60 protein-coding genes, 1 tRNA gene and 1 pseudogene (2 of these 62 only partly in view) are annotated in these 54514 nt (G+C 71.2%); 34 read left to right on the top strand and 28 right to left on the bottom strand.

Features of this window, described 5'->3' with window-relative positions; genetic code table 11:
- The 4 genes in view from HHX31_RS35205 to HHX31_RS19420 are tightly spaced (at most 13 nt apart) and all read left to right on the top strand, a layout consistent with a single transcriptional unit that may run on beyond the window.
- A protein-coding gene (locus HHX31_RS35205; protein WP_169949729.1) for a nitrate- and nitrite sensing domain-containing protein crosses the window boundary here: on the top strand, positions 1 to 834 show its final stretch. The gene continues 1917 nt to the left of window position 1, outside the view; the window shows 834 of its 2751 coding nt (coding positions 1918–2751); its start codon lies beyond the left edge, outside the window; its stop codon occupies positions 832 to 834.
- Entirely contained in the window at positions 831 to 1238 is a 408-nt protein-coding gene (locus HHX31_RS19430; protein ID WP_169949728.1) for a roadblock/LC7 domain-containing protein, read from the top strand. The genes HHX31_RS35205 and HHX31_RS19430 overlap by 4 nt, the downstream gene beginning before the upstream one ends.
- 13 nt (positions 1239 to 1251) lie before the next feature.
- On the top strand, positions 1252 to 1617 hold the full coding sequence (locus HHX31_RS19425; protein ID WP_169949727.1) for a DUF742 domain-containing protein: 366 nt from the start codon (positions 1252 to 1254) through the stop codon (positions 1615 to 1617).
- Positions 1598 to 2173: an ATP/GTP-binding protein gene (locus HHX31_RS19420; protein ID WP_169949726.1), complete on the top strand. Its 576-nt coding sequence runs from the start codon at positions 1598 to 1600 to the stop codon at positions 2171 to 2173. Before HHX31_RS19425 ends, HHX31_RS19420 begins: the two co-directional genes overlap by 20 nt.
- Here HHX31_RS19420 and HHX31_RS19415 read toward each other — a convergent pair.
- On the bottom strand, positions 2145 to 3248 hold the full coding sequence (locus HHX31_RS19415) for an alkene reductase (protein ID WP_169949725.1): 1104 nt from the start codon (positions 3246 to 3248) through the stop codon (positions 2145 to 2147). The two genes, HHX31_RS19420 and HHX31_RS19415, sit on opposite strands and share 29 nt — an antisense overlap.
- Positions 3249 to 3371: 123 nt before the next feature.
- A pseudogene (locus HHX31_RS19410) lies at positions 3372 to 3572 on the bottom strand (hypothetical protein); the annotation flags it as partial.
- 313 nt (positions 3573 to 3885) lie between these two features.
- Here HHX31_RS19410 and HHX31_RS19405 point away from each other — a divergent pair.
- Positions 3886 to 4095 carry a hypothetical protein gene (locus HHX31_RS19405; protein WP_169949724.1) on the top strand — a complete coding sequence of 70 codons (210 nt, stop codon included), beginning with the start codon at positions 3886 to 3888 and terminating at the stop codon, positions 4093 to 4095.
- Positions 4096 to 4343: 248 nt separating this feature from the next.
- Here the strand turns inward: HHX31_RS19405 and HHX31_RS19400 are convergent, their stop codons facing one another.
- Complete coding sequence (locus HHX31_RS19400) at positions 4344 to 4556, bottom strand: DUF4287 domain-containing protein (RefSeq protein ID WP_169949723.1); 213 nt, start codon at positions 4554 to 4556, stop codon at positions 4344 to 4346.
- Positions 4557 to 4677: 121 nt separating this feature from the next.
- Here HHX31_RS19400 and HHX31_RS19395 point away from each other — a divergent pair, with 121 nt between their 5' ends.
- Positions 4678 to 5703 (top strand): PLP-dependent cysteine synthase family protein, encoded by a 1026-nt coding sequence (locus tag HHX31_RS19395; protein ID WP_169949722.1) that lies wholly within the window; start codon positions 4678 to 4680, stop codon positions 5701 to 5703.
- A gap of 117 nt (positions 5704 to 5820) precedes the next feature.
- Here the strand turns inward: HHX31_RS19395 and HHX31_RS19390 are convergent, their stop codons facing one another.
- The 3 genes from HHX31_RS19390 to xylA form a co-directional block, all read right to left on the bottom strand.
- Complete coding sequence (locus tag HHX31_RS19390) at positions 5821 to 6465, bottom strand: DUF998 domain-containing protein (protein WP_249346163.1); 645 nt, start codon at positions 6463 to 6465, stop codon at positions 5821 to 5823.
- 126 nt (positions 6466 to 6591) lie between these two features.
- Positions 6592 to 7962, bottom strand: a complete 1371-nt coding sequence (gene xylB, locus HHX31_RS19385; protein WP_169949720.1) for a xylulokinase — start codon at positions 7960 to 7962, stop codon at positions 6592 to 6594.
- A 50-nt stretch (positions 7963 to 8012) separates the two neighbouring features.
- Positions 8013 to 9158, bottom strand: coding sequence for a xylose isomerase (gene xylA, locus HHX31_RS19380; protein ID WP_169949719.1), 1146 nt, complete (start codon positions 9156 to 9158; stop codon positions 8013 to 8015).
- A gap of 206 nt (positions 9159 to 9364) precedes the next feature.
- On the opposite strand from xylA, the gene HHX31_RS19375 reads away from it, so the two are divergent.
- Complete coding sequence (locus HHX31_RS19375; protein WP_169949718.1) at positions 9365 to 10942, top strand: ROK family transcriptional regulator; 1578 nt, start codon at positions 9365 to 9367, stop codon at positions 10940 to 10942.
- 7 nt (positions 10943 to 10949) lie between these two features.
- On the opposite strand, the gene HHX31_RS19370 is transcribed toward HHX31_RS19375, so the two are convergent.
- Positions 10950 to 11276, bottom strand: a complete 327-nt coding sequence (locus HHX31_RS19370; protein ID WP_249346162.1) for a hypothetical protein — start codon at positions 11274 to 11276, stop codon at positions 10950 to 10952.
- Positions 11277 to 11355: 79 nt separating this feature from the next.
- On the opposite strand from HHX31_RS19370, the gene HHX31_RS19365 reads away from it, so the two are divergent.
- From HHX31_RS19365 to HHX31_RS19350, 4 genes are all read left to right on the top strand, one after another.
- The gene (locus tag HHX31_RS19365) at positions 11356 to 11859 is read left to right on the top strand and encodes a VOC family protein (RefSeq protein WP_169949717.1); all 504 of its coding nucleotides are present in this window, start codon (positions 11356 to 11358) and stop codon (positions 11857 to 11859) included.
- 182 nt (positions 11860 to 12041) lie between these two features.
- The gene (locus HHX31_RS19360) at positions 12042 to 12899 is read left to right on the top strand and encodes an SAM-dependent methyltransferase (protein ID WP_169949716.1); all 858 of its coding nucleotides are present in this window, start codon (positions 12042 to 12044) and stop codon (positions 12897 to 12899) included.
- Positions 12900 to 13099: 200 nt separating this feature from the next.
- The gene (locus tag HHX31_RS19355) at positions 13100 to 13450 is read left to right on the top strand and encodes an STAS domain-containing protein (protein ID WP_169949715.1); all 351 of its coding nucleotides are present in this window, start codon (positions 13100 to 13102) and stop codon (positions 13448 to 13450) included.
- Between the two features lie 448 nt (positions 13451 to 13898).
- Entirely contained in the window at positions 13899 to 18308 is a 4410-nt protein-coding gene (locus tag HHX31_RS19350) for an HAD-IC family P-type ATPase (protein ID WP_169949714.1), read from the top strand.
- A 47-nt stretch (positions 18309 to 18355) separates the two neighbouring features.
- On the opposite strand, the gene HHX31_RS19345 is transcribed toward HHX31_RS19350, so the two are convergent.
- Positions 18356 to 20455 carry an MMPL family transporter gene (locus HHX31_RS19345; RefSeq protein WP_169949713.1) on the bottom strand — a complete coding sequence of 700 codons (2100 nt, stop codon included), beginning with the start codon at positions 20453 to 20455 and terminating at the stop codon, positions 18356 to 18358.
- A gap of 86 nt (positions 20456 to 20541) precedes the next feature.
- Between HHX31_RS19345 and HHX31_RS19340 the strand changes: the two genes are divergently transcribed.
- Together HHX31_RS19340 and HHX31_RS19335 are read left to right on the top strand one after the other, a co-directional pair.
- The gene (locus tag HHX31_RS19340) at positions 20542 to 21018 is read left to right on the top strand and encodes a MarR family transcriptional regulator (RefSeq protein ID WP_211589976.1); all 477 of its coding nucleotides are present in this window, start codon (positions 20542 to 20544) and stop codon (positions 21016 to 21018) included.
- 242 nt (positions 21019 to 21260) lie between these two features.
- Positions 21261 to 21962 carry a carboxymuconolactone decarboxylase family protein gene (locus HHX31_RS19335; protein ID WP_169949712.1) on the top strand — a complete coding sequence of 234 codons (702 nt, stop codon included), beginning with the start codon at positions 21261 to 21263 and terminating at the stop codon, positions 21960 to 21962.
- Positions 21963 to 22016: 54 nt separating this feature from the next.
- Here HHX31_RS19335 and HHX31_RS19330 read toward each other — a convergent pair whose 3' ends face one another.
- Positions 22017 to 22394: a nuclear transport factor 2 family protein gene (locus HHX31_RS19330; RefSeq protein ID WP_211589974.1), complete on the bottom strand. Its 378-nt coding sequence runs from the start codon at positions 22392 to 22394 to the stop codon at positions 22017 to 22019.
- A gap of 341 nt (positions 22395 to 22735) precedes the next feature.
- Between HHX31_RS19330 and HHX31_RS19325 the strand changes: the two genes are divergently transcribed.
- A complete protein-coding gene (locus tag HHX31_RS19325; protein ID WP_169949710.1) occupies positions 22736 to 23290 on the top strand; it encodes a carboxymuconolactone decarboxylase family protein in 555 nt (184 codons plus the stop codon).
- On the top strand, positions 23290 to 24834 hold the full coding sequence (locus HHX31_RS19320; protein ID WP_169949709.1) for an NAD(P)-binding domain-containing protein: 1545 nt from the start codon (positions 23290 to 23292) through the stop codon (positions 24832 to 24834). Before HHX31_RS19325 ends, HHX31_RS19320 begins: the two co-directional genes overlap by 1 nt.
- Before the next feature lie 50 nt (positions 24835 to 24884).
- Here the strand turns inward: HHX31_RS19320 and HHX31_RS19315 are convergent, their stop codons facing one another.
- From HHX31_RS19315 to HHX31_RS19300, 4 genes are all read right to left on the bottom strand, one after another.
- On the bottom strand, positions 24885 to 26024 hold the full coding sequence (locus tag HHX31_RS19315) for a glutamate--cysteine ligase (RefSeq protein ID WP_169949708.1): 1140 nt from the start codon (positions 26022 to 26024) through the stop codon (positions 24885 to 24887).
- A gap of 105 nt (positions 26025 to 26129) precedes the next feature.
- Positions 26130 to 26672 (bottom strand): hypothetical protein, encoded by a 543-nt coding sequence (locus tag HHX31_RS19310; protein WP_169949707.1) that lies wholly within the window; start codon positions 26670 to 26672, stop codon positions 26130 to 26132.
- 179 nt (positions 26673 to 26851) lie between these two features.
- Positions 26852 to 28282 (bottom strand): aldehyde dehydrogenase, encoded by a 1431-nt coding sequence (locus HHX31_RS19305; protein WP_211589973.1) that lies wholly within the window; start codon positions 28280 to 28282, stop codon positions 26852 to 26854.
- Between the two features lie 127 nt (positions 28283 to 28409).
- Positions 28410 to 29033 carry a cupin domain-containing protein gene (locus HHX31_RS19300; RefSeq protein WP_311932065.1) on the bottom strand — a complete coding sequence of 208 codons (624 nt, stop codon included), beginning with the start codon at positions 29031 to 29033 and terminating at the stop codon, positions 28410 to 28412.
- Positions 29034 to 29218: 185 nt separating this feature from the next.
- Between HHX31_RS19300 and HHX31_RS35200 the strand changes: the two genes are divergently transcribed.
- Positions 29219 to 30313, top strand: coding sequence for an Ig-like domain-containing protein (locus HHX31_RS35200; RefSeq protein ID WP_169949706.1), 1095 nt, complete (start codon positions 29219 to 29221; stop codon positions 30311 to 30313).
- Between the two features lie 78 nt (positions 30314 to 30391).
- On the opposite strand, the gene HHX31_RS19290 is transcribed toward HHX31_RS35200, so the two are convergent.
- Entirely contained in the window at positions 30392 to 30880 is a 489-nt protein-coding gene (locus tag HHX31_RS19290) for a DUF5946 family protein (protein ID WP_169949705.1), read from the bottom strand.
- A 180-nt stretch (positions 30881 to 31060) separates the two neighbouring features.
- Here HHX31_RS19290 and HHX31_RS19285 point away from each other — a divergent pair, with 180 nt between their 5' ends.
- The 3 genes from HHX31_RS19285 to HHX31_RS19275 all read left to right on the top strand — a co-directional run bounded on the left by HHX31_RS19285 (position 31061) and on the right by HHX31_RS19275 (position 33489).
- Positions 31061 to 31546 (top strand): SRPBCC family protein, encoded by a 486-nt coding sequence (locus tag HHX31_RS19285; protein WP_169949704.1) that lies wholly within the window; start codon positions 31061 to 31063, stop codon positions 31544 to 31546.
- A 452-nt stretch (positions 31547 to 31998) separates the two neighbouring features.
- Entirely contained in the window at positions 31999 to 32838 is an 840-nt protein-coding gene (locus HHX31_RS19280; protein WP_311932061.1) for a CDP-alcohol phosphatidyltransferase family protein, read from the top strand.
- Between the two features lie 204 nt (positions 32839 to 33042).
- Complete coding sequence (locus HHX31_RS19275; RefSeq protein WP_169949702.1) at positions 33043 to 33489, top strand: hypothetical protein; 447 nt, start codon at positions 33043 to 33045, stop codon at positions 33487 to 33489.
- A gap of 153 nt (positions 33490 to 33642) precedes the next feature.
- On the opposite strand, the gene HHX31_RS19270 is transcribed toward HHX31_RS19275, so the two are convergent.
- Complete coding sequence (locus tag HHX31_RS19270; protein ID WP_169949701.1) at positions 33643 to 34017, bottom strand: helix-turn-helix domain-containing protein; 375 nt, start codon at positions 34015 to 34017, stop codon at positions 33643 to 33645.
- A gap of 97 nt (positions 34018 to 34114) precedes the next feature.
- Between HHX31_RS19270 and HHX31_RS19265 the strand changes: the two genes are divergently transcribed.
- The 5 genes from HHX31_RS19265 to HHX31_RS19245 all read left to right on the top strand — a co-directional run bounded on the left by HHX31_RS19265 (position 34115) and on the right by HHX31_RS19245 (position 39056).
- Entirely contained in the window at positions 34115 to 34993 is an 879-nt protein-coding gene (locus HHX31_RS19265; protein ID WP_169949700.1) for an NAD(P)-dependent oxidoreductase, read from the top strand.
- Between the two features lie 126 nt (positions 34994 to 35119).
- Positions 35120 to 35599: a DUF1992 domain-containing protein gene (locus tag HHX31_RS19260; protein ID WP_169949699.1), complete on the top strand. Its 480-nt coding sequence runs from the start codon at positions 35120 to 35122 to the stop codon at positions 35597 to 35599.
- 520 nt (positions 35600 to 36119) lie between these two features.
- Positions 36120 to 36773 (top strand): DUF6461 domain-containing protein, encoded by a 654-nt coding sequence (locus HHX31_RS19255; RefSeq protein ID WP_169949698.1) that lies wholly within the window; start codon positions 36120 to 36122, stop codon positions 36771 to 36773.
- A gap of 29 nt (positions 36774 to 36802) precedes the next feature.
- Positions 36803 to 37198, top strand: a complete 396-nt coding sequence (locus tag HHX31_RS19250; RefSeq protein ID WP_169949697.1) for an ACT domain-containing protein — start codon at positions 36803 to 36805, stop codon at positions 37196 to 37198.
- Between the two features lie 313 nt (positions 37199 to 37511).
- Positions 37512 to 39056 (top strand): S8 family serine peptidase, encoded by a 1545-nt coding sequence (locus tag HHX31_RS19245; RefSeq protein ID WP_169949696.1) that lies wholly within the window; start codon positions 37512 to 37514, stop codon positions 39054 to 39056.
- A 194-nt stretch (positions 39057 to 39250) separates the two neighbouring features.
- Here the strand turns inward: HHX31_RS19245 and HHX31_RS19240 are convergent, their stop codons facing one another.
- Positions 39251 to 39664 carry an arsenate reductase ArsC gene (locus HHX31_RS19240; RefSeq protein ID WP_169949695.1) on the bottom strand — a complete coding sequence of 138 codons (414 nt, stop codon included), beginning with the start codon at positions 39662 to 39664 and terminating at the stop codon, positions 39251 to 39253.
- Positions 39665 to 39873: 209 nt separating this feature from the next.
- On the opposite strand from HHX31_RS19240, the gene HHX31_RS19235 reads away from it, so the two are divergent.
- On the top strand, positions 39874 to 40188 hold the full coding sequence (locus HHX31_RS19235) for a helix-turn-helix transcriptional regulator (protein ID WP_169949694.1): 315 nt from the start codon (positions 39874 to 39876) through the stop codon (positions 40186 to 40188).
- On the top strand, positions 40185 to 41279 hold the full coding sequence (gene arsB / locus HHX31_RS19230) for an ACR3 family arsenite efflux transporter (protein ID WP_169949932.1): 1095 nt from the start codon (positions 40185 to 40187) through the stop codon (positions 41277 to 41279). Before HHX31_RS19235 ends, arsB begins: the two co-directional genes overlap by 4 nt.
- Before the next feature lie 34 nt (positions 41280 to 41313).
- Here the strand turns inward: arsB and HHX31_RS19225 are convergent, their stop codons facing one another.
- Entirely contained in the window at positions 41314 to 41673 is a 360-nt protein-coding gene (locus HHX31_RS19225; protein WP_211589969.1) for a helix-turn-helix transcriptional regulator, read from the bottom strand.
- Positions 41674 to 41827: 154 nt separating this feature from the next.
- Between HHX31_RS19225 and HHX31_RS19220 the strand changes: the two genes are divergently transcribed.
- Positions 41828 to 43180 (top strand): FAD-dependent oxidoreductase, encoded by a 1353-nt coding sequence (locus tag HHX31_RS19220; protein ID WP_311932057.1) that lies wholly within the window; start codon positions 41828 to 41830, stop codon positions 43178 to 43180.
- Positions 43181 to 43270: 90 nt separating this feature from the next.
- On the opposite strand, the gene HHX31_RS19215 is transcribed toward HHX31_RS19220, so the two are convergent.
- Complete coding sequence (locus tag HHX31_RS19215; protein ID WP_169949691.1) at positions 43271 to 43552, bottom strand: hypothetical protein; 282 nt, start codon at positions 43550 to 43552, stop codon at positions 43271 to 43273.
- A gap of 251 nt (positions 43553 to 43803) precedes the next feature.
- Between HHX31_RS19215 and HHX31_RS19210 the strand changes: the two genes are divergently transcribed.
- Complete coding sequence (locus HHX31_RS19210) at positions 43804 to 44133, top strand: hypothetical protein (protein WP_211589967.1); 330 nt, start codon at positions 43804 to 43806, stop codon at positions 44131 to 44133.
- A gap of 40 nt (positions 44134 to 44173) precedes the next feature.
- On the opposite strand, the gene HHX31_RS19205 is transcribed toward HHX31_RS19210, so the two are convergent.
- From HHX31_RS19205 to HHX31_RS19185, 5 genes are all read right to left on the bottom strand, one after another.
- Complete coding sequence (locus HHX31_RS19205; protein ID WP_169949690.1) at positions 44174 to 44731, bottom strand: DUF6461 domain-containing protein; 558 nt, start codon at positions 44729 to 44731, stop codon at positions 44174 to 44176.
- A 202-nt stretch (positions 44732 to 44933) separates the two neighbouring features.
- A complete protein-coding gene (locus HHX31_RS19200; RefSeq protein WP_169949689.1) occupies positions 44934 to 45218 on the bottom strand; it encodes a hypothetical protein in 285 nt (94 codons plus the stop codon).
- A gap of 163 nt (positions 45219 to 45381) precedes the next feature.
- The gene (locus tag HHX31_RS19195) at positions 45382 to 45918 is read right to left on the bottom strand and encodes an alpha/beta fold hydrolase (RefSeq protein ID WP_169949688.1); all 537 of its coding nucleotides are present in this window, start codon (positions 45916 to 45918) and stop codon (positions 45382 to 45384) included.
- Between the two features lie 61 nt (positions 45919 to 45979).
- Positions 45980 to 46447: an SRPBCC family protein gene (locus HHX31_RS19190; RefSeq protein ID WP_169949687.1), complete on the bottom strand. Its 468-nt coding sequence runs from the start codon at positions 46445 to 46447 to the stop codon at positions 45980 to 45982.
- Between the two features lie 296 nt (positions 46448 to 46743).
- Positions 46744 to 46929 (bottom strand): hypothetical protein, encoded by a 186-nt coding sequence (locus HHX31_RS19185; RefSeq protein WP_169949686.1) that lies wholly within the window; start codon positions 46927 to 46929, stop codon positions 46744 to 46746.
- Positions 46930 to 47414: 485 nt separating this feature from the next.
- On the opposite strand from HHX31_RS19185, the gene HHX31_RS19180 reads away from it, so the two are divergent.
- Complete coding sequence (locus HHX31_RS19180) at positions 47415 to 47936, top strand: site-specific integrase (protein ID WP_169949685.1); 522 nt, start codon at positions 47415 to 47417, stop codon at positions 47934 to 47936.
- A 61-nt stretch (positions 47937 to 47997) separates the two neighbouring features.
- On the opposite strand, the gene HHX31_RS19175 is transcribed toward HHX31_RS19180, so the two are convergent.
- Positions 47998 to 48070 (bottom strand) — tRNA-Arg (locus HHX31_RS19175).
- 336 nt (positions 48071 to 48406) lie between these two features.
- Here HHX31_RS19175 and HHX31_RS35195 point away from each other — a divergent pair.
- Positions 48407 to 48532 (top strand): hypothetical protein, encoded by a 126-nt coding sequence (locus HHX31_RS35195; RefSeq protein ID WP_283244556.1) that lies wholly within the window; start codon positions 48407 to 48409, stop codon positions 48530 to 48532.
- A 78-nt stretch (positions 48533 to 48610) separates the two neighbouring features.
- Here the strand turns inward: HHX31_RS35195 and HHX31_RS19170 are convergent, their stop codons facing one another.
- A complete protein-coding gene (locus tag HHX31_RS19170) occupies positions 48611 to 49126 on the bottom strand; it encodes a DUF4142 domain-containing protein (RefSeq protein ID WP_169949684.1) in 516 nt (171 codons plus the stop codon).
- A 108-nt stretch (positions 49127 to 49234) separates the two neighbouring features.
- Positions 49235 to 50053, bottom strand: a complete 819-nt coding sequence (locus tag HHX31_RS19165; RefSeq protein WP_169949683.1) for a glycoside hydrolase family 16 protein — start codon at positions 50051 to 50053, stop codon at positions 49235 to 49237.
- Between the two features lie 152 nt (positions 50054 to 50205).
- On the opposite strand from HHX31_RS19165, the gene HHX31_RS19160 reads away from it, so the two are divergent.
- Both HHX31_RS19160 and HHX31_RS19155 read left to right on the top strand, forming a co-directional pair.
- Positions 50206 to 50619 (top strand): ribonuclease domain-containing protein, encoded by a 414-nt coding sequence (locus HHX31_RS19160; protein WP_169949682.1) that lies wholly within the window; start codon positions 50206 to 50208, stop codon positions 50617 to 50619.
- Positions 50620 to 50627: 8 nt separating this feature from the next.
- A complete protein-coding gene (locus tag HHX31_RS19155; RefSeq protein WP_169949681.1) occupies positions 50628 to 50996 on the top strand; it encodes a barstar family protein in 369 nt (122 codons plus the stop codon).
- A gap of 81 nt (positions 50997 to 51077) precedes the next feature.
- Here the strand turns inward: HHX31_RS19155 and HHX31_RS19150 are convergent, their stop codons facing one another.
- The gene (locus tag HHX31_RS19150; RefSeq protein WP_169949680.1) at positions 51078 to 51773 is read right to left on the bottom strand and encodes an SDR family NAD(P)-dependent oxidoreductase; all 696 of its coding nucleotides are present in this window, start codon (positions 51771 to 51773) and stop codon (positions 51078 to 51080) included.
- Positions 51774 to 51874: 101 nt separating this feature from the next.
- Here HHX31_RS19150 and HHX31_RS19145 point away from each other — a divergent pair, with 101 nt between their 5' ends.
- Entirely contained in the window at positions 51875 to 52735 is an 861-nt protein-coding gene (locus HHX31_RS19145) for a helix-turn-helix domain-containing protein (RefSeq protein ID WP_169949679.1), read from the top strand.
- A 13-nt stretch (positions 52736 to 52748) separates the two neighbouring features.
- Here HHX31_RS19145 and HHX31_RS19140 read toward each other — a convergent pair whose 3' ends face one another.
- Positions 52749 to 53378, bottom strand: a complete 630-nt coding sequence (locus tag HHX31_RS19140) for a hypothetical protein (RefSeq protein WP_169949678.1) — start codon at positions 53376 to 53378, stop codon at positions 52749 to 52751.
- A 233-nt stretch (positions 53379 to 53611) separates the two neighbouring features.
- On the opposite strand from HHX31_RS19140, the gene HHX31_RS35750 reads away from it, so the two are divergent.
- Positions 53612 to 54514 carry the 5' end (the start) of a histidine kinase gene (locus HHX31_RS35750; RefSeq protein ID WP_169949677.1) on the top strand. 1170 nt of this gene lie beyond the right edge of the window, so 903 of the gene's 2073 nt are visible here — the first part of the coding sequence; its start codon is at positions 53612 to 53614; its stop codon lies off the right edge, out of view.

Below are 54514 nucleotides of genomic sequence, written 5' to 3'. Positions count from 1 at the left end.
GGCGAGCGCGGCGCCCACGCCAAGTTCGCGCTGGCCGGCGGGGGTGACGACACCGACGTCTCGCTCGGCGGACCGTTCGACGGATCGTTCGACGCCGACCTGGGACCCGGCCGTCCGTCCCGCGACCTCCGGGAGATCCGCACGATCGCCGGAGAGGTCGCCGGGGATGTCGCCGGGGATGTCCCGGTGGGCCTGCGCGGAGAGATGACCGGCCTTCGCGGGGAGACCGAGGATCTTCCCGGGGAGATCGGCGACCGGGAGGATCGCGCGAGCGGGCCGGAGCCGTCCCCGTTCTTCACGCCGGCCGCCCTGCGGACCGAGGAGGTGCCCTCGGCCGCGCGCGACGACCTCTTCCCGCGCTCCCCGGGCGCCGGCTCCGGCTTCGAGAGCCCGCGCCCGGTCGCCGTCCCCTCTGCTCAGCCCCCCTCCGTCCCGCCCTCGGCTTCGCCGTCCCCCGCGCCCGCGACCGCCGGGGTGGGGCCGAACGGCCTGGCGCAGCGGGTGAGCACGAAGCGGTCGGGAGGATCGCTCTCCAACGGCACCCATGCCGGCCTGCCGCGCAGGGTCCGTCAGGCCAGCATCGCCCCGCAGCTCCGCCCTGACCAGCAGCAGGCCCAGCCGCACGAGACCCAGCAGGTCCAGCAGGGGCAGCCCCCGCGCAGGCCTCCACTGTCGGCCCCGACAGTGGAGGAGCGGTCACCGGAAGAGGCGCGGGCGATGTTCAGCGCCTTCCAGCGCGGTGCTCAGCGGGGCAGGGAGGACTCCGATGGGCCGGGTGCCGCCGCAACCGGCCACCACGACCACAACACGCACGGCGAAAAGGGTGACGAATGACCGGCAAAGCGACGTCGACCGGTGAACTGAACTGGCTGCTCGACGATCTCATCAGCAGGGTCGCCGCCGTCCGCCAGGCAGTGATCCTCTCCACCGACGGCCTCGTCGTGGGAGCCTCCCAGGGGCTGAGCCGGGAGGACGCGGAACACCTGTCCGCGGTCGCGGCCGGCTTCCAGAGCCTGGCGCGGGGCGCCGGACGGCACTTCGGCGGGGGCGAGGTCCGGCAGACCATCGTGGAGATGGAGGCCGCGTTCCTGTTCGTCACGGCCGCCGGACAGGGCACCTGCCTCGCCGTCCTGGCCGCCTCCGACGCCGACGTGGGGCACATCGCCTACGAGATGGCGATGCTGGTCAAGCGGGTGGGGCAGCACATCTCCACCAACCCGCGACGAATCGCCCCATGAGATTGGCGGCCACATGACCGGACCTCAGTGGATGGACGAGGAGGCCGGGCCGTTGGTCCGGCCCTACGCGCTGACGGGGGGCCGGGCGCGGACCTCCGGGGCCAAGCTCGACCTGATCACCATGGTGACCGCCACGGGCTCACCGAGGGACGTCCCCGGCATGGGCCCCGAGCAGCGGCGGATCCTCGAGCTCGCGCGCCGCGGCGCGTCGGTGGCGGACATCGCGTCCGACATCGACCTGCCCCTGGGCGTGGTCCGGGTTCTCATCGGGGATCTGCACGACCTCGGGCTCGTCGACGTACGGGCTCCGGGCAAGGTGGCGCCGCTGCCAAGCGAGCGCATTCTCAAGGAAGTGATCAATGGCCTTCGCGCCCTCTGAGGAGCCGGTCGCCCTCAAGATATTGGTGGCCGGCGGCTTCGGCGTCGGCAAGACCACGCTGGTCGGCGCGATCAGCGAGATTCGCCCCCTGCGCACCGAGGAGGTGCTGTCGGACCGCGGCGTCGGCGTCGACGACACCGACGGTGTGGAAACCAAGACGACCACGACCGTGGCCATGGACTTCGGCCGCATCACCATCAGGGAAGGGCTCGTGGTCTACCTGTTCGGCACCCCCGGACAGGAGCGTTTCTGGTTCATGTGGGACGAGTTGTCCTACGGCGCGCTCGGCGCGGTCGTGCTGGCCGACACCCGCAGGCTGACCGACTGCTTCCCGTCGATCGACTACTTCGAGCAGCGCGGCACACCGTTCATCGTCGCCGTGAACTGCTTCGACGGCGCCGACCAGCACGAGCCCGACGACGTGCGGATCGCCCTCGACCTCGATCCCGACGTCCCGGTCCTGCTCTGCGACGTACGGCGTCGCGCCTCGGCCAAGGTCGTGCTCGTCACGCTCGTGGAGCACGCGCTCAAGATGCTGACGGCCGCCCAGCGGTAGCGCCCTCCCTGGCGCTGGGGTAATCGGTGTAGCCCCGCGTGTCGCCGCCGTAGAACGTGGCGCTGTCGGCCTCGTCGACCGGGGCGTGGTTCTGCCAGCGCCACACCAAATCGGGATTGGCGATGAAGGCCCGGCCTACGGCGACGAGGTCCGCCTCACCACTCCGCACGCGTCGGCGAGCGGTTCTCTCGTCCGTCACGGGCTCCCAGCCGTCGTTGACGATGAGCGGGCCGCCGAACCGCGTGCGGAGGTCCGCGAGCAGCGGGCTGGAGGGATCGCCGATGGTGTGCAGGTACGCCAGGCCCAGCGGTGCGATCCCGTCGATCAGTGCCCCGTACGTCGCGGCCGTCTCGGCGGGATCGTCCTCGACGGCGCCGTGCAGGTTGGCCGCCGGGGAAATGCGGATCCCCACCCGCTCGCCGCCGATCGCCTCGGCCACGGCATGGGCCACCTCGATGACGAACCGGGCTCGTGCCGTGGCGGAGCCGCCGTACGCGTCGGTGCGCCGGTTGGTGGAGGGTGCGAGGAACTGGTGGAGCAGGTAGCCGTTGGCGGAGTGCAGTTCGACGCCGTCCAGGCCGGCCTCGACGGCCGAGCGCGCCGCATGCGCGTACTCGCCGACAACGGACGCCACCTCCGCCGTTTCCAGGGCGCGGGGCACCGGATGCGGCTTGAGGCCGCGCGCGGTGAAGATCTTGCCGGGCGCGGCGACGGCGCTGGGAGCGACGGTTTCGTGGCCGTCCTTGTTGTCCGGGTGGGCGATGCGCCCGGTGTGCATGATCTGGGCGACGATGCGGCCGCCTTCCTCTTGCACGGCGTCGGCGACCCTGCGCCATCCCTCGATCTGCCGGGGTGTGTACAGGCCGGGCGTGTTCAGGTAGCCCTGCCCGGCCGCGCTGGGCTGGACGCCCTCAGTGATGATCAGACCCGCGGTCGCCCGCTGCCGGTAGTACGTCGCGGTGATGTCCTGCGGCACGCCCGCGGTCCCGGCCCGGTTGCGGGTCATCGGCGCCATGGCGATCCGGTTGTTCAGCGTCCACGGGCCGACGGTCACCGGCTCGAACAGGTCTGGCATCGAATTTCTCTCCTTGTGCGTGGGATGGTTGCCGCGTGACGGAATCGGCGAGCACGCGGCGGGCTTGGGCGGTATGTCAGCGGGTGGCGGAGGTGCCGGTGGAGGGGACAGATCTCGTGACCATCACCGCGACGAGGACCAGGGCGAGAACGAAGAGCCCTCCCGCGTGCTGAACAGGCACCAGCGCCAGTCGGCGTACTGCGTCAGCACACCGCCGAGGATCAGACCGGCCGCTCCGCCACCGCCCTGGAGAGCGCCGTAGACACCGAACGCCTTCGCGCGCTCCCGAGGATCGGTGAAGGTCACGCTGATCAGTGACAGCGCGGCCGGGGCGAGCGTCCAGCACCACCATCAGCGTCGCCAGGGAGATCACCGTCAGGGCGGCCCAGCGGCGCGGATCGGAGTCGCGAGCGTCCGTCTGCTGCCGCGTACTGCTGGAGTCGGTGGTCATGGAAAGCTCCTCACGAGTGACGGGATCAGAGCGGCTCCCGGACCGCCTCGGCGCGAAGACCGGGCACGAAGACGGGAGCGTGCAGAGGCCGAAGGCAGCGTCCTGGCCGGCCCGCGGGCAGGTCGAGAGTGGCCCGCCCCCTGCTCCCGTGGCAATTTCGATTGCCGTTTCGGCAAACCGGTCGGCATGGACCGGCTGAAAGACGTCCTCGCCGCCGTCGGACCGAAGCTGCGTTACCTGCGCGAACAGCGCGGTGCCGAGGAACTCAAGGGGAGCGGTGTCACAGTGAACAGCGTTCACCCTGCCACGTACATGCCGACGGCCATGTCCAGGAGATCTGGCATGGAGGTCGTCGACACGCTGGGGAAGGGGTGGCCGTCACCCGGCGTCTGGTAGACGCGCCGGAAACTGGCCGAGATCACCGGCCGTTGCTTCGACGGCGAGGAGGCATGGGCCTCCGGAGAGGCGTATGACCCGGACTACCGCCGCCGCCTCCGCGAACTGACCCGGAAGATGGTGGCGGACGTCTGACACCCGGCCGGACGCGCTCCGGCGGCGGCCGGGGACCCCCGGGCGCCTCCGACGACCGCCGCTCACGATGGCGGCGGCCGCCGCCCGGCGCCGAGCGACCCGGCGCGTTCCCGCTACTTCGCGCTGTCCTCGGACAAGGTGTGCGCGACGAGGGCGTTCGCATGACCGTGTCCCAGCCCATGCTCGGACTTGAGCCAGGAGACGAGTTCCATGTGCTTGGTCAGCGGGGAGCTGCGGATCAGCTCCTTCCACTCGGCGATCGGCCGGCCGTACTTCTTCTCGATCGAGGGGAAGTAGCTGGCGGGGCCCTGCACGGCTTCGGTCATACGGTGTCCTGTCCGTCCTTGATCATGGTCAAATGCCGTGAGCGACAGTGTGCCTCACAACGGCGCGGACGGCGTACCCCCCGAAGGTCGCCCGGGGAACGGCGATGGCAGGAGGACGACCATGACCGACGGATGGGCGGCCGAGGCCGTCGCCCGTTTGGACCGGGAGCGCGAAGACGCCGGCACGACGCCGCTCCGCGAGTTTCCGCTGCCCGGGGAGTGGGGCGTGCGGCTGCGGCTGAAGGACGAGTCGGCGCAGCCCTCCGGTGGGCTGAAGCACCGGCTGGCCCGCGCCCTGTTCGCCCAGGCGATCAGCGACGGGCGGATCACCGAGGGGACCACCGTGGTCGACGCCGCCAGCGGTCCCATGGCCGTCGCCGAGGCCTATTTCGCCCGGCTGCTCGGCCTGCCGTACATCGCGGTGATGCCGAAGAAGTCCTCAGGGGCGGGCGTCGAGCGGCTCGGCGGGACGTGCAGGCACGTCGACCCGCCGCTCGCCGTGCACGAGGAGGCCGCCCGCCTGTCCGGGGAGATCGGGGGTCACTACCTCGACCACTACCGCTCCGCCGCCGAGGTCGACTGGCGCGGCGCGAGCCTGGCCGACGAGCTGTTCGGGCAGCTCGACGGCTGCCCACGGTGGATCGTGGTCGGGGCGGGCACCGGCGCCACGTCGGCCGCGATCGGCCGGCGCCTGCGGGGTCACGGCCTGCCGGGGAGGCTGGCCGTGGCCGATCCGGAGAACTCCGCCTACTTCCCCGGCTGGGCCACCGGCGCCCCGGACTACGCCACGGGCATGCCCAGCCGCATCGAGGGCGTCGGCCGGCCGCGGATGGAGCCCGCCTTCGACTCCGCGCTCGTCGACCTGGTGGTCCCCGTGCCCGACGCCGCGAGCGTGGCCGCCGCCCGCCGTGTCCGGCAGGTGACCGGGCTCGCGGTCGGCCCCGCCACGGGGACGAACCTGTGGGCGGCCCTCGAACTGATCACCCGCATGCGCGACCGGGGCGAGTGGGGCGAGGTGGTCAGCGTGATCGGCGACGCGGGCGAACGCCATCTCGCGACCTGTCACGACGACGCCTGGGCGGCGGGCAAGGGCCTCGACTGGCGGCCGTACGCTGAGCGCCTGCGCGACCTGCTCGGGGAGCCCTGACCCGCTCTGCTCCAACAGCGCCCTGCTTCCACAGCATTCTGTTTTCACAGCACTGGGCCGCGCGGCGCCCCCGCGCCCGCGCGGCCCAGTGTGGTGCGGCCAGTGGTGTGCGGCCCGTCAGCGGTGCACCAGGAAGCCGGCGCGCCGGCCGACCCGTTCCCTCACCCACGGCCCCCAGGCGAGCTGCGCGAGCCGTACGGCGAGCACGCCGAGCACGGCCACCTCGGCGGTCAGGAGCAGGCGCTCCACCAGGCCGATCATCACCCCGTGGCCGGGCAGCGCGACGTACGTGATGACCGCCAGGCCGAGGCCGGAGGCGAGCGCCAGCCACTCCAGCGGCCGGGCGACGACCTTCCACCGCTCGTCCTGTGCCAAACGGCCCACCAACTGGATGGCGGCGGCGGGCACGCTCACGAAGGCCGCCGCCGACAGGACGCCGTGCAGCTCCCCCTGCCAGGCAGTGCCCGACGGCACCGCCGCGGCGCCGATGAGCGAGACGCTCCACAGGCCGATCAGGCGGGCGGGCCAGCCGTCCACCGGCGCGCCGGACGCGCGCATCCCGGCCAGCAGCGCGAGCGAGGCCAGCCCGAGGACGGCCATGGCCATCTCGATGACGCCGCTCCCGTCGCGGGCGGCGTACTGACTGATCGTCATGGAGACGGGGTCGAGGGAGGCGCTCCCGCCGACCTGCGCCGCCACCACGGTGACGACGGCGAGCAGGATGCCGCCGCAGGCGAGTACGGGATAAAGCCTCTTGACCATGACTTGAGGATCCCGCGCGGGGCCCGTTTCCAACATCCGGGACAACGCGTAGATCCCCCCGAGACGGGGTCAGGGTCGTCTCAGGGTGGGGTCCCCAGGGTCTCCCGGGGGCCCCACCCGGGACGTTCACTCCTGGGCGGCCTCGTGGTAGCGCTCACGCAGGCCGGGGGTGACGTCGGCCTCGTACCGCTCGGTGGCGCCGGTGTCCCACACCGGCGGCTCCGGCTCCCCGGACAGCAGCCAGGCGGCCTGCTTGGCCGCGCCGTCCGCGACGTACTCGCCGGGGGTGGGCACGAGCACCGGGCGCCCGAAGACGGTCGGCGCGATCCGGCGGACGGCCTCGGAACGGGCGCCGCCGCCGATGAGCAGCACCCGCCGCGGTTCGAGACCGAGCGCGTCCAGCGCGTCGGCGAGCCCGCAGAGCATGCCCTCCACCGCGGCCCTGGCCAGGTGCTCAGGGGTGGAGTTGCCAAGCCGCAGGCCGTGCAGCGAACCCGTGGCGTCGGGCCGGTTCGGGGTGCGTTCCCCTTCCAGGTAGGGCACGAGCACCAGCCCGTCCGCACCCGCGGGCGCCCGCAGGGCCAGATCGCTCAGCCCCTGGGGGGTGACCCCGAGCATCCGGGCCGCCGCGTCCAGCACCCGCGCCGCGTTCAGCGTGCAGACCAGCGGGAGATACCGCCCGGTCGCGTCGGCGAACCCGGCGACCAGCCCGGCCGCGTCGGCGGACGGCGTCTCGGACACCGCGAACGCCGTCCCCGAGGTGCCGATGGACACGACCACGTCACCGGGACGCATGCCGACGCCGAGCGCCGCCGCCATGTTGTCGCCCGTGCCGGGCGCGAGCAGCGCACCGCCCTGCTCGGCCGTGCCCGCCTGCTCGGCGGGACCGAGCACGCGGGGCAGTTCCGGCACCCGGCCCAGGGCGAGTTCGAGCAGATCCGTCCGATACTCCCCGGTCGCGGGCGACCAGTAACCCGTGCCGGAGGCGTCGCCCCGGTCGGTCGTGATCGTGTCCGGCCTGCCCGCCAGCCGCCAGGTCAGCCAGTCGTGCGGCAGGCACACCGAGCGCGTACGGCGGGCGTTGTCCGGTTCGTTCCCGGCGAGCCAGCGGAGCTTGGTCACCGTGAACGACGCCACCGGGACGCTGCCGACGGCCTCGGCCCACGCCTTGGGGCCGCCCAGCTCGCCGACCAGGTCGGCCGCGGCCCCGGCCGACCGGGTGTCGTTCCACAGCAGGGCGGGCCTGACCACCTCGCCGTCCTCGTCGAGGCAGACCATGCCGTGCTGCTGCGCGCCCACGCTGACGGCGGCGACGTCCGCCAGGCCTCCGGCCTGCTCGATCGCACTCTGCAGCGCGGTCCACCAGTGCTCGGGATGAACCTCCGTGCCGTCGGGGTGGGGGGCGCGGCCCTCGCGTACGAGGGCCCCGCTCTCCGCGTCCCGGATGACGACCTTGCAGCTCTGGGTCGACGAGTCGACCCCCGCGACCAGCGTCACAGTCGTCCCTCCGCTCTCACCGGTCAATCACCTGTCTCTCAGCCGGCCGGTCAGCCGCGCACGCCGAGGAGGTGCTCGATCGCGAGCTGGTTCAGCCGGGTGAAGTGGTAGCCGCGCGCCGCCACCGCCTCCACGTCGATCGACTCGGCGAGGACGTCCTCGTACGTCTCACCCGCGGCGAGGGTCGGCTGGGCCAGCTCGAGGCTCTTGCTCGCCTCCAGCGCGTCCTGCACCTCGGGGTCGGCGCGGTAGGCCTTCGACTTCTCCTTGAGGATGAGGTAGGTCCGCATGTTGGCCGCGGCCGAGTCCCAGACATCCTCCTTGTCCTCGGTGCGCAGCGGCTTGTAGTCGAAGTGGCGCGGGCCCTCGTAGCCGCCGTTCTCCAGCAGGTCGACGAGGAAGAACGCGTTCTTCACGTCGCCGTGGCCGAAGATGAGGTCCTGGTCGAAGCGCGGGCCGTGCTGGCCGTTGAGGTCGATGTGGAACAGCTTGCCGTGCCACAGCGCCTGGGCGATGCCGTGCACGAAGTTCATGCCGGCCATCTGCTCGTGGCCGACCTCGGGGTTGAGGCCCACCATCTCGGGGTGCTCCAGCGAGTTGATGAACGCCAGGGCGTGCCCGATCGTCGGCAGCAGGATGTCGCCGCGCGGCTCGTTCGGCTTGGGCTCGACCGCGAAGCGGATGTCGTAGCCCTTGTCGATCACGTACTGGCAGAGGAGGTCGAAGCCCTCCTTGTAGCGGTCGAGCGCGACCCGCACGTCCTTGGCGGCCTCGGACTCGGCGCCCTCACGGCCGCCCCAGCAGACGTACGTCTTGGCGCCCAGTTCGGCGGCGAGGTCGATGTTGCGCATCACCTTGCGCAGCGCGTAGCGGCGGACCTCGCGGTTGTTGCTGGTGAACCCGCCGTCCTTGAAGATCGGGTGGGTGAAGAGGTTGGTGGTGGCCATCGGCACCTTCATGCCGGTGTCGGCGAGCGCCTTCTTGAAGTTCTCGATCGCCTTGGCCCGGTCCGCCTCCACCGCGAGGAGGTCGTCGTCGTGGAAGGTCACACCGTACGCGCCCAGCTCGGCCAGGCGGTGGACGCTCTCGACCGGGTCCAGCGGGGCCCTGGACGCGTCGCCGAACTGGTCGCGCGCCTGCCAGCCGACGGTCCACAGCCCGAACGTGAACCGGTCCTCGGGAGTGGGGGTGTACATGAGTCGCCTCCGAATTAGTCTACGTTGTGGACTAAATATCGGACGTGACAAGCCGTACGGTCAAGAGGGTGTGTCGGTGTTATCAACGTCCAGCAGTGGAGGATGTGATGGCGCGGGGTCCGCGAGGTGTGAAACGCGACACACATGAAGGAGCGCGATGACGCCGGGGTTACAGGCGGGGTCGGGAACACGGGTGAGGAGGTGCGATGACACAGGCCCTGCGGCATGACGCGATGCGCGCCCGCAACCTGGCGCTCGTCCTCGGCGCGGTCGGCGCACGGGGATCGGTGACGCGCGCCGCCCTCGCGGAGATCACCGGGCTCACCAAGACGACGGTGTCCAAGCTCGTCGCCGACCTCATCGAGGGCGGGCTGGTGGTGGAGGCCGGCACCGTGCGCGACGGCGAGCGCGGCAGGCCGGGGGTCGAGATCCGGATCAGCGGGCGGCGCGTCGCCGCGCTCGGGATCGAGGTCAACGTCGACTACCTCGCGGTGTGCGTGGTCGACCTCGCCCGGACGGTACGGCTGCGCCGTACACAGGCTGTGGACAACCGGGCCGCGTCACCTGTGGATGTGATCGCGCGACTTGGGGATCTGGCCGCCGGGGTTGTGGACGAAGCTGTGGAGAAAGGCCTGCGGGTGGTCGGCGGGGTGCTGGCCGTACCGGGCCCTGTGGACATGACCAGCGGGATCGTCCACAACGCGCCGAACCTCGGCTGGCGTGACGTGCCGCTGGCCTCCCTCACGCGGTTCCCCTTCCCCGTACGGGTGGAGAACGAGGCCAACCTCGCCGCGCTGGGCGAGCTGTGGTTCGGATCCGGGCTGCCCGATTTTCTGCACGTTTCAGGAGAAATCGGCATCGGGGCCGGTCTCGTCGTCCGTGGCACGCTCTTCCGGGGCGCGCACGGCCTGGCCGGCGAGCTCGGTCACATCGTCGTCTCCCCCGGCGGCCCGCCGTGCCGCTGCGGTGGCCGCGGCTGCCTGGAGCAGTACGCGGGCCAGGACGCCATCCTGACCGCCGTCCGCGGCACCGCCGCACCGGCCGGCCCCGCCGTCGGCCTGCGCCCTGTGCTGGCGCCCGGGGATGTGTCCGGGGACGCGCCGGGGGATGTGTCCTGGGGCGCCCCGGCAGGCACTCCGCGCGAAATCGAGGACGGCGCCGCCCAAGAGAGAGTGCCGGACGACGGCCGAACCGTGGCGCCCACCGACTCGATGTCCATCGAGGAGACGTCCGTCAACGGGGTCTTTCTCAAGGGGCCCGACGGCGCGGCCGGAACGACCTCCCACGCACCGGACGACGGAACCGGGGCGACCCCCGACCCTGGGGACACCGGAACCAAGGCGGCTGCGGACGACGGGTCGGCGGCACGCCTCGTCCACGCGGCCGCATGGGCTGAGGACGCGGCGACGTCCGCGTCGCCCTCGCCGGAGGTGCTCCTCCCCGCGCAGCAGGGCCTGTCGCTGGTGCTTGCCCGGCTCCGGGAGGGCGACGAGAACGCACGCGCCGCGTGCGAGCGGGCCGCCTGGGCGCTGGGCGTGGCCCTGTCTTCGGCGGTCAACCTGGTGGACCCCGACGCGATTGTGCTCGGCGGGATCTACGCGCCGCTCTTCCCCTGGATCGGCCACACGGTCGCCGACACGTTGAAGGCCCACCTCGGACAGATGCGCGGCACCGTGCCGCCCGTGGTCGTCTCGCGGCTCGGCGCGGAAGCCGCCGCCCTCGGCGCGGCCGGCCAGGTGATCGAGCAGGTCATGGCCGACCCCGCCGCCCTCCTGCAGCACTAGATCGTGTCTACAGGCCCGAGGGGTCGCGGCCGAGGCTGATCTCCTCGGCGATGCGCCGCACTTCGTCGGCGGCCAGGCGGGGTGTGACGGGCAGGCCGGAGACCAGTGCTGCGATCACCTGGTGGTAAGGCGCCCCGGAATGACGGACGGCGACCTCGTGCACCGCCCGGAACAGGACCAGGTTGTCCTCGTGCTCGCGCGTCGCCCTGTCGACGATCATGATGCCCCCTCCGCCGGTCACGGCGCCGGCGTCGCTGTCCGGCCGCCCGCGCCCGGCGCCGTACGGAACGCCGGTGGGCGGCTCGTCACCCCCGATGACTCTGCCGCTGGCCACCGTACGACCTGGCACCGACAGTTTCCGGGAAACCCGGCGAGGTACAATTACTTGAGGGTTCAAGTTTTAGGGGTGCGTCATGCCGGTCCAGCGACTCAACCACGCCGTCCTGTACGTGCGGGACGTCTCCCGCAGCGTCGCGTTCTACCAGGAAGCCCTCGGGTTCCGCGTCGTCCAGTCCTTCCCGGGGGCCGCGTTCCTGCAGGCCGAGGGGTCCTCGAACGACCACGACCTCGGGCTGTTCCAGATCGGGGCCCAGGCGGGGCCGTCGGCCGCCGGGCGGGCGACGGTCGGCCTCTACCACCTCGCGTGGGAGGTGGACACTCTCGCAGAACTGCAGCGCGTCGCGGCCAAACTGACGGAGATGGACGCCCTGGTCGGCGCCTCCGACCACTCCACCACCAAGGCGTTGTACGCGAAGGACCCGGACGGGCTGGAGTTCGAGGTCTCCTGGCTGGTGCCCGCGGACCTGCTCACCCCGGAGACCCTGCAGGGGCGCACCCAGATCAGGCCGCTCGACCTGGCCAGGGAACTGGAGCGGTACGGCGCGCAGACGCGCGGCGGGGTCGGCGTCAGCGTCTGACCCGGCGCGGGCCTGCGCGCCGGGGGCCGGCGTCAGCGTCTGTCCTGGAAGGCCCGGTGGGTCCTGCATCGTCCGTTGGCTGACCTCTTCATGCCAGTTACCGCAAAAGTCCTCCCTCCAGCCCGGGGGAGGCTTACCATGATCGCGATTTGGACCGGTACGGCGAGAGAGCAGGACGGGTCATGGCCGACGACGACCAGCACGTGAGCGAGGGCCCCGCCGACGACGAGCGGGCGATCCCCAGGATCGACACGAGCAAGCCGAGCATCGCCCGTGTCTACGACTTCTTCCTCGGCGGGAAGGACAACTACGCCATCGACCGGCAGGTGGGCGAGGCGACGTTGCGGATCGCGCCGGACGCCCCCGCGGCGGGCCGCTCGAACCGCGCCTTCCTCCGGCGCGTCGTCCGCCATCTCGCGGCCGAGGCGGGCATCCGGCAGTTCCTCGACATCGGCTCCGGCCTGCCGACGCAGGGCAACGTGCACGAGGTGGCCCAGGGCGTCGATCCGGCGACGCGGGTCGTCTACGTCGACAACGACCCGATCGTGCTCGTGCACGGCCGGGCACTGCTCGCCACGAACGGGAGCACCACGGTCATCGAGGCGGATGTCCGCGATCCTGAGTCGATCCTGAACCACCCCGCCGTCGAGGCGCTCATCGACTTCGACCAGCCGGTGGGCCTGCTGATGTTCGCGATCCTGCACCACGTCAACGACGACGAGGACCCGCAGGGAATCGCCGCCCGCTTCCGCGAGGCCCTGCCCTCGGGCAGCTATATGGCGCTGTCCCACTTCCACAACCCGGGGCCCGCCATGCCCGAGGTGTCGGCGCAGGCCTCTACGGCGGAGAAGCTGTTCAACGAGAACCTCGGCACGGGCCGGTGGCGCACCCGCGACGAGATCCTCTCCTACTTCGGCGACCTTCGGCTTCTCGACCCCGGTCTGGTGCCGCTCGCCGAGTGGCGGCCGGATCCCGACGCGATCGTCGAACGCGGCATCACCTATCACACGTTCGTCGGCGGCGTCGCGCACAAGCCCTGACGATTCCCGCCTGCCGCAAACGTGAGATAGGTCACTCCCTCGCCGTCCGGTCCTGCGGCCATCGTCGCTGGCCGCGGGCCGTACGGCGGCGGATCGGTGATCGGCGGGGTGAGTGCCGGGGTCTCGCGTCGGTTGACAGCGCGGAGCAACGGCGGTGATGCTCGGAAGTGGCTGCCCCTCTACAGGAAGGCGGCACCTGCATGACGATCACCAACGGGTCCTTCGAATCCGCGCTCAACAAGAAAAACCTGATCTACCTCGACAAGCAACTGACGATGCGCTCCTCCGCGGACGGTTCCGTACGGCTCATCGGGCAGATCGATCTCACCAACGGCGACGCCATCGCCGACGCCCTCCACCGAGAGTGGGCCAAGCCGGGGACGGCGACCATGGACGTCTCCGAACTCGAGTTCATCGACCTCTACGGCCTGCGCGCCCTGGCGCTGCTGTCCGACATGCCCCTGGGCCAGCCGATCCGGCTGCACAACGTCACGCCCGCGCTGCGGAGGCTGCTCGGCCTCCTCAACTGGCCCGCCTTCACCATCAGCTGACCGCTGGGCCGCACTCTGGGTCACACTCGGGGCCGCCGACCGCGCCGATCACCGGCCTTCGTCCGCCGTTCTTCCCCGGGTTTCCCGTCTCGCGCGTTTCTCCCGCTCCGGATGGAGGAAAGGTATTCGTCGACGGTCGCACGACCGTTATGACCAGTGCCTGAGCCTTCGCACGGGTTCAGGCGAAATCCATCCGTGAGTTCCCCCCGACTCTCGCGAGGAGGGGTGATGAGTCTCTTCCGGGCACTCCGGCAGCCCACCGCCGACGCCAGTGGCGGATCACCGGCGTGGCGCGGTCACCGTCGCGCGCTCACGCCGCGGTGACGGGCCGACGAGGTGACGAGGTGAACCGGACCGACCTGCTGACCAGCCGGCACGGTGTCACGCTCAGTGTCACGCTCCGGCCAGGACCGGGTGTCCTGGCCGCTCCCGCCCGCTGGAGAGCCCAATGATCCTCAACCGGGTGCTCACGACGTCGACGGCCCTGCTGCGCGGCGTGCTACCCGAGCCGTTCCGAGATCTTCTCCCGTGCCCCCGCCAGGTCGTCCTCTGTCCCGGCGGGCTGCGCATCGACCTGCACGGGATCGGCCGGCCCGGGTCCGAGCCGGCCGCCGTCCGGCTGGAGGAGCGGCTGGCCGCCGTTCCCGGCGTCGAGCGAGCCGAGGTCAACGGCCGCGTCGGCGCCGTCTTCGTCGCCTGCGACCCCGACCGGGTCGACCAGGACGAGCTGCTGGCCATCGCCGCGGAGCTCGACGACCAGGAGGAGCACGCCCACGAGACCCCCGTCCACCTCGTTGAGGAGCACCTGCGGGCGACCGTGCGGCTGACGGCCGGCGTCACCGGGGTCGGGCTGGTCTTCCTTGGCAGGGCGGTCAGGGCCCCGCAGCTCCCCGCGGTCGTTCCCGCGGTGGTGCAACTGGTCAACGCCACGCCCGTCATCCGCGAACAGCTCGACCGCCGACTGGGGCGCGGACCCACCGAGGCCCTGTTCACCACCGTCAACCTCGTCACCCAGACACTCACGCTCCGCCCCGCGGCGCTGCTCGTGCAGGTCGTCGCGAACATGGGCCGCTACGTCGAGACCCGGGCCGGCCGGCGCGCGTGGGAGGGACTCGAGGAGCGGCTGGCCGCGCGCCCCGGGTCCTACCGTCACATCCGGGCCGAGGCCAGGCCGCGTCCGACGCACCTGCCGCACGGCCCGGTCGAACGCTACGCGGACGTGGCCGCCCCGATCAGCGCCGCGGCGTACGGCGTGGCCCGGGTGTTCACCCGGGGCGAGCGGCCCGCGGCCGTCCTCATCTCCGCCATCCCCCGGGTCGCCGACCTCGCCAGGGAGGCGTTCGCCGGAGCGATCACCCGTGCGCTCGGCAGGCACGACACGGTCGTCCTCGACGCCGGCCGCCTGCGCACGATGGACCGGGTCGACACCGTCGTCCTGGACGCCGCCGCGCTGACGACCGGCTCGTGGACGATCGACCGCGTCGAGCCTCTGTCGGATGGGCAGGACACCGACGAGCTGTACTCCCGGCTCTACTCCCTCATCGACTTCTCCGACCCGGGTCGCCCCCAGGACGCGGAGGGCTGGTCGGCCCGGCCGCTGCCGGACCCCCAGGGCCTGGTCGCGGACGCCGCCCTGTGGCGGTCGCGGGGGCTGCGGGCGGTGGAGGTGTCCAGGGACGGCTCTCACGTCGCCGTGGCCGGGCTCGCCCCGGAGATCGACGCGCTGGCCGTGTCCGTCGTCGGCGCGGCCAAGGCGGCCGGCACCGTCTTCCTCGCGGGTGGCGACGAGGGCCTGGCGGAGCGCCTCGCGATCCGCCGTACGCTGCCGGGCGGCGCCGAGCTCGCCGAGCACGTGCACGACCTGCAGGAGAAGGGCCGCTGCGTGGTCGTCGTGTCCGGGAGGGCCGCGCACGCGCTCGCCCAGGCCGACATCGGCGTGGGGGTCGTCCCCCCAGAGTCAGGCGGCCGGGGAGGCGCCCTGCCCTGGGACGCCGACGTCGCCGGCGAGCTGGACGGCGTCCACCTGTTCCTGCGCTGCCTGCCCCGCGCGTCCGCCACCAGCGGGAACGCCGTAAAGCTTGGCGCCGCAGGCGCGGTGGTCGGCACCCTGCTGGCCATCGCGGGCCCGGCCGCCACGGCCCTGCGGCGGGGACAGCTCGCGAGCGCCGTCGTCGCGCTGGCCGCCATCGCGCTGGGCGAATGGTCCGGGCAGAACGCGGGACGCATCCCCACCCCGGCGCGAGCCGACACCACGCCGTGGCACGCCATGTCCGCCGCCGAGGTGCTCTCACGGCTCCATTCCTCCACGCGGGGCATCGCCGCGCAGGAGGCGGGCAGGCGCCGCGCGGAGGCCGCGCCGGAGGAGGCGGAGGAGGGCCCGCACTCGCTGGCCAGGGCCACGCTCGAGGAGCTGGCGAACCCGCTCACGCCCGCGCTCGCCACCGGTGCGGGGATATCGGCCCTCGTCGGCTCGGTCCTCGACGCCGTGCTCATCGGCGGCGTGATGGTCACCAACGCCTTCCTCGGGGGCGTGCAGCGGTTCAAGGCCGACCGGGCGCTGCACCGCCTGACCGAGTCGACCGAGGTCCTCGTACGGCTGCGCCGCCCCGAGGGAGTCGTCGAGAGCACGACGGACGAGCTCGCGCCCGGCGACGTCATCGAGTTGCGCGCCGGAGACGCAGTGCCCGCCGACGCCCGCGTCATCAAGGCCGTCGGGCTGGAAGTGGACGAGTCGACGCTCACCGGAGAGTCCCAGCTCGTCTCCAAGACGGCCGCGCCGACCGTGGCGGCGGCCATCGCCGACCGCAGCTCGATGGTCTACCGGGGAACGTCGGTCGCGGCGGGCAGCGGACGGGCGGTGGTCGTCGCGACAGGTGACCTGACCGAGTCGGGGCGCAGCGCCAGGCTGGCGGGCGCGCCGAGCCCGCCCACGGGGGTGGAGCTGCGCCTGCGCGAGCTGAGCCACCGCATCCTGCCGATCTCGATCGCCTCCGGGGTGGTGCTGCTCGTCACCGACCTCCTGCGCGGGCGGTCGCTGGCCGCGGCGCTCACTCCCGCCGTGAGCCTGACGGTCGCCGCCGTGCCTGAAGGGCTGCCGTTCATCGCCACCGTGGCGGAGCTGGCCGCCGCGCGGCGGCTGTCCAAGCGCGCCGCGCTGGTGCGCAACCCGTCCACGATCGAGGCCCTGGGCCGGGTCAACGTGCTGTGCTTCGACAAGACGGGCACGCTGACCGAGGGCCGCATCAGCCTGCGGCACCTGTCCGACGGGCGCGCAGGACGTCCTGTGGACGAGGCGGACGCCGGGCTGCGGCGCGTCCTCGCCGCGGCCGTGCGCGCCAGTCCCAAGTCCGGCGCGGGCCGGGTGATCGCCCACCCGACCGACCGCGCGGTGCTCGACGGCGCCCAGCGGCTTGACGTCACGCCGGCCGAGGGGTTCGACAGCTGGGAGCGCGTGGACGAGATGCCGTTCGAGCCCGGCCGTGGCTACCACGCGGTGCTCGGCCACACCGAGGACGGGCACCTGCTCAGCGTGAAGGGCGCCCCCGAGATCGTGCTCACCCACTGCACCACCGTGCACCGCGACACCGGGCCGGTCCCCTGCACCGAGGCCGTGCGCGCGGAGCTGGAGCAGGAGGTGGAGCGGCTGGCCCGGCAGGGATACCGCGTGCTGGCCGTCGCGCAGCGGCCCGCCTCCGACCGGAACGACCTCGACGAGTCGCGCATCGAGGAGCTGTGCTTCCTCGGCTTCCTCGGCCTGGCCGACCCGGTCAGGTCCACGGCCGCGGAGAGCGTCAAACGCCTCATGCGGGCCGGGGTGCGGATCGTCATGGTCACCGGCGACCACCCGAGCACCGCCGAGGCGATCGCGGTCGAGCTGGACGCGCTGAACGGCCAGCGCGTCATGACAGGACCCGAGCTGGACGAGCTGGACGACGAGACGCTGACCAAGGTGCTGCCCGAGGTGGCGGTCTTCGCCAGGACCACCCCCGCGCACAAGGCCAGGATCGTCACGTGCCTGCGCCGTGCGGGAGAGGTCGTCGCCGTCACCGGAGACGGCGCCAACGACGCGCCCGCCATCCGTACGGCCGACGTCGGCATCGCGCTCGGCTCACGGGCGACGCCCGCCGCACGGGCCGCCGCCGACCTCGTCGTCACAGACGACCGCATCGAGACGATCGTGGACGCCATCGTCGAGGGCAGGGCCATGTGGAGCTCGGTGCGCGACGCGCTGAGCATCCTCCTCGGCGGCAACATCGGCGAGATCGCCTTCACCGTGGGGTCCAACCTGCTGGCGGGCGGAAGTGCGCTCAACGCCCGGCAGCTCCTGCTGGTCAACCTGCTCACCGACATGGTGCCCGCCATGGCCGTCGCCGTACGGCCACCCGCGTCCACCGACCCGGACAAGCTCCTCGCCGAGGGCCCTGAGGCGTCGCTGGGCGCGTCGCTGACCCGCGACATCTACCTGCGCGCGGCGATCACGACGGCGGCGGCGACGGCCGCGTGGATCATGGGCCGCATGACCGGCACCCGGGTGCGGGCGAACACCATCGGCCTGGTCGCGCTGGTTTCCGCGCAGCTCATGCAGACGTTCGCGGGAGGCGGGCGCGACCGGGTCGTCCTGGTCGCGTCGCTGGCGTCCCTGGCCGCCCTGTGGCTCATCGTCACGGTGCCGGGGGTCAGCGCGGTCTTCGGCTGCCGGCCGCTCGGCCCGATGGGCTGGGTCATCGGGCTGGGCAGCGCGGCCGCCGCGACGCTGGCCGGGGTGCTCGTGCGGCGCCCGGTCACGGAGGCGACCACCCGGGCCGAGGCCGAACGCCGCAGGAGCACGGCCCACGTGCCCGTCCCCACGCCGGCCTGACCGGCCGCCGGCCCCTGACGTCCGTACGACCGTCAGGGGCGGGCCGGTCAGGAGCGGGCGGCCTCGGCCTGCGGCGTGGACGTGCGTGCGGCCCGCGCGCCGGCCGCGGGGTCGCCCGGCCACCAGAAGCGGTCGCCCAGCAGCGTGACCAGCGCGGGGACGAGCACGCTGCGCACCAGGACCGTGTCGAGCAGCACGCCGAATCCGACGATCACGCCGATCTGGGTGAGCGTGATCAGCGGCAGCACGCCGAGCACGGAGAACACGGCGGCGAGCAGGACCCCGGCGCTCGTGATCACCCCGCCGGTCACCGCGAGGGCGATGACCACGCCCCTGCGGGTGCCGTGTTCCGCCGTCTCCTCTCTCGCCCGGGTCGCGAGGAAGATGTTGTAGTCGATCCCCAGCGCGACGAGGAACAGGAAGCTCAGCAGCGGGATGTCGAGGTCGAGCGCGGGGAAGCCGAACAGGTGCTGGAAGGCGAACCACCCCGCGCCGAGGCTCGCCCCGAAGCTGGCGATCACGGTCAGCACCAGCGTCACCGCCGCGACCACCGAGCGGAGCAGGACGAGCAGGACGACGAGCACCACGCCCAGCACCAACGGCATGATCAGCTTCTGGTCGCGTGCGGCGGCCTCGCGGTCGTCCAGCTCCGCGGCCGGCTGCCCGCCGACCACGGCCTCCGCTCCCGGCACCGCGTGCACCGCCGCGCGCAGCTCCTTGACGGCGGAGAACGCGGCCTCCGTGCCCGGCTCCGCCCGCAGCACCACGTCGGCCCTGGCGTACTCGTCGGTCCGGTCGCCCGGCGTGACCCGCAGGACGCCGGGGACGCTCGCGGCGGCGGCCTCGACCTGTCCTGCCGCGGCGGCGCGGGAGATCAGGACGACCGGCTGCGAGCTCCCGGCGGGGAAGGCACGGCTGAGCGTCTCCTGACCCGCGATGGCCTCGACCTTCTCGCGGAACTGCTCCGTCTGCGACAGGCCGATCCGCAGCCCTGTGGCTCCGGCGGCCAGCACGCCGAGCACCGCCACGCTCACCACGGTCATCAGCACGGGCCGTCGCGACACCGCGCCGCCCACGCGCGCCCACACTCCGCCGCGCGCCGGGTCCGGCTGGCCCGCCTTCGGCGCGAACGGCCAGAACAGGCCGCGGCCGAACAGCACGAGCGCGGCGGGAAGAACCAGCAGCGCATAGCAGACGGCGATCACGATGCCGAGCGCTCCGGCCATGCCGATGCCGCGCACCGACGGCGTGTCCGCGAAGGCCAGCGTCGCGAGGGCGATCGCGACCGTCGCCGAGCTCGCCAGGATGGCCGGGGCCGCGGAGCGTACGGCCTGGGCCATGGCCCTGTGCCGGTCGTCGTGGACGCGAAGCTGCTCCCGGTAGCGGGCGATGAGCAGCAGCGCGTAGTTGGTCCCGGCGCCGAACACCAGCACGGAGGTGATGCCGAGGGTCGAGTCGTCCACGCTCAGGGCGTCCGCGCGGGTCAGCATCGCGACGACCTTGGCGGCGACCTGGTCGGCGATGCCGATGACGGTGAGGGGGACCAGCCAGAGCCACGGGCTGCGGTAGGTGATCAGCAGCAGGATCGCGACGACCGACGCGGTGACCGCCAGCAGCGTGAAGTTCGCGCCGTCGAACACCGCGGCGAGGTCGACCTTGAACCCGGCCGGTCCGGTGACCTGCGCCAGCGCACCCGCGGGCAGACCTGCCGCGGCCTCCGCGCGGATCTTCTCCACGGCGTCGCCGAGATCCCCGATCGGCAGCGAGCCGCTCAGCGGGACGCTCAGCAGCGCCACGTCGCCCTTCTCCGAGTAGACGGGCGGCGGCACCCGCCCGCCCTCCGCCAGGGCCGTCAGTCGCCGCGCGTCCGCGTCGATCGACGCCCGGTCCTGCTGCGACAGGCCGCCGTCACGGCTGTAGACGACCAGGGCCGGGGCGAACTGGCCGCTCGGCAGCCGTTCCTGCAGCCGGGCCACCGTGGCCGACTCGGCGTCTCTGGGCAGGGCGGCGGCGGGATCGGTGTTCGTCTTCACCGCGCCGCCGAACGCCAGGGCCAGGCCGGAGACGATGATCGCCAGGACGACCGCGACCCACTTGCCCCGGGGGCCGGAGATCGCCGCCGGTCCAATAAGCTCTGCTTGCCTCATCCGCCATCTCTTTCCATGGTGGAATATTTCGATGATGGAAAGATTAGGTGAGCCGGGGATGGTTGGCAACGCGGGAGGTGGTGCGTGTGGCCGGGGAGACCGTGGACCCGTTCGAGCTGATGAACCTGATGCGACGTCTCAACGTCGAGGTGGACAGGTTCGCCGAGACGTTCGCGGTCGGCCACGGACTGCACCGCACCGACCTCGACGCGCTCACCGTGATCATGGACGCCTCACGTGAGGGGCGGCCGCTGACCCCCGGGGCCCTGGGCGCGGCCCTCAACCTGAGCGCGCCCGCCACCAGCGCCCTGATCAACCGGCTGGAGCAGGCCGGCCATCTCACCAGGCACCGGAGCACGGACGACCGGCGCAAGGTGGAACTCACCATGCACGAGCAGGCGGCGGCCCTCGCGAGCCGGTTCTTCGCGCCGCTCGGACGGCGGATGTCGGCGGCGCTCGGCGATTTCACCCCGGCGGAGCGCCGCGTCATCGGGCGTTTCCTCACCCGGAGCATCGAGGCCACCGTCGCGGCGAGACAGGAGACGACCGGCGAGAACGCGTGACCGCGAAGCGGCCGTCATGACCGGCGACATAGCTCGGCCGCGAAGCGGTCATCATGACCGGCGCCCCGCGGCGCGTACCGGAAAAAGCGTTGTGATCGCGGCCATCCGGCCGCGTCAAGCTCGATAATTGACAGAAGAATGCAAACGGCGGTCATCTTGCTGAGCCGCGTCCGCCTGGTTGTCCCGTCTTTCTCTTCGCACTGTTGATAGTGGCAGGAAATCACGAGGAGAAAGTCAGGGAAATGACACACACCGTCACGCCCACGGCCCGGCCCAACGTCGCCACGGAACTGTCCATCGTCCCTTCTCCACGGCAGAGCGGGCGGCCGGCGTCGCAGCACACCAACCACCGCGGGTCCACCCGGCCGTTCATCTCCCTCGCCACCGACGAGCCCGGAGTCCGCGGCCTCTTCCGGTTCCGCCCGGAGGCCGCGCTGCCGATGAACCAACTGGTGGACGTCCTGCTACGCGGAGACAGCACGCTCGGCCGCGGGGAACGCGAGTTGATCGCCACCTACGTCTCCGCGCTGAACCGGTGCCGGTTCTGCTTTCACACCCATGCCGCGTTCGCCGCCGTACGACTGCCCGAGGGAATGGACCTGATCGACCAGGTGCGGGCCGACCTCGACACCGCGCCGGTGACGCCCAAGATGCGGGCGCTGCTGCGCATCGCGGGCTCCGTGCAGCGCGGTGGCAGGGAGGTGACAGAGGAACAGGTCGCGGCCGCCCGTGCCGAGGGCGCCACCGACCTCGAAATCCACGACACCGTCCTCATCGCCGCCGCGTTCTGCATGTTCAACCGGTACGTCGACGGCCTCGGCACGGTGGCCTCCGACGATCCTGAGCACTATCTCGAACGGGCCAGGCTCACCCAGGGATACGTGGCGGTTCTGGCCGAGTCGCTGGCGGAGTCGCTGGACGAGTCGCTGGCGGAGGCGGGATGAGCCCGGTGCGGCCGGGCCGGGTCGAACGGCCCGGCCGCACCATGACGAGATCGGTCAGGCGGAGAACTCGTCGAAGAGGTAGGGGTCGTAGGGGTAGCTCCAGCGTTCGGTGATCTTCCCGTCGCTCACGCGGAACATGTGGACGCCATGGTCCTCCAGACGGCGGTCGCCCCGCTCGCCCCGGACGCGGACCATCGCCGCGACCCTGTCACCGTCGACGAGGAACGACTCCGGCTCGTATCCCATCGTGTTGCCGGACAGTTCGCCGAGCCGGGTGAGGTAGTTCAGCACCTCGTCCTTGCCGCGATAGTCGCCGGCCAGGGCCCCGCGGCCCGGGACGTGGAACACCACGTCGTCGGCGAGCAGGCTACCCCTCAGGTCGTCGAGGTTTCCTTTGGCCAGCGCGTCGTAGGTCTCACGTACCACGAGCACATTGGGGTGTTCCGACATTACGCACCCTCCGTATTGGGATTGGACTATTCGGGTGATTGTGCCGGCGCCGTACGTGGATCAGTCTCAGCGAACATCGTGGGGATGGCGGACTTACCACATGGCCATATTGCGCTAACCCCACCCGGAAAACGGCCGGGACCTGGCGATTCACCGGCGCATCCGAATCGCCCGTTGACATGGGCATGGAGGAGTAAGGATCATGTGCATTCGGTGGACCGTTTCATCCCGCATGGCCGCCGAAAACCGCTATTGCACCGGTCCGTATTCACCTCGATCCCCCTCGCCGCCCCGTCCGTCCACCTGTTCGAGGAATGAGTGAGATGCCCCATATCACGCTGCCCACCGAGGAGCCCGGCATCGTCGGCCTGTTCGGCTACCGGCCCGAGACCGCGGCGCCGATGAACGCGCTGGCGGAGGTGCTGCTGCGCGCGGCCAACACGCTGACCAGGGGCGAGCGCGAGTTGATCGCCACCTACGTCTCCTCCCTCAACGAGTGCCGGTTCTGCGCCTCCTCCCACGCCGCGTTCGCCGCGGCGCAGTTGCCCGAGGGCATGGACCTGGTCGACCAGGTGCGGGCGGACCTCGACACCGCGCCGGTGACGCCCAAGATGCGGGCGCTGCTGCGCATCGCGGGCTCCGTGCAGCGCGGTGGCAGGGAGGTGACAGAAGAACAGGTCGCCGCCGCCCGTGCCGAGGGCGCCACCGACCTCGAAATCCACGACACCGTCCTCATCGCCGCCGCGTTCTGCATGTTCAACCGGTACGTCGACGGCCTCGGCACGTTCGCCCCCGAGGACCCGGCGGCGTACGCGGCGATGGCGGAGAAGATCGTCACGACGGGTTACGGCGACGGCGCACCGGAGTCCCGGCACTGATGGTGGAGACACGCCCGACCCACCGCTATCTGATCATCGGCGCGGGCCCCGGAGGGCTCCAGCTCGCCTACTTCCTGCACCGCGCGGGCGCCGACTACCTCGTGCTGGAGCGCGAGGCGGCGCCGGCGTCGTTCTTCCGGCACTACCCCCGCCACCGCAGGCTGATCTCGCTCAACAAGGTGCACATCAGCGAGAAGGACCCCGAGATCGCGCTGCGGTGGGACTGGAACTCGCTGCTCAACGACTCCCCTGAGCTGCACTTCCCCCGCTACTCGCAGGAGTACTTCCCGCACGCCGACGACCTCGTGCGCTATCTCACCGACTTCCGGCGCGAGCACGGCCTGAATGTGCGGTTCTCCACCCCCGTGGAACGGATCGAGAAGACCGACGGGGTGTTCGCCGTGCACACGGCGGGCGAGGTGTTCCACGCCGAGTGCGTCATCGTCGCGGCCGGGTGGGGCGGGCCCCACGTGCCGGACATTCCCGGCATCGAGCTGGCCACGGGCTACGAGGACATGCCGATCGACGGGCAGGAGTTCACGGACCAGCGCGTACTGATCATCGGCAAGGGCAACTCGGCCTTCGAGACCGCCCAGGCCATGCTCGGCCACGCCGCCGTGATCCACCTCGCCAGCCCCAGCCCCGTACGGCTCGCCTGGACGAGCAAGCACCCGGGTCACGTGCGCGGCCAGTACGGCGCGCTGCTGGACAGCTACTGGTTCAAGACCCTGCACGGCGTGCTGGAGTGCCGGGTCGACCGGCTGTGGCGCGAGGGCGATCGGATCAAGGCGGCGATCACCTACACGCTGGCCGAGGACGAGAGCACGGTGCTCGAATATGACGCCGTCCTGCGCTGCACCGGCTTCACCATGGACCGGTCGATCTTCGGCTCCTCCTGCCTGCCCGACCTCGCGCCGAACGGGCGGATGCCCGCGATCCGGCCCGACTTCCAGTCGGCGAACATCGACGGGCTCTACTTCGCCGGCACGCTCATGCAGGCGCGCGACTTCAAACGCGCCTCGTCGGCCTTCATCGACGGGTTCCGCTACAACCTGCGCACGCTCGGGGCTCTGCTCGCCGAGCGGTACGAGGGCGCGGAGCTGGAGCAGCAGGTGCTGCCGGTGGACGCCGACCAGCTCACCTCGGCGATGCTGGAGCGGGTCAACTACAGCTCGGCGTTATGGACCCAGTTCGAGTACCTGTGCGACGTCTACGTCGTGGCGGACGGCCGGGTCACGCGCTACGCCGACCTGCCAGAGGACTACGCCGTCGAGCGGTTCGGCGACGGTCCGCTCGCCTTCACCGTCACGCTGCGCTGGGGTCCCAGGGACGCGCACAGCGACGTGTTCGCCATCAAGCGGCATCCGGTGCCCGAGCGGGCGCACGAGAGCGCCTTCCTGCACCCCGTAATACGGGCGTGGCGGGGCGGAGAGCAGATCGCCGAGCGCCACCTGCTGGAGGATCTCCTGGCCCAGTGGCGCGATCCCGTCCGCCACGTGGAGCCGCTGCGCGCGTTCCTTGAGTCGCTGCTGCCCGAGTCCTGAGCACGATCCCTGACCGGGCGGGGCGCCGGGCTTCCGGCGCCCCGCCCGTCTCAGGTCAGCAGCCGCGCCACGAGGTCGTCCACCACGTCCTCGGCGCGGCCCCGCCGGGTGTAGGCGGCCCGCTGCCGGACCGCTCCGGTGCCCGCGGCGTACAGCGCCTTCAGCCGCGCGGTCACGTCGGCGAGGTCGCCGGTCTCCTCCAGGGCCGGGGCGATGTGCCGCAGCAGCGCGCCGGCGAGGTCGCGGGCGGGCCGGCGCTCGCCGGTCATCGGGTCGATGCCGTGGCCGTCGAGGCCGTCCCTGGCCGCCTGCCAGTACGCGGCGCGCAACAGCTCGGCGGACGGCGCGGGTCCCGGGTCGCCGTGCTCCACCCGCCGCAGCCCGGTCATCACCAGGCCCCTGGCGACCATCGCGAGCAGCGCGGCCTCGGCCGCGGTGGCGGGCACGTCGGTCACCCTGACCTCGATCGTCGGGAGCCTGGCCGATGGCCGGACGTCCCAGAAGATCGTCCCGGGGTCCACCAGCACGCCCGCCTCGGCCAGCGTGCCGGTCAGCCGCTCGTACTCGTCGAGAGAGGAGAAGTACGGCGGAGGGCCCGCCACCGGCCACTTGCCCCAGCACAGGGTGCGCCAGCTCGCGTATCCGGTGTCCCGCCCCGTCCAGAACGGTGAGTTGGCCATGAGGGTGATCAGCACCGGCAGCCACGGCCGCAGGTGGTTGCCCACCAGCACGGCGTGCTCCCGGTCCGGCAGGTGGACGTGCACGTGACCGGCGCAGATGCTCTGCTCGTCGTGCAGGGCGCGGTAGTTCTGGATGCCCACCTCATACCGGGGACCTTCGATGATCGGCGGCGGGACGACGTCGCCGAGCACCGGCGTGCCCGACGCCACCACGGCCAGCCCCTCCTCGCGGGCGGCCGCCGCCACCGCCTCCCGCATGCGGCGCAGGTCCTCCTCCAGCCCGGCCGCCCGGGCGTGCGGGCCGGTCTTGGCCTCCACCTGATACAGGGTGATCTCGAGGTTCGTCCGCCCGCCCAGCGCCCCGGCGGCCCGCTGGACCACCGCTCCCGCGTGCGGCGCCGCCGCCCGGGTGACGGGATCGACGACGACGTACTCCTCTTCGACGCCCATCAGCGGACGGGCCGGGTCGAACGGCGCCTGCCCGGTCGTCTCGGTCGTCACGGCCGTCATCCGTGCGCTCCGGAGCGGCGGCTGTCCTGTGCGGCGATCATGAGGAAACGGTACCGATCGGACGACGTTCTGTCGGGGCAAACGGCATTTCCCGGCGGGCGGCCGTCAGCGGTGGCGGCGGTGCTTGTGCGCCTTGCCGCCCTGTCGGTGCTTCCGCTCCCGCTGCTGCTTCGCCCGGTGCTTCGCCCGGTGGTCGTACGGCTTGTCCGACACCTTGAACTTCTGGAACCCGAAGTCGGGCAGCGTGATCGGCTTGGAGGGGTCGTCCGAGATCGGGACGACCACCACGTCGTGCCGCACGCCGTCCTTGCCCTTCAGGTGGTAGACGGCCTGCTTCGGCTCGGCGCGCGGCCGCAGGTAGGGCATGGGACCGGCCGGGACCGGCGCGCCGGGGAACGGCATGGCCACGGGCGCGACGCGCGGCCCTTCGTCGACAGGGGCATACCTGGGGCCGTCACCCGCGCCGGTGGGGGTGTAGCGGAGGTCCCGGACCACAGTGTCGGGCTGCGCCGGGTCTCCCCCGGGTGAGCCCGCGTACGGCGCGGGGCCGCCCATGGGCGAGCCCACGGACGGCGCGGGGTCGGCGGACACGGCCGGTCCGGCGATCAGGGCCGCGGCGACGGCCGCGGCGGCCAAGCAGGTGATCATGAGTCTCCCCCGAGGTCACGGATCGTACGAGGAAGACGCTAGGCAGACGTCCGGCGCCGATCACGCGGGCGGCGCCCAATGTCGGGTCAAAGCTGGAACTCGCCCGCTCATGGTCACCGGCGGGCCCAGGGTGGAAGCAGGGTGAAAGCAGGGTGGAGGCGGGGTGAAGCAGGGCGGGATCAGGGCAGCGGGCTCAGGTGGACGACCTTGGTGTGGGTCATCTCGTCGAGCAACTCCGGGCCGTACCCGAAGCCGTGCCCGCTGGCGCGCACCGGCTGCGCCGCGCCGCCCGGCGCCCCGCCGAAGACGGCGTTGATCTTCACCGTGCCCACCGGCAGCTCGCGCCAGGCCCGCTGGGCGTTGGCCATCGACGGGGTGAGCACGGTGGCCGCCAGGCCGTACCGCGACTCGCGGGCCAGCTCCAGCGCCTCGTCGAACGACTCGGTCACCCGCACCGCCGCGACCGGCCCGAACGTCTCCTCGCGCATGACGTCCATGTTCTCCGTGCACCCGGCCAGCACGGTCGGCGGATAGAAGGCGCCCGGCCCCTCGGGCACGTACCCGCCGGTCAGCAGCCGCGCCCCCGCCTCGATCGCGCCGCGTACGTGCCGGTCGACGAGGTCGCGCTGGACCCGGTCGACGAGCGGCCCGAGGGTGGTCTCCTCGTCCAGCCCAGGACCCATGCGCAGCTCCTCGGCCCGCTGCACCAGCGCGGCGAGGAACTCCTCGGCGACGTCGCGGTGGACGTAGACGCGCTCGGCCGAGGTGCAGATCTGCCCGGCGTTGGCGAAGCAGCCCGTCGCGGCCTGACCGGCGGCCCACTTCACGTCCACCCCGGCGTCCACGATCAGCGGGTCCTTGCCGCCGTTCTCCAGCAGGGTCCTCGCGCCGGTGCGCGCGGCCACGGCGGCGATGGCCCGCCCGGCGGCGGTCGAGCCGACGTGCGCGACGAGGTCGACGCCCGGGTGCGCGGCCAGCGCCTCGCCCGGATGGCGGTCGCCCGGCACCATGGTCAGCACGCCAGGCGGCAGCTCCGCGGCCATCAGCCCGGCGAGCAGCGCGCCGGTGTGCGGCGTACGCTCCGACGGCTTGTGCACGACAGCGTTGCCCGTCACCACCGCCGCGCCGACGAGTCCACAGGCGATGGCCACCGGGTCGTTCCACGGCGTGATCACGGCGACGATCCCGCACGGCTCGCGCACCATCAGGTCCGTGGCGTGCCACCCGCCCTGCAGGCTCCGCCCCCGGTGCAGCGGTCCCAGCTCGGCGTACTGCCTGAGCGTGCCGATCCCCGCCGCCACGCCGCCGCGGCTGTCGCCGATCGGCTTGCCCATCTCCCTGGTCACCAGCTCGGCCAGCTCCTCCGCGCGGGCCTCGATCCGGTCGGCCATGCGGTGCAGGCAGGCCGCCCGCTCGGCGGGAGCCGTACGGGCCCAGGCCGGCTGGGCGCGGCGGGCCGAGCCGACCGCCCGCTCCACGTCCTCCGCGCTCCCGGCGGGGAAGCTCCCGACCGGCTCCCCGGTCGCCGGGTCGGCGATCGTGCGGTCCCGCTCGCTCGCGCTCGCCGTCCACTCCCCGTCGGTCAGCACCCAGCGATCCCTGTCGCGCACCCCGGCCTCCTCCGTCGCCCTCGCAGCGCTCTACCCTCCGGCGCGTACGGTTATCACCCGGCTGCCTAGAGTCTCCGTATGCGACGGCGTCGGCCCGATGGCCGCGCCTGGCGGGGCGTCCCGGGGCTCAGGTGAGCGCGGTGAAGTCGGCGAAGTCGAAGCCGGGGGACACGACGCAGCTCACCAGCACGCCCTCCGTCCCCGCCGGACGGGCCGCCTGCCAGGTGCCCGCCGGCACCACCGCCTGGGGGACCTGCCCGTTCTCCACGTCGGGGCCCAGGACGACCACGTCCTCGCGGCCGGGCCGCTCACCGGCGCCGCCGAGCACGAGGGTCAGCGGCCCGCCCCGGTGCCACAGCCACACCTCGTCGGACCGCACGGCGTGCCAGACGGACTCCTCGCCCGGCTCAAGCAGGAAGTAGATGCCCGTCGCGGTCGCCCGCGCGCCGCCGTACCCGGGGGGTTCGAGGGAGACCGCAGAACGCCACGTCTCGCGGTACCACCCGCCCTCGGGGTGCGGGAGCAGGCCGAGGGCCTCGGCGACCGGGGGACGCGTCTGGACCGCCACGAAGGCCCCGGTGACGTCCCTGCGCAGGAACCGGGGAGGCGCGCCCGGGTCGTCCTCGTCCACCGCCACGACGGGATCCGCGCCGGGAAAGGCGGTGGCGGCGACCCTCAGCGCCTCCTCCTCGTCCCGTACGGGAACTCCCGGCCCGCCGGGATGGGCGTCCAGCGTCATCAGCAGCAGCACGCCGCCGATCGTACGGCAGGCCGATCGGCGCGCTCGACGACTGTCCACAGGCCCGCCGGGGGCCGGTGGACGAGGGGCGTGAGCCCGCGTTACTTGATCGTTATGGAACGGGTCGCACAAAACAGTGGTTTTGCACGTTCCAACTCAGTGCAAACCGCTGTGAAACACCCCACGAGGAGTAGACCGTGAATACCCTCCGGCGGGCGGCCCACGTCACACTCTCCGTCGCCGCCCTCGCCGTCGCTACGGCCTGCTCGGCGGGAGGCACCACCGCTCCCGCCGCATCAGTCACTGGTGCGGCCGGTACGACCACCCAGGCTCCGGCCACCAAGACCCAGGCCGCCGCCGAGGCGACGGCGACGAACGCCGCGCAGGTCGCGTCCAAGACGGCGCGCAAGGCGACGAAGCCCAAGCTCGGCATCGCCGACATCACCCCCATGGGGGAGAAGGTCGAGCGGGTCGGCGTCGGTTTCCCGATCATCGTCACCTTCGACCGGACGGTACGCAACCGGGCGGCCGCGGAAGCGGTGCTGCAGGTGCAGGCCCAGAAGCCGGTCGAGGGCGCATGGCGCTGGGTCTCCGACCGCAAGGTCATCTATCGCACCAAGACCTACTGGAAGCCGCACCAGAAGGTCCTGTTCACCGCCCGGTTGAGCCAGATCCCCGGCAACGAGGCCGCCAAGGACGTCTCGCGCCGCTTCGCCGTCGGCACCGCCAACATCTCGGTGGTCGACACCAAGAAGCACGTGATGAAGGTGCGCCGCGACGGGAAGCTCGCCAAGACCATCCCGATCAGCGCGGGCAGCGGCGGCCTGCGCCGCAACGGCGTGGACGTCTATCTGACGACCTCCGGCGTGCACCTCGCGATGGGCAAGAAGCGGGTCGAGACGATGACCTCGTCCTGGCTCGGCGTCACCGACCCCAAGGACCCGCTCTACTACAAGCTGGAGATCCCCTGGGCGGTCCGGATCTCCGACAGCGGCGAGTACGTCCACCAGAGCGCGGGCGACTACCACTTCCTGGGCAAGTCGAACCAGAGCCACGGATGCGTGCGCGCCACCCCCGCCGGGGCCAAGTGGTTCTACGGCATCAGCCAGCGCGGTGACGTCATCGAGATCACCGGCACCAAGCGCAAGCTCGACTGGCGCAACGGCTGGAGCTACTGGCAGCTGAGCTGGAACCAGTGGAAGCGCGGCAGCGCGCTGCCCGCCGGTTCCGCGTCGGCCACCCCCTCCCCGTCGGCCTCCCCCTCCGCCGTCCAGGAGGGTCTGCAGGGCTAGACCTGTCTCCGCTTCCCGCGGCGCTCCCTCCGGCCGGCCCGGCTCGGAGGAGCGCCGCGTGCCGTACGCGGCCGGAAGTCAGGACCCGGCGGTTCGCCAGGACTCCACGGTCGCTTCCGCGATGGCCCGCATGCGCAGGCCGTACGCCGCGTGCCCGTCGGCCACGAAGCTGCCGTCCCTGAACGGCAGCCCGGAGAAGCCCGCGCGGAACGGCCCCGGCGATGCGCCGCTCGGGAGGGGCTCGTACGCCTCGAAGGGCGCCGGGTCGTAGCCCGAGCGGCTCCCGTGCCTGTTGCGGGCCACCTGGTACGCCGCCACGCGCAGCAGCGCGTCGAGGCCCTTGTCGAGGAAGAACTGCAGCAGCCGGAACTGCGTGCCGAGGTACTTCTCATGGGCCCGGGAAGGATGCTGCAGGAGATACGCGCAGACCACGACGGTGTGCCACCTGTACATCTGAGGATCGGCCTGCTCTTCGGCCAGGATCGCGTGGTAGTAGTCCGCGCACTCGCCCAGTGGACCGGCGGCGGCGCCGCAGTCGCACTGGCCCGCACCGGCGCCCTCGGTCATGGACCGCACCCTAGGCGGCCGGCGACGGTCACGTCGACGGCATTTCCCCCAGGCCCCTTCGACACGATCCTGGCTCGACAAGAGCACTGCTCTTGAAATAAGTGCATCGCTCTTGACATGACGGCGCCCCGGAGAGAGCATCGCTCTCATATAGGAGCACTTATCTCTCTGGAGGCGTCCATGTCGTTGCTCTACTCGGGTCCGTCCCTGGCCGTGCTGCACGAGGAGTACGCCGCACGGGGTCGCGTCGACCCCGCCGCCCAGGTGGTCTCCTCCTCCCACCTGGTCGTGGACGTGGCCGTCGACCGCGTCTGGGAGGTCATGGCCGACCTGCGGACATGGCCGTCATGGGCCTCCGGCATCCGGATCACGGAACTCGGCGCGGTGCGCCCGGGCGCGTCCTTCCGGTGGCGGCTGAACGGCATGCCCCTGCGGTCGCGGTTCGCCGTGATCGAACCCCTGCGGGAACTCACGTGGACGGGCGTCTTCCTCGGCCTCTACCGGGCGGTGGACCGGCACGTCCTGGAGCCGCTGGAGGACGGGCGCACGAGGATCACCGTGGAGGAGTCCCTCGCCGGCCCACTGCTGCCGCTCTTCTACCGGGAGCACATGCTCAGGGCCAACCACGAGCGGTGGCTCGCGAACCTCGCCCGCGCCGCCGCCTGAGCCGTCCCGCCGTACGCGCCGACCCTCGGCCCCCCCCTTCTGCGCCACCCCGCGAGCAGACGCCAATATCCCGAAAAAGCCGAAATGCGTTTCTCCAATGGGGCTTCGCATGCCCTCGCGGCCTGTGGAAAAAGTCCACTCGCGCTACCCGGCGATGCTTTGATGAGCGGAAGCAAAAGAAACGTCGACCGAGGGGTAAAGACATGCTTAAGCTACTTCTCCAGCAAATGGCAGAATTCCTCGACACCGACGACGACCCGCACCTGGGCGACGACGCGCACGCGCTCGACCAGGACGACTACGCGGAGGAGACGGACGACCTGGACGACGATTTCTAGCGCTTCACCCGAAATCCCACCACAATTCAGAAAGCCCCCCAAATGACGTTCACGCTGCATTACGTACGCTCTCGGACATATAAGGCGCGCGACGCCTGGTGGACCGTTTTCCTCGTGGACCCCCTGGCGGGCCGGCTGGTCGTGACGACCGCCAACCGCACCTCCATCACCCCGAACCAGATCACCTGGGGCGCCTTCGTGCTCGGCCTCGGCTCGGCCTGGTGCTTCCTGCGGGCCGGGTGGCCGTGGCTCGTCGCGGGGGCGGCCCTCTACCACGTGAGCTTCGTCCTCGACTGCATGGACGGAAAGATCGCACGGCTCAAGGGGACGGGGACCGTCCTCGGCGGCTGGCTCGACTACGTCTTCGACCGCATCCGCGTGCTGGCCTGCACCGCCGCCCTGATGTGGGGGCAGTACGCCGCCACGGGGCAGGACCTCTACCTGGTCCTCGGCATCGCCGTGGTGTTCCTCGACATGCTGCGTTACGTCGACGCCCTGCAGATCGCGAAGGTCCGCCGTCAGATGCGCAAGGCGCTGCGGGAGGCCTACGAGGAGTCGGCGGGCGGCGGCTCGGTCGCGCTGCCCGCGGACCTGTTGCGCGACGACCTCGACAGCGACCCCGACGAGATCAGGATCCGCCTGACCGACGCCGTGGACCTGCAGAAGGAGTTCCGCGACCGCTTCTCCTGGTACCCCGGCATGCGCGAGTGGCTGCGCGACCACCGGATCCGCACGCATCTGGTCAGCGGCATCGAGTTCCAGATGGCCGTGTTCATCGTCGGCCCGCTGACCGGCGCGGTCATCCCGGTCACGATCGGCGCGGCCACCCTGTTGCTCCTCTTCGAGGCCGCCATCATGTACAAGCTCGTGCTGTCGTCCCGCGACCTCAACCGCGCGCTGGCCACGCTCCGCTCGTCCGCGAAACCGTCCGTCTCCGGCACCCCCGCCGGTTGAGCGTCCCGGTGGTTGAGCGTCCCGGCGGTTGAGCGTCCCGGTGGTTGAGCGTCCCGGCGGTTGAGCGTCCCGGTGGTTGAGCGTCCCGGTGGTTGGGCGTCCCTGCGGTGTCCGAGGGTTCCGCGCCGGTGAGGCCCGCTGGGCCCCATAGAGGTCGAGTAGAGGTCCGGTAGAGGCGCCGTCGCGGCGGGTAGCGGTGGGGACATGACCGATCACGACGAACCCGCCGGCCTGCCCGACCCCGCCCACCGCCGTCCCATGGGGCTGGACGACGTCACCGTCGACGCGCTGGGCAGGCTCAGCAAGGCGCTGGAGACCATCCACAGGGTCAGAGGCCATCTGTACGCCTTCCACCAGCTCACCGGGACGGCGGACTTCGAACTGGACAACGCCGTACGGCTGCTGCGGGAGGCCGGCCACGACAAGTGGGCCGACCGGATCGAGCGTGAGCTGATCGGCCGCAACGTCATCCAGGGCCGGTGGACCTTCCAGATCGTCGAGGAGTACGACGACGGCTACTACGCGACCTTCCAGGAGCTGGAACGTCAGGCCCGCAACGAGCTCGCCGGGGGGATTCGCCACCTTTACGAGGCCGAGCTGAAGCAGCAGCGGCGCACGCCGGGGCAGCCAGGCCACGAGACCACACCCTGAGACCGGGCACCGAGACCGGGCACCGAGACCGGGCACCGAGACCGGCCGCTGAGACCACGCCCTCGGACTTCGGCTGCGCATCCACCCACGCCGCGCCGCGCGACGGCTGGGACATCTCACCCCGGGCGATCTTTGACCCTGGGGCGATGCGACTCATCCGGAAACCGGGTCTCCCGTGGCGGCGACGTGGTGATCGGCCCGGCCGCCGAGGAGGTGCTCCTGTCCCCACGCGCCGAGCGGCGCCAGCGCCTCGTTGAGCGTGACGCCGAGCGGGGTCAGGGAGTATTCGACGCGCGGCGGCACCTCGTCGTACACCTCGCGGTGTACGACGCCGTCCGCCTCCATCTCCCGCAGGTGCGACGCGAGCACCTTCTCGGTCACGCCGGGGAGCATCCTGCGCAGCTCGCCGAAACGGCACGCGCGCTCGTTCAGCGCCCACAGGATCGAGCTCTTCCACTTCCCGCCGATCACTTCCATCGCGGCGTCGATCCCACATCCGGACGCTCCCGGACGCCGTGCGGTCCGCATGCCCCACCCCCTCCTGGCTGCTCGCTCACCCCGGGGTAAGCACCCACCTGAAAGTGCGTACTTGATCGATTCGGGGCTCGTGACCAGCCTAATCGGCATGACCCACAACACTGAGAAGTCTCCGCTGTCCCTCCTCGGGCTGGGCGCGATGGGCGGCGCGCTCGCCCGCGCCTGGCTCGCCGCCGGGCATCCCCTGACCGTCTGGAACCGCACTCCGGGAAGGGCCGAGGTCCTCGCCCGCGAGGGCGCCCGCGTCGCCGCGACCGCCGCCGAGGCCGTCGCGGCGAGCGATCTCGTGGTCGTCTGCCTGCTCGACCACGCCTCGGTCGGAGAGGCCCTCGCCGCCGCCGACCTGTCCGGCAAGGACCTGGTCGACCTGACCACCGGCACCCCGGAGGAGGCCAGGGCCCGCGCGCGGTGGGCCGAGGAGCGCGGCGCCCGGTTCCTGGACGGCGGCGTCATGGCGGTTCCCCCCATGATCGGCGCGGCGGGCTCCGGCGCCTACGTCTTCTACAGCGGCTCACGAGAGGTGTTCGAGGCCCACGAGGGCGCGCTGGCCGTACCCGCCGGCACCGTCTACACCGGTGAGGACCCCGGGCTCGCCGCCCTCCACGACGTGGCGCTGCTGAGCGCCATGACGGGCATGTTCGCGGGGGTGGCGCACGCCTTCGCACTCGTCCGCGACGAGATCCACCCGAAGGGCTTCGCCGATCTCGTCGTGAGCTGGCTGACAGCGATGGTCCCGTACACGTACGAGGTCGCCGACCAACTGGACAGCGGCGACTACACGAGGAACGTCACGTCCAACCTGGCGATGATGGTCCGGGGCAACGCGACCCTGCTGCGTACGGCCGAGGAGCGCAAGGTCAGCCCGGAGTTGCTCACGCCGTTCACGACCCTGATGGAGCGGCGGCTCGCGGACGGCCATGCCGGCGAGGGCACCACGGGGGTGGTCGACCTGCTGCGAGCGCGCTGAGCGTGGTCCCAGACCTTTGGCCTGCATCTGATCTGAGCTGCTCCCTGACCCTGTCCCCCGGTCCGGGCCGCCACGCCGGAAAGCTATCCTCGCAGGAGGACGATCGGGTCGTTGCGAGGTGAGGCCGTGACCGAACGCAAGCCCCTCGGAGTGAGCTTCGAGTCGTGGATCGACCGGCAGATTCGCGAGGCCACCGAGCGTGGCGAGTTCGACGACCTGCCGGGCGCAGGCAAGCCCATCCCCGGCAGGGGCGAGCCGCACGACGACATGTGGTGGATCAAGCAGAAGCTGCGCGCGGAGAACCTGTCGTTCCCGCTGCCGGGGACGCTGGCGCTGCGCAAGGAGGCCGAGGAGGCGAAGGCGGAGGCGCTCGGCGCGCGCACCGAGGCCGAGGCGCGCCGGATCGCCGAGGAGATGAATGTCAAGATCCGCGACAGCCACCGCAAGCCCCTGTCCGGTCCGCCCGTCGTGCAGCCGCTCATCGACCTGGACGAGATCGCCGCCGAGTGGCGGGCCCTGCATCCGGTCGCCGAGAGCAAGCCCGCCCTTCCCGAAGAGCCGAAACAGCCGAAGCGCCCCCTGTTCCGGTGGTTCAGGCGCCGCTGACCGGCAGGTCCCCGGTCTGACGCAAGTCAGATGAGGACCTTCCGATCGCCCAATGTGCCGCCCTCCGGCCGCTCCGCGCGCGGACGACGACGAGGCCGCCTCGCCGCTCGACGCGATGCCGCCGCGCGAGGAGGGCGCGGAGACGCTCGTCGAGCGCGCCCGCCGCTCCGGTGTCCGTGACCGCCTCGGCCCGGGAGCTGGACCTCGCCCGGCGGCGGGTGCCCGCCGGACGGCGCTCCGGCCCCACCGCCGGGCCAGGACTGCGCGTACTACACCGTGGAGGGCGACCCCGCCCACGCCTACCGCCTGTGCTTCGCCCGCGAACGACTCGTCTCCAAGGCGGTCGTCCCCACACACTGACGCGGTTGCAGCAAGGTCCAAGCCGGTTCCCAGAAGGTGCGGCCATCCTTCTGACGCAGGCGGTGTCCGCCGCCTGCGGACAGTGACGCGGCGAACGGCCTCGGCCCCGGTTTAGTCGGCGGCGGCTGCCACGACGCCTGGAAACGATCAAGGAGCCCAGGTGCCTGACCCTCTCGCCCCCTTCCGGTGGCTGGCCGCCCCGATGACGGGAAGCGCGCGCAACCCGCTGGGCGACGTCTTCAGCGTGTCGTTCTTCCATGGGCTGGAGCCCGCCGAGGTCGCGGCCCGTTTCGAGCCGGCCGGAGCGCCGGCGCGGTGGATGACCTTCGCCGAACTCGACGACGAGGTCATGGAGTTCGTCGAGCAGACCGACGGCGGCGACGGCGGTGGACACGTCGGCGTCGTACGGATCGGCGAGTGGAGCGTGGTGGTCGAACCGTACGGCTGGCACACCACGCTGGGCGAGAACCTGGAGCGCCTCGCGCGGGGATGCGAGGCGGTGGCCGTCGGACGCCACGACTACGCCGAGCACAGCTTCCTGTACGCGGTGGACGGCGAGATCGTCACCGCGTTCAAGCCGCACGCGTCGGTCAACCGGTGGGGCAGCGACCCCGACCGGCTGAACGAGCCGATGCGCAGGGTGGGGCTGCCACTGACCGCCACCTCCGTCAAGGCTGCCTGGGACACGCGGTGGGACGACACGCTCCCCAAGGCGTTCGCGCTCGCCGCCAGGGTCACCGGGGTGACCCTGACCGCCGAATCCTTCGACGGGCCGTTGCTGGTCGCCTCCACCACCGAGTGGTCGCAGGTCTGAGTGTCGGGGGTCTCTGCTACACACGTTTCATGACCTCACCCGCCGCCCAGCGGCTCGGCATCGTGCCGTCCGTGTTCGCCGTCCAGCACCTGCCGCAGGCGACGTTCCCCGAGGACGACGACTGGATCGCGCTCGTCCGCGCCCCGGAGGGCCTCACCGTGATCCGCGAGGCGTGGCCGACGGGGTCCGGCGACCGCTGGATCGGCCTGTACGGCGGGGAGACGGCGCACAACCTGGATGTCCCCGGCATGCTGGCGGCCATCGTGGGCCCATTGGCCGAGGCGGCCATCCCGGTGTTCGTCGCCTCGACGTTCCACGGCGACCTGGTCCTCGTGCCGGAGCCGAGGGTCGAGGAGGCGGTCACCGTCCTGGAGGAGGCGGGGCACCGGGTGGACGTCCGCTCCCTGCGCTCACCCGGCTCCTGACGGCCACCGGGACGCGAGGGATCCCCGCGCGCCCTCGATCGTGTCCGCGGCGAATGCCGCCTGACCGGATGCTCCTTGTCATCTGATGCAGTACGGGCTGTACGGACGAATGCGCACGTATGCGAACGAATGCGGCATACCGGGCAGTCGCCGCCAGGTACGGTTGGCCAATCCATGAATATTTCACGATTTAGCTGTTAACATCGCCAACCACCTTCAACATCTCTATCTAGGGCGAATTCAGACTTTCGGGATCGAGGGCCACCAGACCGCGGCTAAAGCGCCGCAGCCTCACCGTTCTAGGAGAAACCGCATGCAGCATGCCCTGCCCAGGCGACGTCTCGCGGCCACCGCCGCTGCGTTCGCCGTTGTGGCGGCCGCCTTCGTCGGAGGCGTGACCGGCCCGGCGAGCGCGTCCAGCGCCGTCGTCGCCGACGAGCCGACGTCGACGCCGGTCAACGTGGACATCCCCGACGGGATGCTCATGAGCTATGTCGTCAACGCACGGATCGCCAACCCCGGCCAGACCCGTCTCGTCGAGCGTGCGATCCAGGCCGCCGGGGGTGTCGTCATCCAGTCCTGGCCCCAGATCGGCGTGGTCGTCGCCCACTCCGACCGTGCGGCCTTCCGCGCGGACGTCACCGCCAAGGGCGGCAATGCGGTCGCCTCCGTCGGCGCCACCCGTACGGCCGGCGTCTCCGAGGGGACCCCGACCGAACTGGCCCCGCCGTGGGGCCCGGGCGCCAGCGGATACAAGAAGGGCGCCAAGAAGCCGGACAACGGCGACAACCCGTCCGACCCGCAGCCCGGCGCGACGCCCGACCCCAACGAGGGCGTCCAGTGGGACATGCAGATGATCAAGGCCCCGCAGGCGCAGGCGATCTCCGACGGCAACCGCAACGTCCTCGTCGGGGTGCTCGACAGCGGCATCTCGCCGACGCACCCGGACCTCAAGGCCAACATCGACGTCGCGACCTCGGTCAACTGCAGCAACGTCGGCCGTCCCGACCAGACGCCGCTGGCCTGGCGCCCGACGACGAGCGACCACGGCACCCATGTCGCGGGCACCATCGCCGCCGCCCGCAACGGCGTCGGCATCGTCGGTGTCGCGCCGAACGTGCGCCTGGCGTCCGTCAAGGTCGTAAACGACGACGGCTACATCTACCCCGAATACGCGATCTGCGGCTTCATGTGGGCGGGCATGAAGCACATGGACGTCACCAACAACTCCTACTACATCGACCCGTTCGAGTTCTGGTGTGAGGACCAGCCCGACCAGGCCGCCAGCAAGGAGGCCGTCCGGCGCGCCGTGGCATGGTCCACCGAGCAGGGCGTCGTCAACGTCGCCGCGGCGGGCAACTCCAACTACGACCTGGCGAACAAGACCGTGGACAGGGGCAGCCCCAACGACGCCCCTGCGCCCACCGTGCGTACGATCAACAGCCGGTGCAGCGACATCCCGGCCGAGTTCGACGGCGTCGTGACGGTCGCGTCCCTGCAGCGCGTGGGCACCACCCTCGACAGCATCCGGTCGTCCTTCTCCAACTACGGCCTCGGCAAGATCGACGTCGCGGCTCCCGGCTCGTCGATCTACTCCACGACGTGGAACACCCGTACGGGCGTCGACGGCTACGGCAACAAGAGCGGCACGTCGATGGCGAGCCCGCACGTCGCCGGCGTCATGGCGCAGATGAAGTCGGCGCACCCGTCGTGGTCGCCGGACACGATGGTGAACGAACTCAAGGCGCGGGCCGTACCCAAGCCCTGCCCGCTGAACACGGCCGCCTGCACGGGCACCGCCGACGACAACGGCTTCTTCGGCGCCGGTGTCGTCGACGCTCTCGCGGTCGTCAACTGAACCGACCCGGTGTCACCTGAGTGACACCACCATGCCGGGCCCGCGCCGTCCTGACGGCGCGGGCCCGCGCGCTTCCTGCCGCGCCATGCGCGAACGCCCCGGTGAGAGGCCCGGTGAGCGGCCTGCCCTGGGCGGTGACCGGCGCGCCGCCGCCGCGGTCCCAGCGCCCAGGAGGAGCGACGCCGCCGCCGGGATCACCGCCCGGCGTCGATCTCGGCGACGAGGGCTTCGACGCGGCTTCTGATCTCGTCGCGGATCGGGCGGACGGCTTCCACGCCCTTGCCCGCGGGGTCCTCCAGCGTCCAGTCGAGATACTTCTTGCCGGGGAAGATCGGGCAGGCGTCCCCGCAGCCCATGGTGATGACGTAGTCGGAGGCTTCGACTGCCTCGGTGGTCAGCACCTTCGGGGTCTGGCCGGAGATGTCGACGCCGGCCTCCCTCATCGCCTCGACCGCGGCCGGGTTGACCCGTTCTGCGGGAAGCGAGCCGGCGGAGCGGACCTCGATCCGGTCACCCGCGAGGTGGGCGAGGAAGCCGGCGGCCATCTGTGAGCGGCCGGCGTTGTGGACGCAGACGAACAGGACAGAAGCGGCGGGTTCGGTGGGCATCGGCTCTGCTTCCTCTTCGGGGGGCGCTATGGCGTCAGGTCGAGGCACGGACCAGGCACAGGCACTGTACGACTCGGCACGGGCATACCGGTGGCCCGGCAGTGGTGGCACGGAACGACTCTCTGGATCGCGGCCGCGGCGTACGCCCGCCGATCCTGCCGGGACCGATCTCACATCAGCTTCGACTGATGCGATGGTAGCATCAGCCTATGCTGATGTCAGTCAATGCTGATCTGTTGCGCGTCCTGGCCGATCCCCTGCGGCTGCGGATCGTGACCCTGCTCGCCCGGGAGACGTTGTGCACGACGCACCTGGCGGAGGAGACGGGCGCTCGGCAGACCAACCTGTCCAACCACCTCAAGGTGCTGCGGGACGCCGGGGTGGTGGAGACGGAGCCGTGCGGCAGGTTCACCTACTACCGGCTCAAGCCTGAAGTCATCGCCTCCCTGGCCGGGCAGTTCGCCGATCTGGCCGAGACCGCCCGCGCCACGGCCGCCGCCGACAGGAAGAGGGCGTGCCCATGACGCCTGCCGAATCCGGAACCGCACCCGGCGTAGTGGCCGGGAGGCTGTCCGCCCTCGACCGGTTCCTCGCAGTGTGGATCCTGGCCGCGATGGCCTTCGGCCTCGGTCTCGGCCGCGCCTTCCCCGGCCTGAACGGCGTGCTGTCCGAGGTCGCGATCGGCGGCGTCTCCCTGCCCATCGCCCTCGGACTGCTGGTCATGATGTATCCGGTGCTGGCCAAGGTGCGCTACGACAAACTCGACGCCGTCACGGGCGACCGCAAGCTGATGATCTCGTCGCTGGTCGCCAACTGGGTCGTCGGCCCGGCCGTCATGTTCGCCCTGGCGTGGATCTTCCTGCCCGACCTGCCGGAGTACCGCACCGGTCTGATCATCGTCGGCCTGGCCCGCTGCATCGCCATGGTCATCATCTGGAACGACCTCGCCTGCGGCGACCGCGAGGCCGCCGCCGTCCTGGTGGCGCTCAACTCGGTCTTCCAGGTCCTCGCGTTCGGCCTGCTCGGCTGGTTCTACCTCGACCTGCTGCCCGGCTGGCTCGGCCTCGAAGAAGGCCGGCACCTCGACATCTCCGCGTGGAAGATCGCCCTCAACGTCGTCATCTTCCTCGGCATCCCGCTGCTCGCCGGGTTCCTCACCCGCCGCCTGGGCGAGCGCAGACTGGGCCGGGAGCGCTACGAGAACGCGTTCCTGCCGAAGCTCGGCCCCTGGGCGTTGTACGGACTGCTCTTCACGATCGTGATCCTCTTCGCCCTGCAGGGGGAGACGATCACCTCCGAGCCGGGTGACGTGGCCCGCATCGCCCTGCCGCTGCTGGCCTACTTCGCCCTGATGTGGTTCGGCGCCTTCGGCCTCGGCAAGGCCCTCGGCCTGTCCTACGACCGCACCGCCACGCTGGCGTTCACGGCGGCGGGAAACAACTTCGAACTGGCGATCGCGGTCGCCATCGCGACCTTCGGCGTCACCTCCGGCCAGGCGCTGTCCGGCGTCGTCGGGCCACTGATCGAAGTCCCGGTGCTCGTGGCGCTGGTCCACGTCTCACTCGCGTGGCGGAGGAGGTTCCCCGCCGCCCCCGTCACCGGGCGGCACGCGTAGCGGGCGGCCTTGGTCGTGCCCCGGCGGCCGTCGGTCACCGGTCGGTGGGGACAGGCGCCATCAGGAGGTGGCCCATCGCGGCCAGCACGCCCGGCTCGACCCGGTAGTACACCCAGGTTCCCCGCCGCTCCGAGACCAGCAGACCGGCCTCCTTGAGCTTCTTCAGGTGGTGGGAGACCGTCGGCTGCGACACCCCCACGTCGGAGATGTCGCACACGCACGCCTCACCGCCGGGGGCCGACGCGACCGCGGAGAACAGGCGCAGACGCACGGGGTCGCCGAGCGCCTTGAACATCGCCGCCGTCCGCTCGGCCTCCTCGGCCGTGAGCATCCGTTCGGTCAGCGGAGGGCAGCAGGGCACCACCACCTCCGGCAGTGCCTGCGGTTTCGACATACGTCTATGTTCACACATATCGAACCAAGGCGAGAGGGTGCGAACCAGGCAGAATCTTTCCCCATATCGACAAACGTCTATGTTGACGAACATCGAAACAGGCTGGCATGCTGGCCGCGAACTCATAGACGAGTGTCGAATCAGAGGAGTCGCCGTGACCACGCCTGCCGCCGAACTGCCCGTCGTCGTGATCGGTGCCGGACCCGTAGGCCTCGCCGCCGCCGCCCACCTGGTCGAACGCGGACTCGACCCGCTGGTGCTGGAGGCAGGCCACGCCGCCGGATCCGCCGTACGGGAGTGGGCGCACGTGCGGCTGTTCTCCACCTGGGGCGAGGTCGTCGACCCCGCCGCCGAGAAGCTGCTCGCCCCGACCGGCTGGGTCCGCCCGGACGAGGCGACGTACCCGACCGGCGAAGAGTGGGCCGAGCTCTACCTGCAGCCGCTCGCCGACGCCCTCGGCGACAAGGTCCGGTATGGCACGACCGTCACCGGCGTCGCCAGGGCCGGGCGCGACCGCGTGGTCGACTCCGGCCGCGACGAGCAGCCCTTCACCGTGCACGTACGCACCGCCGACGGCCGCGAGGAGCGGATCGGCGCCCGTGCGGTCATCGACGCCTCGGGCACCTGGACCACCCCCGGCCCGCTCGGCGGCGACGGCCTGCCCGCGATCGGCGAGCACAGCGCGGCCGACCGCATCTCCTACCGCGTCCCCGACCTGCGCGACCCTGCCGTACGCGCCCGGTACGCGGGGCGCCGCACCGCGGTGGTCGGCTCCGGGGCCTCGGCCTTCACCGCGCTGGCCGCCCTCGCCGAACTGGCCGGGCAGGAGCCGGGCACGCACGCGGTCTGGATCCTGCGGCGGGGCATCGGCGCAGGCACCTTCGGCGGCGGCGAGGCCGACCAGCTTCCCGCGCGCGGCGCCCTCGGCCTCGCGGCCAAGGCCGCCGTGGAGGCCGGCCATGCCACGGCGGTCACCGGCTTCCGTACCGCCGCCGTCGAACGGGACGGCGACCTCCTGGTGCTCGTCGCCGACGACGGCCGTACCGAGCCGGCCGACGAGGTCATCGTGCTGACCGGTTTCCGGCCGGATCTGTCGTTCCTGTCCGAGGTCCGCCTCGGCCTGGACGAACGGCTGCAGGCCCCGCTCGCGCTGGCGCCGCTGATCGACCCCAACGTGCACTCCTGCGGCACCGTCTACCCGCACGGCGTGAACGAACTGTCCCACCCCGAGCAGGACGTCTACCTGGTCGGCATGAAGTCGTACGGGCGTGCCCCGACGTTCCTGGCCATGACCGGCTATGAGCAGACCAGGTCCATCGCCGCCGCTCTGGCCGGCGACCGCGAGGCCGCCGAGCGCGTCGAACTGGTCCTGCCCGAGACCGGGGTGTGCGGCGGCTCCGGCCTGTTCGACCAGGAGGACACGGCGCAGGCGTCCGACGGCTGCTGCGGAGCGCCCGCCACGCTGCAGATCGGTGTCGGCGCTCCCGCCTCCTCCGGCGGCTGCTGACCACGGCGGCCGGCCCTCACAATCGGGCCGGATGCGCCGACGGCGCCGCCCTCCGGCAGGAGGACGGCGCCGTCGGACGCGCCGGGGTCGCTATGCGCGCCTCCACCGCCAGTACGGATCCGCGCTCTTGTAGGTGCACTTGTACCGCTTCTTGGTGACCTTGGCGTAGCCGTACCGATTGTGCGCGGCCTTGGGGCAGAACGCGCCGGGGGTGATGCAGTTCCAGTGGTTGCCGACGCGCTTGTAGCAACTCGCGGCGGACGTGCTTGTCGACGATAAGCCGGCGGCGGTGGCGGGAGCGGCGACCGCCACAGCCGGGACGACGAGCGCGGACGCGACGAGCGCGCCCGAGACGAGGAGACGACGGAGCACAGGCTCTCCCTTTGGGGCTGGTGATGCTGATGCTTGCTCGTAGGAGACGGCCCTGCATTCCCGGCGGTTCACACAGATCTGGACCATTCCGGCCTTCCGAAGGTCATGCCGCCAGCCTCATCCGCCGGTGGATAGAGAGCGGCGACCCGAAGCGACCCCGTGACCTGGGCCGACTTCGGGAGAGCGCCGACGTCACCGGTCCGTGGCCCGTACGGCTCCGCAGTCAGGAGGCGCGCTGGGACACTGCGAGAGTGAGCACGACGGATAGGCCGCTGGTGCGGGAACTGTTCCCCGAACTCATCACAGAACTGATCACGTGCTTGCGCGAAGCGGGCGAGGAAGACCTCGCCGTCTGTGCCTGGGACATCCGGTTCTATGGCGAATGTGGATGTGGCGACGACTTCTGCCAGAGCTTCTACACCGCTGAACGTCCGACCGGGGCGTACGGTCTCGGGCATCGTTGCGTGCCGCTGCTTCCCGAGAAGGGCTACCTGATCCTCGACGTCGTCGACGGGCGGATCATGTTCGTAGAGGTGTTGCATCACGACGAGTTGCGGCGCTCGCCGGGAGCCGGGAGTTGAGATTCGCTGACCAGGCCCTTCTGGTATGGCCGTCGCGGTTTCAGATGATCCGGAAGCTCTGGTGTTCCGCGTCGAGCCAGGTCGCGTTCAGGAGGTGACCGGTCAGGCGGTGGATGAGGATGAAGGTGGCCAGGCGGGCTTGGCTGTCGTCGGCTGCGCCCTCGCCCAGAGGAAGACCAGTCAGGTGGGCGCTCAGCACCTGCGGGTCTTCGCCCGACCAGTGCGCGCGCAGGCCCATCGCCGGCTCGAAGCCGACCAGCAACCGGCCATCGGCGGCGTACCTGAAGGAACTGACGCCGTTGACGTCCCACCAGTAGTTCAGCGCCCGGTGGCCGCCGCTCGACAGGTTCACGAGGGTCCGCCGATCACTGCCCCTCCAGGGCGGTTCCTCCAGCGCCAGCGTCCAGCCGCCGAAGCTCCCGATGAGGACAGTGCCCTCCTCCCGTAGTTTCCAGGTGGCAGGCTCGGCCGAGGACGGGTCAGCCCCCAGGAGTCGGGCCACCTCCAGCACCTCAGGGTTGCTACACCAGGTGCCGCAGAAGACGGGGAGCAATCCGTACGGCTCCAGCACGTTCTCCTCGAATCCCATCGCGTCCATGCGCTGGAGCCTCCAAATGCGGGACCTGGCGGAACACGGCCGACATCGGGCCGCAGCTTGGGAGTGAATCGACCATGGCGAATCTGCTCGCCAGTATGGCGGACAAGATCAGCCTCACCCTGGCGACCCCGTCCCGGAGGATGGGCTCCCTTCGCCGGTCCCGGTATCGATACGGGCCCGCGCCATAGACGGCCGCAAGGATTCAAGCAACAAATTTCGCTATGGCAGTAGCTCCCAGCACGAAGGTTGCTCCACAAATTATCCTCACAGGCCAGGATTTGCGAAATATGAGGAAAGCACCCGTATCGAGAAGCAGCCCGAAGATGGCCGTCACCACCAGCGCCAGACCTTCGTCATCTGGGCGACCCGCAGCAACCCTATGGTCGAGACTCGCGATAAACGGGAAAAGCGTGAGCAGGATCGCGAGCGCATAAAGCAAGGAGAAGAAGAAGAGGTGGTACCAGAAATACTGAGACCTCGGCGCCACCGGACACCCCCCTCTACATCGGGTCGATTACACAGCACCCAGCCCTGCTCCCGACCTACAGCTGGACCGGCTCCTTGATACGACAACGGCATCCGGGCGTACAGGTAAGGGAGGACCGATGAGAAAAGCCCGGCGCGGGGCCGGGCTTCTGCATGCCAGTGGCCTAGTCGATGAGCCGGTCGAGCAGTTCGAAAGTCTCGTACGGCTGATCGTAGTCGCCGAAGTGTCCGTCGTCGCGGACGATCTGCGTGCCGCCCAGCCGTTCGAACATGGCGCGGCCCTGCCGGTCGTCGCAGCCGTACGGGTCATGGCGGGAATTGATGAAGTACAGGTCACGGACGTGGGCTCGGATCGCCGCCCAGTCGTAGCCGGCCTGCAGGACGGGCTCGTCCTCCGTATTTGGCTGGGTGCAGTAGCCCGCGACGAGGATGGCCTGGGACACCGTGACGTCGATGTGCTCCAGGACCGCGAGGAGCAGCGCCGCGCCCCCGGAGTGACCCACCAACACGGTGCGCTCATCGAAGTGGTGATTGGTCAGCAACTTCGGTAGGAAGGTGGCGATCGGCTCGACGTTGAGGGTGGGGTAGTGCGGGAGTTCGACCACGTAACCACGCTCGGCCAGTCGCCGGCCGAGCCACGGGTACCAGCAAACCTCGGGGCTCGCCCCGGTGCCATGGAAGATGATGGCGTTTGACCGCACTCGGCTGTCCTTCCCGAGCAGCAGGGGCATCGTGGTCGGGCCTGGGCGCAGCCGACTTGAGTCAGTTGGCCGTTTCGACGTACGACGCCAGGTTGGCCAGCGAGGAGGCGATCCCAGCTTCGTGGTCCGCTTGGTCGATGCCGGGTGGCACGTCCGTGGCGGTGACGGTCACCTCGGTCCCGTCGCCGGCGGCGGCGAGGTGCCAGGTCATAGTCATGGTGCCCGCATACGACGGATCGTCGGCCTCGAACACCGCCCGCTGCACCACACGCTCCGGTGGCACCAGGTCGGCGAACCCGACGTCGACAACATCCGTCGACTCTGAGGTCTTGCCGGGGCTGTCGGTGGAGTTGAGGTAGGTCAGGACCATCCGGAACCCGCCGCCAGGCCGGGGATCCCACCGCTCGACCCGCCCGCGCATGCCGTCCGGCGGCAGCCAGGCCTCGAGCGACTCCCGGTCGAGGAGGGCGCCATAGACAGTCGCCGGCGGTGCCGCGATGACCCGGCTGGCGCGGTCGGTCCTGCTCATGGCCCGATCCTAGGACCGAAAGTTCTGCTGAGCCCATAGTCATCGAACGACCCGCCGAAGAAACCAGCCAGGAATCAAGAGGCGACCAATAAGTCGCATGACATCTGGCCAGAGCTGATCGACAGTTGGGCTGCTCCAGGTGCCTTGGAAAACGTCCCGGCGGCGGCCCGACTACTCGCACACGGTGCGGACCGCAGCGATCTTGCCCAGTTCGCGCGAGTTCCCGCCTCCAGCCACTACGGACCTGGCTCTTGCTCCTGGCGATCATCCTGGAGTCGGAGTGCCCCCGCCGGAGGCTATTGCTTTTTTTCTTGCTGTTCGATGATGGCCATGGCGAGCGCGCCAAGCATCAGGCCGATGCCGACCAGGGCGAAAACGATGGGCCGTCCAGGAGCGTATCTTGCAGTGCTGCCTGCGGCTTGGCACCCGCCGATGAGAAGCGCGAGCGAACCCAGTATCAGAAAAATTCGGGGGCCAAACATGGTGAGCGATCGTAAGCCCTGACGACGATAGGCCGCCAGACGGAAGCGGAGCGACCGGCGCTGATATGAAGCCCTCGAAGTGCCGCAGAGTAGTTGGGCCGACGGCCGAAGCGGCCTCATGGGCGGCGGCGCGGCCCAGGTACGGCCGGCAGGTTGGGTACGGCGTGCGTGCGGTGCGGCGGGCGGGCCGATTCCCGCCGCCGTTCGGGACCGGCGCCCACGCCGCACGCCCGGACGGTGGGCGGTGGGAGGGCCGTGCGGCGGCGCGCCGCGCCGCCGCCTTGATGCCTTCGCGTATCCGGACGGAGGAGGGCCGAACGCTGACGGTCGATGAGGCGCGCAAGCTCCTCGATGAGGTCGCAGAGCACCGGATGGTGCGTACTCGTCCTCCTGGCCCTCGTGTTCGGCCTGCGTCGCGGCGAAGCGCTTGGGCTCATGTGGAGCGGGTTCGATCCGGACGCCGGGACTTTCGCGTCACCCATGCGGTGAAGCGAATCAAGAACCGGGACTCGAATGCGGCCCGGAAGACCAAGCTCGTGATCAACGAGCTGAAGACCAAGAAGTCACGGCGTACCCTCTCCCTCACTCCCGAACTGGCCGACGCGATCAAGCGTCATAGGAGCGCGCACAACGCGGAACGCCTCCAGGCCGGCGCGGAGTGGACCGAGCACGGGCTGATCTTCCCCACCGCTTTCGGCAATCCGTCCGACCCGGACACCTTCTCGCACCTGTTCTCCAAGCTCGCTCAGAAGGCGGGGCTCGGGCACTGGCACTCACACGAGTTCCGGCACTCGGGGGCATCGCTGATGCTCGCCCAGGGGACGCCTCTCCACGTCGTCTCCGACGTCCTCGGGCACGCGAGCATCGCGATCACCAAGGACGTGTACGGGCACCTCATGGAGGGCGACAAGCGAGCGGCGACGGAGGCCATTTCGAGCGCTCTGCTGGGCCGACCGAAACGGGTGGCTCCCAAGGTAACTCCCACAGACGCGGAAGAGACCGGATGATCCCCGGAAACACTAAGGCCCGTTTCCAGGTATTCCCTGGTCACGGGCCTTCTGTGATGTGCGCGGCCGAGAGGACTCGAACCCCTAACCTTCTGATCCGTAGTCAGATGCTCTATCCATTGAGCTACGGCCGCTTTGCTGCCTGGTCACCTACCGTGCCCGGCAACGGGTGTAACTCTACCAGACCCCTCACCCCTGGTTGCGCCAATGAATCGCCCTGTCCCCGGTCAAACGCTGTGGGCCGATCGACCGTGCGCGAGAGGGTGTGAGCGTGTCGGCGGCTGGCCGTCCCTCTCGACCTCGATCGGGGACCAGGAGCCCCGGCACCGCTCACACCGGCCTCAGCGGAGTATGTGACGATCAGCTACAAACACATCCCCCTAAGTGACGAGCGTCTCGTGACCTGCGGGGTATCAGCAGGACGAGGAGTGCGCGGCGTACGCCGGAACGCGCCCCGGCGTGGAGGAGACATGGACGACGAGCGGCCCAGCCCACCCGGCAAGCGGTATCGGCTCCGTGGTCTCGTCGCTGTCGTGAGCGTGGGTCTCCTCTGCTGGGCGTTCATCATCGTGCTGCTGGTCAAGCTCTTCACGTGAGCCGGTGAGCCGGTGAGTCGGTGAGCCGGTGGGCGGGGGACGTGCCGGCCGGAGACCCGCCCCGGCCGGCACCGGTCGTCACTCGCCGCTCTGCATGCTCTCGACCAGGTCGAGATGCTCCTGAACCGTCGGCTTGGCGGCCCGGGCCAGGTTCTTCACTTCGTCGGAAGATCCGGTCGACACCTCCTCGTCCAGGGCGAGCAGCGTCTTGCGGTGGCCGTTGATCTGCGCGTCGAGCCAGGCACGGTCGAACGCGGCGCCGCTCTTGGCCGCGAGCCGGCGCAACTCGGCCCGCTGCTCCTCGCTCGGCTCACTCGGCAGGGCTACGTCCAGCTTCTTGGCCACCCGCTGGAGCTGGGCGTCGAGGGCGCCGTGGTCCACGACCAGTTTCCTGCCGGCGTCCTTGACCGACTGCTTGGCGGCCTGCCGCTCGGCGGTCTGCCCGCCCTGGATCTCCGTGAGGTTGGCCTGATGGGCGGCGGCCAGGAACGCCTTGTCCTTGTCGCTGACACCCGGTGGCGCCGCGTGCCCCCCGGTGATCCATGACAGTGCCGCGACCGCGGTCGCGACCAGGACGATGAGCCATCTCAGCATCAGATCCCCCGATCCTTCACCGGACGGCCGGCGCCGGTTGATCGGCTTCGACCATCCCGGTATGACGCTTCACATGCCCCATACCCACCCGGCGGCGCCCCCGTACGGTCAACGCGTCCCGGGCCGGTAGCCCCGCACGTAGTCGACCACGAACTCCTTGGGGTACGGCCCCGCCCGCTCCGGCCCCTCGGCGTCCGGAAACTCGTAGATCCCGAGCATGAGCTGCATCGGATAGCCCGGGGACTGCCGGATGGTCTTGACGTGCCGGCCGTCCACGAGGAACGTCACCCGGTCCGGAGTCCACTCGGCCGCGTACACGTGGAACTCCCGCGCGTCGATGGGGAGGACCTCGGCGGCGAAGTCGTCGGTGATCGCGGGATCGCCGAAGGGGTGGACGCCCATGCCGACCGCCGCCGCGTCCGGCCGTACGTCACGCCCGAAGATCTCGCAGACGCAGATCTCCGCGGACCGCTCGGGCGCGTCCTCGAAGCCGATCATCCACAGCGCGACCATGGCGCGGGGATCGTCGGTGGCCCTGGCGCGCATCTCGATCAGGCCGTAGTGGGGGGTGTAGAGCCTGGCCTCGTCCTGCGCCTCGCGGACGACGGCCCGGCCCCGCCCGTGCTGGCCGACTCCGCTGCCCACGGGTCCGGAGAACACGCCCGTCTGCAGTGACGACACGCGCATCCTGCCCTCCGTCTCCGGCGACCACGGCGGCTGGTCCTCCTCGATCAGCAGGCGCAGGCGGCCGTCGCCCACGCGATAGCGGGCCGCCGAGGCGGCGCGGGTGGTCCATTGGGGCAGGTAACGCGGGATCCAGCGGCTCTCGCCGAGCACGCCGCCCTCGAAGGTGTCCTCGAACTCCAGCAGGTAGCCGGCCTTCGTGACCGGGTCCGGCGCGTACGTTCTGTCCACGGCTTCGCTCATACGGGCAATCCTGGCGCGGCTCAGGGGAGATCGAGGCGCACACCGGGCATACGCGAGAAGACGGCGAAAGTTCACCATGCCGACATTGGTCAGGCCCCGGTTCGAGGTGATGCTGGCGAGTGTCTGTTCCTTCGCCCCCACAAGGAGGTCCCGTGCAGACTTCGCGACGCTTCCGGCCTTACCGGGCCGGGCGGCTCGCCGTCGTGATCGCCGCCGTCGTGTCCCTCACCGGACTGGCCGGCGCCGTCCCCGCCCAGGCGTCGGTCTACGGCTCCTGCTCGATTTCCCGCTGCGCGGATGCCCGCTCGGCGAAGTCGATCTGGGCCGGGAAGGGGTATCCCACCAGCAGCGGCTGGTACTCCTGGCCCGACGGCAAGTACAACTACACCGGCGGGCGCTTCTACAACCGGGAGGGCCAGCTCCCGGCCGGCGCCACCTACTACGAGTACGACGTCTACTCCCGGGCGCGGGGCGCCGCGCGTGACGCGTACCGGATCGTCGTCAACCGCAGCACGGGCGTGACCTGGTTCTCGCCCAACCACTACACCGACTTCTACCGTCTCTAGGACCTGTCATGGCCTCCGCCGCGCGTCCGCTGCCTCCGTGGCTCACGGTGACCACCGATCCGGCCCCGGCGGTCGTCGACGGCCGGGCCTGCCGGACCCGTGCCGCCTTCTTCGAGGAGGTGGCACGGGCCCTGCGTCTTCCCCCGTACTTCGGCCGCAACTGGGACGCCCTCACCGACGCGCTGCGCGACGTCGGGCCGGTTCGTCTGGTCGTGGGACACGCGGAGGAACTGCTCGACGCCGAGCCTCCCGGGCAGTTCGCCACGCTGCTGGCCGTCCTGGACGACGCCGCGGCGGCCGGGCTGACCGTGACGCTCCACACCGGCCCCGCCCACGAGTCCGTGCTCCGCGGGCGGGTGAGCGAGGCCCTGCCCTGATCGCCCGTACGATCCCTGCCGGGAGCTGATCCAGCCCTCGCGGGAAAACGGTCTCGTCAGCCGGCGGGTACGGCGACGCCGTCACCAGGGCACGGGCCCGAAGCGGTCGACGAACCTGCCCGTTCCGCCGTCGGCTCCCTCGGTCGCGAGCGCCACGATCGCGTCGGTCCCCTCCGTCACGGTCTGGGGGCCGCTATGCCCGTTGAGGTCGGTCGCCGTGTAGCCCGGGTCGGCGGCGTTGACCCGGATGCCGGGCAACGCCTTCGCGTACTGCGTCGTGAGCATCGTCACCGCGGCCTTCGAGGACGTGTACAGCGGCCCCACCACCGTCGACTCCACCCGGCCGGGGTCGTGGGTCAGCGCGAACGAGCCGGTGCCGCTGCTCACGTTGACGATCGCCGGGTGTTCCGACTTGCCGAGAAGCGGCAGGAAGGCGCCGGTCACGCGGACGATGCCCACGACGTTCGTCTGGAAGACCTCCAGGGCGTGGGCGGCGGTCAGCTCGTCGGCGGGCACGTGCGGGCCGATGATCCCGGCGTTGTTGATCAGGACGTCGACGCGGCCCTCGTGCGCCGCGACGTCCGTCGCCGCGGCGGCGACGGACGCGTCGTCGGTGACGTCGATCCGTACGAAGCGGACGCCGAGCTTGGCGGCCGCCGCCTGCCCGCGCTCGGGGTCCCGGGCGCCGAGGACGACGGTGTGACCGAGGTCGACGAGGCGGCGGGCGGTCTCGAACCCGAGGCCCTTGTTGGCCCCGGTGATGAAGGTGATGGTCATGCGTCGAGCCTCGGGCATGCCGGCGCGCACAGCCAGGGAGAGCTCGCCGGTAGGACAGGCAGTACCACCCTGGCGTCTCGCCGCCGACGCAGAATGAGCGCATGACCGCAGACGAGACGAGCCTCGGCGCGACGATCCGCGCCTGGCGCGACCGGCTCTCCCCCGCGGCTGTCGGCCTGCCTCCCGGCCGCGTACGCCGTGCCGCGGGTCTGCGTCGCGAGGAACTGGCCGACCTCGCGGGCGTTTCGGTTGACTACGTCGTACGGCTGGAGCAGGGCCGGGCGACCACACCGTCGGCGCAGGTCGCCGCCGCGCTGGCGCGGGCGCTGCAACTCGATCGCGCCGAGCGCGACCACCTCTACCGGCTCGCCGGACTGCGGCCGCCCCCGGACGGCGTGATCAGTGATCACATCCCGCCAGGGATGCAGCGGGTGCTCGCCCGGCTGGGCGACGCGCCGGTCGCCGTGTTCGCCGCCGACTGGCGGCTGCTGTGGTGGAACCGCAGTTGGGCGGCGCTCCTCGGCGATCCCTCCGTGCTCGCGCCGGAGGAGCGCAATCTGGTGCGCTCGCGTTTTCCCGTGCCGTCCGATCGGGGGCGCCTCGCGGCATGGCCCGTCGTCTCGGAGAACGCGGAGGCGACCGACCGGGCGATCGTCGCCGACCTTCGGCGCGCGTCCGGCCGCTACCCGGAGGACGCGCGTCTCCGCGAGCTGATCCGCCGGACGCTGGACGGGAATCCCCGTTTCGCCGAGGTGTGGCATTCCGGCGCCGTCGGCGGCCACGCGGAGGACCGCAAGACGATCCGGCACCCGGCGGTGGGGGACGTCACCGTCGACTGCGACGTGCTCTGCGACTCCGACACCGACCTGAAAATCGTCATATACACGGCTGTCCCCGGCGGCGCGGACGAGACCAAACTCGATCTCGTCCGCGTCGCCGGGGTCACGGCCCGGCCTCACTGAGCCGGTACGGCGTTCACTTGCCGCCGCGTACGAGCTCGGGACGGAAGGCGATGATGAGGCCGAGGGTGGCGTAGCCCACGAGCAGGTGGGCGGCGCCGACGACGTCCGACACGGAGGTCCCGAAGATCGCCATGGTCGGGATGGTGACGACCACCCAGCTCTCGGCGACGAGCGGCCAGAAGCGGGCCGCCCCGCGCCACCGCCCGGCGACGGCGACCTTGATGCCGATCACGAACATGCCCAGCATCGACAGCGGCCAGAACACGTCGAGGACGCCCAGCCAGACGCTGTCCCGCGCGGAGGGCAGGAACGCGTGGCAGACGCTCCAGGTCATCGCCAGGGCCAGCAGCACCCGCTCGACCCGCAGCATGACGCGGGCCACGCGGCTCGTCCCGGTCGCCCCCGTGCGGGCCATGATCGCGAGGAGGGACAGCGCACCGATCTGGAACGCCAGGCCGCCAAGGTCAGTGATCTTGATTCCCGCCTCGGTGGCGGGAGTGAAGCCGTAGAGGAAGCTGGCGGCGGACCAGACCAGCGCGCCGGTGGAAAGGCCCAGCGCCAGCCGGCGTACGGTCGTGTCGGCGATCGGGGCGGACGTGGCGGGGGCGGCGGTCTCGGTGGCGGGCCGGGTGTGAACGGTCATCGTCGTTCCTTCTGGGGGGTGGGCCTTGGTGGCGGCGGGTCGCCGCGGCAACAAGGACGATCCTCACGAGGCCCGGTCCCAGGTCGTCAGGGCAGCGGGTCCTGCTTTCCGGCATCTCTTGTGTCCCAGACAAATGGGACGCGCGTCCTAGGGACATCCGGCACCCGCTGCGGCACACTTTCCTGGTGCCCCCTGTGACGGTCCGTAGGCTTTCGCGCCCGAGCCTCGGCCCTGTGCTCCTCACGATCGCCGTGATGGCCGCACCGGTGGCGGCGCTGATCGACCTGCGGGTGCCGCAGGCCCACCGGGCCGTGCTCGAACAGCAGCCGGGCGGATTCGACGCGATAGCGGGCGTCGCGCTCGCCGCGGCCGGCATGGTGGTGCTCCGCAACCGCCCGCGTCACCCCCTCGGCCGCCTGATGTCGGTCTTCGGCGCCTGGTGGGCTCTGGACGGGGTGGCGTCGGCGTGGCTGGCGTACGCCACCACGCACCATCCCGCGCTCCCGGGGGCGTCCGCGGCCTTCATCGTCTACCAGCGGCTCGGGGCGGGCCTGGTGCTGCTGCTCCCCCTGGTGCTGCTGCTGTTCCCTGACGGCAAACTGCCCCCAGGGCGGTGGCGGGCCGCCGCGCTGCTCAGTCTCGGGTTGACGAGCCTGCTCCCGCTGGCGCTGCTCGCCGCGCCGTCCGCCATCGCGCAGGCCACCTCGGGGTCCTCCCCGCTGCCCGCGCCGCTGCGCGGGCTGAACCTCGAGGCGTTCCACCTCCCGCTGCCGGACGCCGTCTGGACCGGTGTGCTGCTGGTGGCTCAGCTGAGCCTCCCGCTGAGCCTGGTCACCCCGTTCGTCGTCGTGGTGCGGCGCTACCGCACGGTGACCGGCGTCGACCGGAGCCGGATGCGCTGGCTGCTCTGGGCCGCCGTGGTCGACCTCATGGTCATGCTGACGTTCCGGCTCCTGCCCAACTGGATCGGCGCCGCCGGCCTGACCGTCGCCGTGGTCCTCACCGCCGGGTCCGTCGCGATCGGGATCGTACGCCCGGACCTCGTCGACATCGACCGGTTGCTCGGCGGGACGCTGGTGTACGGCCTCCTGCTCGCCCTGACGTTCGTCCTCGACCTGCTGGTGCTCGGCGGCGCG

The organism is Microbispora sp. H11081 (genome assembly GCF_012999535.1).
GTDB lineage: Bacteria > Actinomycetota > Actinomycetes > Streptosporangiales > Streptosporangiaceae > Microbispora.
Note: the sequence above shows the minus strand (reverse complement) of the source record. Positions and strands in the feature narration are given on the sequence as shown.

Coding starts and splice junctions, on each gene's coding strand:
- HHX31_RS19315 (WP_169949708.1), bottom strand. CDS start 26,024: ATGACGGCCGTGACGACCGAGACGACCGGGCAGGCGCCGTTCGACCCG.
- HHX31_RS19400 (WP_169949723.1), bottom strand. CDS start 4,556: ATGACCGAAGCCGTGCAGGGCCCCGCCAGCTACTTCCCCTCGATCGAG.
- HHX31_RS19395 (WP_169949722.1), top strand. CDS start 4,678: ATGACCGACGGATGGGCGGCCGAGGCCGTCGCCCGTTTGGACCGGGAG.
- HHX31_RS19350 (WP_169949714.1), top strand. CDS start 13,899: ATGATCCTCAACCGGGTGCTCACGACGTCGACGGCCCTGCTGCGCGGC.
- HHX31_RS19360 (WP_169949716.1), top strand. CDS start 12,042: ATGGCCGACGACGACCAGCACGTGAGCGAGGGCCCCGCCGACGACGAG.
- HHX31_RS19355 (WP_169949715.1), top strand. CDS start 13,100: ATGACGATCACCAACGGGTCCTTCGAATCCGCGCTCAACAAGAAAAAC.
- HHX31_RS19150 (WP_169949680.1), bottom strand. CDS start 51,773: ATGACCATCACCTTCATCACCGGGGCCAACAAGGGCCTCGGGTTCGAG.
- HHX31_RS19205 (WP_169949690.1), bottom strand. CDS start 44,731: ATGGACGCGATGGGATTCGAGGAGAACGTGCTGGAGCCGTACGGATTG.
- HHX31_RS19270 (WP_169949701.1), bottom strand. CDS start 34,017: ATGCGGACCGCACGGCGTCCGGGAGCGTCCGGATGTGGGATCGACGCC.
- HHX31_RS19185 (WP_169949686.1), bottom strand. CDS start 46,929: ATGTTTGGCCCCCGAATTTTTCTGATACTGGGTTCGCTCGCGCTTCTC.
- HHX31_RS19245 (WP_169949696.1), top strand. CDS start 37,512: ATGCAGCATGCCCTGCCCAGGCGACGTCTCGCGGCCACCGCCGCTGCG.
- HHX31_RS19145 (WP_169949679.1), top strand. CDS start 51,875: ATGACCGCAGACGAGACGAGCCTCGGCGCGACGATCCGCGCCTGGCGC.
- HHX31_RS19265 (WP_169949700.1), top strand. CDS start 34,115: ATGACCCACAACACTGAGAAGTCTCCGCTGTCCCTCCTCGGGCTGGGC.
- HHX31_RS19415 (WP_169949725.1), bottom strand. CDS start 3,248: ATGCCAGACCTGTTCGAGCCGGTGACCGTCGGCCCGTGGACGCTGAAC.
- HHX31_RS19320 (WP_169949709.1), top strand. CDS start 23,290: ATGGTGGAGACACGCCCGACCCACCGCTATCTGATCATCGGCGCGGGC.
- HHX31_RS19390 (WP_249346163.1), bottom strand. CDS start 6,465: ATGGTCAAGAGGCTTTATCCCGTACTCGCCTGCGGCGGCATCCTGCTC.
- HHX31_RS19420 (WP_169949726.1), top strand. CDS start 1,598: ATGGCCTTCGCGCCCTCTGAGGAGCCGGTCGCCCTCAAGATATTGGTG.
- HHX31_RS19250 (WP_169949697.1), top strand. CDS start 36,803: ATGACCTCACCCGCCGCCCAGCGGCTCGGCATCGTGCCGTCCGTGTTC.
- xylA (WP_169949719.1), bottom strand. CDS start 9,158: ATGTACACCCCCACTCCCGAGGACCGGTTCACGTTCGGGCTGTGGACC.
- HHX31_RS19290 (WP_169949705.1), bottom strand. CDS start 30,880: ATGACCGAGGGCGCCGGTGCGGGCCAGTGCGACTGCGGCGCCGCCGCC.
- HHX31_RS19365 (WP_169949717.1), top strand. CDS start 11,356: ATGCCGGTCCAGCGACTCAACCACGCCGTCCTGTACGTGCGGGACGTC.
- HHX31_RS19310 (WP_169949707.1), bottom strand. CDS start 26,672: ATGATCACCTGCTTGGCCGCCGCGGCCGTCGCCGCGGCCCTGATCGCC.
- HHX31_RS19140 (WP_169949678.1), bottom strand. CDS start 53,378: ATGACCGTTCACACCCGGCCCGCCACCGAGACCGCCGCCCCCGCCACG.
- HHX31_RS19325 (WP_169949710.1), top strand. CDS start 22,736: ATGCCCCATATCACGCTGCCCACCGAGGAGCCCGGCATCGTCGGCCTG.
- HHX31_RS19275 (WP_169949702.1), top strand. CDS start 33,043: ATGACCGATCACGACGAACCCGCCGGCCTGCCCGACCCCGCCCACCGC.
- HHX31_RS19430 (WP_169949728.1), top strand. CDS start 831: ATGACCGGCAAAGCGACGTCGACCGGTGAACTGAACTGGCTGCTCGAC.
- HHX31_RS35195 (WP_283244556.1), top strand. CDS start 48,407: ATGGACGACGAGCGGCCCAGCCCACCCGGCAAGCGGTATCGGCTCCGT.
- HHX31_RS19345 (WP_169949713.1), bottom strand. CDS start 20,455: ATGAGGCAAGCAGAGCTTATTGGACCGGCGGCGATCTCCGGCCCCCGG.
- HHX31_RS19240 (WP_169949695.1), bottom strand. CDS start 39,664: ATGCCCACCGAACCCGCCGCTTCTGTCCTGTTCGTCTGCGTCCACAAC.
- arsB (WP_169949932.1), top strand. CDS start 40,185: ATGACGCCTGCCGAATCCGGAACCGCACCCGGCGTAGTGGCCGGGAGG.
- HHX31_RS19165 (WP_169949683.1), bottom strand. CDS start 50,053: ATGAGCGAAGCCGTGGACAGAACGTACGCGCCGGACCCGGTCACGAAG.
- HHX31_RS19235 (WP_169949694.1), top strand. CDS start 39,874: ATGCTGATGTCAGTCAATGCTGATCTGTTGCGCGTCCTGGCCGATCCC.
- HHX31_RS19225 (WP_211589969.1), bottom strand. CDS start 41,673: ATGTCGAAACCGCAGGCACTGCCGGAGGTGGTGGTGCCCTGCTGCCCT.
- HHX31_RS19170 (WP_169949684.1), bottom strand. CDS start 49,126: ATGCTGAGATGGCTCATCGTCCTGGTCGCGACCGCGGTCGCGGCACTG.
- HHX31_RS19405 (WP_169949724.1), top strand. CDS start 3,886: ATGGACCGGCTGAAAGACGTCCTCGCCGCCGTCGGACCGAAGCTGCGT.
- HHX31_RS19425 (WP_169949727.1), top strand. CDS start 1,252: ATGACCGGACCTCAGTGGATGGACGAGGAGGCCGGGCCGTTGGTCCGG.
- HHX31_RS19375 (WP_169949718.1), top strand. CDS start 9,365: ATGACACAGGCCCTGCGGCATGACGCGATGCGCGCCCGCAACCTGGCG.
- HHX31_RS19155 (WP_169949681.1), top strand. CDS start 50,628: ATGGCCTCCGCCGCGCGTCCGCTGCCTCCGTGGCTCACGGTGACCACC.
- HHX31_RS19335 (WP_169949712.1), top strand. CDS start 21,261: ATGACACACACCGTCACGCCCACGGCCCGGCCCAACGTCGCCACGGAA.
- HHX31_RS19190 (WP_169949687.1), bottom strand. CDS start 46,447: ATGAGCAGGACCGACCGCGCCAGCCGGGTCATCGCGGCACCGCCGGCG.
- HHX31_RS19285 (WP_169949704.1), top strand. CDS start 31,061: ATGTCGTTGCTCTACTCGGGTCCGTCCCTGGCCGTGCTGCACGAGGAG.